45 protein-coding genes and 2 pseudogenes (1 of these 47 running past the window's edge) are annotated in these 57,671 nt (G+C 42.5%); 13 read left to right on the forward strand and 34 right to left on the reverse strand.

Annotated features, from left to right (window positions below; genetic code table 11):
• Positions 1-93: 93 nt before the first annotated feature.
• Positions 94-630, reverse strand: a pseudogene (locus V7L29_RS17290) (pyridoxal-phosphate dependent enzyme); the annotation flags it as partial.
• Between the two features lie 462 nt (positions 631-1,092).
• Here V7L29_RS17290 and V7L29_RS17295 point away from each other — a divergent pair.
• A complete protein-coding gene (locus tag V7L29_RS17295; RefSeq protein ID WP_334693733.1) occupies positions 1,093-1,905 on the forward strand; it encodes an SDR family NAD(P)-dependent oxidoreductase in 813 nt (270 codons plus the stop codon).
• Positions 1,906-2,016: 111 nt separating this feature from the next.
• Here the strand turns inward: V7L29_RS17295 and aroF are convergent, their stop codons facing one another.
• Positions 2,017-3,117: a 3-deoxy-7-phosphoheptulonate synthase gene (gene aroF / locus V7L29_RS17300; RefSeq protein WP_334736258.1), complete on the reverse strand. Its 1,101-nt coding sequence runs from the start codon at positions 3,115-3,117 to the stop codon at positions 2,017-2,019.
• A gap of 58 nt (positions 3,118-3,175) precedes the next feature.
• On the opposite strand from aroF, the gene V7L29_RS17305 reads away from it, so the two are divergent.
• Positions 3,176-3,319 carry a hypothetical protein gene (locus V7L29_RS17305; protein ID WP_334736259.1) on the forward strand — a complete coding sequence of 48 codons (144 nt, stop codon included), beginning with the start codon at positions 3,176-3,178 and terminating at the stop codon, positions 3,317-3,319.
• 54 nt (positions 3,320-3,373) lie between these two features.
• Here V7L29_RS17305 and trpD read toward each other — a convergent pair whose 3' ends face one another.
• The 15 genes from trpD to scyA all read right to left on the reverse strand — a co-directional run bounded on the left by trpD (position 3,374) and on the right by scyA (position 24,698).
• Entirely contained in the window at positions 3,374-4,465 is a 1,092-nt protein-coding gene (trpD, locus tag V7L29_RS17310; RefSeq protein ID WP_334736260.1) for an anthranilate phosphoribosyltransferase, read from the reverse strand.
• 195 nt (positions 4,466-4,660) lie between these two features.
• Positions 4,661-5,890, reverse strand: coding sequence for a tryptophan synthase subunit beta (gene trpB / locus V7L29_RS17315; protein WP_334693736.1), 1,230 nt, complete (start codon positions 5,888-5,890; stop codon positions 4,661-4,663).
• A 100-nt stretch (positions 5,891-5,990) separates the two neighbouring features.
• Positions 5,991-7,196, reverse strand: coding sequence for a tyrosinase family protein (locus tag V7L29_RS17320; RefSeq protein ID WP_334736261.1), 1,206 nt, complete (start codon positions 7,194-7,196; stop codon positions 5,991-5,993).
• Between the two features lie 293 nt (positions 7,197-7,489).
• Positions 7,490-8,323 (reverse strand): tryptophan synthase subunit alpha, encoded by an 834-nt coding sequence (gene trpA / locus V7L29_RS17325; RefSeq protein ID WP_334693738.1) that lies wholly within the window; start codon positions 8,321-8,323, stop codon positions 7,490-7,492.
• Positions 8,324-8,812: 489 nt separating this feature from the next.
• A complete protein-coding gene (trpC, locus tag V7L29_RS17330; RefSeq protein WP_334736262.1) occupies positions 8,813-9,673 on the reverse strand; it encodes an indole-3-glycerol phosphate synthase TrpC in 861 nt (286 codons plus the stop codon).
• Between the two features lie 86 nt (positions 9,674-9,759).
• Positions 9,760-11,961, reverse strand: a complete 2,202-nt coding sequence (locus tag V7L29_RS17335) for an anthranilate synthase (RefSeq protein WP_334736263.1) — start codon at positions 11,959-11,961, stop codon at positions 9,760-9,762.
• 479 nt (positions 11,962-12,440) lie between these two features.
• Complete coding sequence (locus tag V7L29_RS17340; protein ID WP_334736264.1) at positions 12,441-13,637, reverse strand: 3-dehydroquinate synthase; 1,197 nt, start codon at positions 13,635-13,637, stop codon at positions 12,441-12,443.
• Between the two features lie 16 nt (positions 13,638-13,653).
• Positions 13,654-14,751 carry a bifunctional chorismate mutase/prephenate dehydrogenase gene (gene tyrA / locus V7L29_RS17345; protein WP_334736265.1) on the reverse strand — a complete coding sequence of 366 codons (1,098 nt, stop codon included), beginning with the start codon at positions 14,749-14,751 and terminating at the stop codon, positions 13,654-13,656.
• Between the two features lie 18 nt (positions 14,752-14,769).
• Positions 14,770-16,059, reverse strand: coding sequence for a glycosyltransferase family 4 protein (locus tag V7L29_RS17350; RefSeq protein WP_334736266.1), 1,290 nt, complete (start codon positions 16,057-16,059; stop codon positions 14,770-14,772).
• A 199-nt stretch (positions 16,060-16,258) separates the two neighbouring features.
• Entirely contained in the window at positions 16,259-17,455 is a 1,197-nt protein-coding gene (scyF, locus tag V7L29_RS17355; protein ID WP_334736267.1) for a scytonemin biosynthesis PEP-CTERM protein ScyF, read from the reverse strand.
• 174 nt (positions 17,456-17,629) lie between these two features.
• Complete coding sequence (locus V7L29_RS17360) at positions 17,630-19,006, reverse strand: ScyD/ScyE family protein (protein ID WP_334736268.1); 1,377 nt, start codon at positions 19,004-19,006, stop codon at positions 17,630-17,632.
• 135 nt (positions 19,007-19,141) lie between these two features.
• On the reverse strand, positions 19,142-20,422 hold the full coding sequence (locus V7L29_RS17365) for a ScyD/ScyE family protein (RefSeq protein ID WP_334736269.1): 1,281 nt from the start codon (positions 20,420-20,422) through the stop codon (positions 19,142-19,144).
• A 30-nt stretch (positions 20,423-20,452) separates the two neighbouring features.
• The gene (gene scyC / locus V7L29_RS17370) at positions 20,453-21,424 is read right to left on the reverse strand and encodes a scytonemin biosynthesis cyclase/decarboxylase ScyC (protein WP_334693747.1); all 972 of its coding nucleotides are present in this window, start codon (positions 21,422-21,424) and stop codon (positions 20,453-20,455) included.
• Between the two features lie 25 nt (positions 21,425-21,449).
• Positions 21,450-22,511, reverse strand: a complete 1,062-nt coding sequence (scyB, locus tag V7L29_RS17375) for a tryptophan dehydrogenase ScyB (protein ID WP_334736270.1) — start codon at positions 22,509-22,511, stop codon at positions 21,450-21,452.
• Positions 22,512-22,814: 303 nt separating this feature from the next.
• Positions 22,815-24,698: a scytonemin biosynthesis protein ScyA gene (gene scyA, locus V7L29_RS17380; protein ID WP_334693749.1), complete on the reverse strand. Its 1,884-nt coding sequence runs from the start codon at positions 24,696-24,698 to the stop codon at positions 22,815-22,817.
• A 1,360-nt stretch (positions 24,699-26,058) separates the two neighbouring features.
• Here scyA and V7L29_RS17385 point away from each other — a divergent pair.
• From V7L29_RS17385 to V7L29_RS17395, 3 genes are all read left to right on the forward strand, one after another.
• Positions 26,059-26,199, forward strand: coding sequence for a hypothetical protein (locus tag V7L29_RS17385; RefSeq protein WP_334693750.1), 141 nt, complete (start codon positions 26,059-26,061; stop codon positions 26,197-26,199).
• Positions 26,200-26,544: 345 nt separating this feature from the next.
• Positions 26,545-28,524, forward strand: a complete 1,980-nt coding sequence (locus tag V7L29_RS17390; RefSeq protein WP_334736271.1) for a scytonemin biosynthesis sensor histidine kinase — start codon at positions 26,545-26,547, stop codon at positions 28,522-28,524.
• 138 nt (positions 28,525-28,662) lie between these two features.
• Complete coding sequence (locus V7L29_RS17395) at positions 28,663-29,562, forward strand: response regulator transcription factor (protein WP_334693752.1); 900 nt, start codon at positions 28,663-28,665, stop codon at positions 29,560-29,562.
• A gap of 132 nt (positions 29,563-29,694) precedes the next feature.
• Here V7L29_RS17395 and V7L29_RS17400 read toward each other — a convergent pair whose 3' ends face one another.
• From V7L29_RS17400 to V7L29_RS17410, 3 genes are all read right to left on the reverse strand, one after another.
• Entirely contained in the window at positions 29,695-30,897 is a 1,203-nt protein-coding gene (locus V7L29_RS17400) for an AAA family ATPase (RefSeq protein ID WP_334736272.1), read from the reverse strand.
• A 660-nt stretch (positions 30,898-31,557) separates the two neighbouring features.
• A complete protein-coding gene (argJ, locus tag V7L29_RS17405; protein WP_334736273.1) occupies positions 31,558-32,721 on the reverse strand; it encodes a bifunctional glutamate N-acetyltransferase/amino-acid acetyltransferase ArgJ in 1,164 nt (387 codons plus the stop codon).
• A gap of 309 nt (positions 32,722-33,030) precedes the next feature.
• The gene (locus V7L29_RS17410) at positions 33,031-33,231 is read right to left on the reverse strand and encodes a hypothetical protein (protein ID WP_334693755.1); all 201 of its coding nucleotides are present in this window, start codon (positions 33,229-33,231) and stop codon (positions 33,031-33,033) included.
• A gap of 975 nt (positions 33,232-34,206) precedes the next feature.
• Here V7L29_RS17410 and V7L29_RS17415 point away from each other — a divergent pair.
• Entirely contained in the window at positions 34,207-35,190 is a 984-nt protein-coding gene (locus V7L29_RS17415) for a WGxxGxxG-CTERM domain-containing protein (RefSeq protein WP_334736274.1), read from the forward strand.
• Positions 35,191-35,318: 128 nt separating this feature from the next.
• On the opposite strand, the gene V7L29_RS17420 is transcribed toward V7L29_RS17415, so the two are convergent.
• Together V7L29_RS17420 and V7L29_RS17425 are read right to left on the reverse strand one after the other, a co-directional pair.
• Positions 35,319-37,382, reverse strand: coding sequence for a potassium channel family protein (locus V7L29_RS17420; RefSeq protein ID WP_334736275.1), 2,064 nt, complete (start codon positions 37,380-37,382; stop codon positions 35,319-35,321).
• Between the two features lie 157 nt (positions 37,383-37,539).
• Positions 37,540-38,313 carry a glucosamine-6-phosphate deaminase gene (locus tag V7L29_RS17425; RefSeq protein ID WP_334736276.1) on the reverse strand — a complete coding sequence of 258 codons (774 nt, stop codon included), beginning with the start codon at positions 38,311-38,313 and terminating at the stop codon, positions 37,540-37,542.
• Positions 38,314-38,517: 204 nt separating this feature from the next.
• Between V7L29_RS17425 and V7L29_RS17430 the strand changes: the two genes are divergently transcribed.
• Entirely contained in the window at positions 38,518-39,204 is a 687-nt protein-coding gene (locus V7L29_RS17430; protein ID WP_334736277.1) for an HAD family hydrolase, read from the forward strand.
• A gap of 66 nt (positions 39,205-39,270) precedes the next feature.
• Here V7L29_RS17430 and V7L29_RS17435 read toward each other — a convergent pair whose 3' ends face one another.
• Entirely contained in the window at positions 39,271-39,897 is a 627-nt protein-coding gene (locus V7L29_RS17435) for a PadR family transcriptional regulator (RefSeq protein ID WP_334736278.1), read from the reverse strand.
• Between the two features lie 346 nt (positions 39,898-40,243).
• Complete coding sequence (locus V7L29_RS17440) at positions 40,244-41,146, reverse strand: alpha/beta hydrolase (protein WP_334736279.1); 903 nt, start codon at positions 41,144-41,146, stop codon at positions 40,244-40,246.
• 193 nt (positions 41,147-41,339) lie between these two features.
• Between V7L29_RS17440 and V7L29_RS17445 the strand changes: the two genes are divergently transcribed.
• Positions 41,340-41,798 (forward strand): helix-turn-helix domain-containing protein, encoded by a 459-nt coding sequence (locus tag V7L29_RS17445; RefSeq protein WP_334693762.1) that lies wholly within the window; start codon positions 41,340-41,342, stop codon positions 41,796-41,798.
• A 331-nt stretch (positions 41,799-42,129) separates the two neighbouring features.
• On the opposite strand, the gene gatA is transcribed toward V7L29_RS17445, so the two are convergent.
• Positions 42,130-43,590, reverse strand: a complete 1,461-nt coding sequence (gene gatA / locus V7L29_RS17450) for an Asp-tRNA(Asn)/Glu-tRNA(Gln) amidotransferase subunit GatA (protein ID WP_334693763.1) — start codon at positions 43,588-43,590, stop codon at positions 42,130-42,132.
• Positions 43,591-43,851: 261 nt separating this feature from the next.
• On the opposite strand from gatA, the gene V7L29_RS17455 reads away from it, so the two are divergent.
• From V7L29_RS17455 to V7L29_RS17465, 3 genes are all read left to right on the forward strand, one after another.
• On the forward strand, positions 43,852-44,028 hold the full coding sequence (locus tag V7L29_RS17455; RefSeq protein ID WP_334693784.1) for a hypothetical protein: 177 nt from the start codon (positions 43,852-43,854) through the stop codon (positions 44,026-44,028).
• Positions 44,029-44,203: 175 nt separating this feature from the next.
• Positions 44,204-47,122 (forward strand): glycerol-3-phosphate acyltransferase, encoded by a 2,919-nt coding sequence (locus V7L29_RS17460; protein ID WP_334736280.1) that lies wholly within the window; start codon positions 44,204-44,206, stop codon positions 47,120-47,122.
• A 12-nt stretch (positions 47,123-47,134) separates the two neighbouring features.
• Positions 47,135-47,419, forward strand: a complete 285-nt coding sequence (locus V7L29_RS17465) for a cupin domain-containing protein (protein WP_334736281.1) — start codon at positions 47,135-47,137, stop codon at positions 47,417-47,419.
• Here the strand turns inward: V7L29_RS17465 and V7L29_RS17470 are convergent.
• From V7L29_RS17470 to V7L29_RS17505, 8 genes are all read right to left on the reverse strand, one after another.
• Positions 47,386-47,877, reverse strand: a complete 492-nt coding sequence (locus tag V7L29_RS17470) for a DUF4174 domain-containing protein (protein ID WP_334736282.1) — start codon at positions 47,875-47,877, stop codon at positions 47,386-47,388. The two genes, V7L29_RS17465 and V7L29_RS17470, sit on opposite strands and share 34 nt — an antisense overlap.
• A 359-nt stretch (positions 47,878-48,236) precedes the next feature.
• Positions 48,237-49,967, reverse strand: coding sequence for a precorrin-3B C(17)-methyltransferase (gene cobJ / locus V7L29_RS17475; protein ID WP_334736283.1), 1,731 nt, complete (start codon positions 49,965-49,967; stop codon positions 48,237-48,239).
• A gap of 30 nt (positions 49,968-49,997) precedes the next feature.
• Complete coding sequence (locus V7L29_RS17480; protein ID WP_334736284.1) at positions 49,998-51,290, reverse strand: DNA methyltransferase; 1,293 nt, start codon at positions 51,288-51,290, stop codon at positions 49,998-50,000.
• Between the two features lie 116 nt (positions 51,291-51,406).
• Positions 51,407-51,796, reverse strand: coding sequence for a hypothetical protein (locus V7L29_RS17485; RefSeq protein WP_334736285.1), 390 nt, complete (start codon positions 51,794-51,796; stop codon positions 51,407-51,409).
• Between the two features lie 596 nt (positions 51,797-52,392).
• The gene (locus tag V7L29_RS17490; RefSeq protein ID WP_334693771.1) at positions 52,393-52,794 is read right to left on the reverse strand and encodes a VOC family protein; all 402 of its coding nucleotides are present in this window, start codon (positions 52,792-52,794) and stop codon (positions 52,393-52,395) included.
• Between the two features lie 120 nt (positions 52,795-52,914).
• On the reverse strand, positions 52,915-53,412 hold the full coding sequence (locus V7L29_RS17495) for an SRPBCC domain-containing protein (RefSeq protein WP_334736286.1): 498 nt from the start codon (positions 53,410-53,412) through the stop codon (positions 52,915-52,917).
• A complete protein-coding gene (locus V7L29_RS17500) occupies positions 53,402-53,746 on the reverse strand; it encodes an ArsR/SmtB family transcription factor (RefSeq protein WP_334736287.1) in 345 nt (114 codons plus the stop codon). Before V7L29_RS17500 ends, V7L29_RS17495 begins: the two co-directional genes overlap by 11 nt.
• Before the next feature lie 207 nt (positions 53,747-53,953).
• Entirely contained in the window at positions 53,954-55,456 is a 1,503-nt protein-coding gene (locus tag V7L29_RS17505; protein WP_334736288.1) for an acyl--CoA ligase, read from the reverse strand.
• A gap of 286 nt (positions 55,457-55,742) precedes the next feature.
• Here V7L29_RS17505 and V7L29_RS17510 point away from each other — a divergent pair, with 286 nt between their 5' ends.
• The gene (locus tag V7L29_RS17510; protein ID WP_334736289.1) at positions 55,743-56,885 is read left to right on the forward strand and encodes a BMP family ABC transporter substrate-binding protein; all 1,143 of its coding nucleotides are present in this window, start codon (positions 55,743-55,745) and stop codon (positions 56,883-56,885) included.
• A 79-nt stretch (positions 56,886-56,964) separates the two neighbouring features.
• On the opposite strand, the pseudogene V7L29_RS17515 reads toward V7L29_RS17510, so the two are convergent.
• Positions 56,965-57,157: pseudogene (locus tag V7L29_RS17515) on the reverse strand (hypothetical protein); the annotation flags it as partial.
• Between the two features lie 454 nt (positions 57,158-57,611).
• Here V7L29_RS17515 and V7L29_RS17520 point away from each other — a divergent pair.
• Positions 57,612-57,671, forward strand: the 5' portion of a protein-coding gene (locus V7L29_RS17520) for a hypothetical protein (RefSeq protein ID WP_334736290.1). Its footprint extends 375 nt past the window's final position; 60 of the gene's 435 nt are visible here — the first part of the coding sequence; the start codon lies at positions 57,612-57,614; its stop codon lies beyond the right edge, outside the window.

Genomic DNA, 57,671 nt, shown 5'->3' on the forward strand with positions numbered 1-57,671 from the left:
ATTGGCATTCAAGTACTGTGGCGAGGTTGGTTAAAATTACACGATCTCTGTGAGGGTTGGCAGCTTGCAAAAGAGACTTAACGGGAAAAGTCAGACTAATAATAAGTCCAATTCACCAACTTCTTGGATCAGTTCTGAAGCAGTTGTCCCCTGTCCTGCAACTACATAGGGATGATCGTAAGGGGGAATGAGTGTCAAAGAGCCATCGCGTGCTAATTTTTGGGCTAATTCTTCTCGGTTTGTTTCTTGGCGATTGTACAAAATTATCTGGGCACCATAACCACGAGTAGCAGTTTGTTTGACAGCGGGAGCATCATCAGGCATGACAATGGTGGTGGGAATATTTAGGAGTTTTCCAGCTAAAGCGATCGCTTGGGCATGATTTCCCGATGAATAGGTAAGAACGCCTGTTTGTTTCTCTGCTACCGATAGTTGCGCTAGGGCATTGTACGCACCTCTAAATTTAAATGCCCCCGTGCGTTGAAAGTTTTCGCACTTAAAAAACACTTGGCTATTGGTGCGATCGTTAACGATTCTAGAAGTCAGCACAGGTGTGCGGTGGGCAATTCCCAAAATTCGTTCTTGTGCTGCTTGCACGTCAGTTATTGCAACGGAATTATGCTGTGGCATTGATGACGCTATTAAATGTTCTTGCTCTTGTTTATATAGATACAGATTTTTATATTTGTGCCTAATATGCTTGATGAAGTAGTCATTAGTCATTGGTGAGCCAGTGCGGTCTTGGGGGTTTCCCCCATGAGCAACTGGCGTTAGCGCAGCGCTAGCGAGGCACGAGCGTCACCCGAAGGGTCATTAGTTATTAGTTATTGATCAAGAGTTTTTTAGTACATACCTCGCAAGAGAGTGGGCGAAAAAAACTTTCTTAACTTCGGACTAATTTAAACCACGTTCCTTGTAGGCGTCTTATTACAAGGACTAATGACTAATGACTTTGCGAAGCGGTTTGATTGAAACATACTCATTTCAGGTGGTTAGCATCATTTTTTGTCTTCATAAATAGCTACAGCAAACATTATATATTGCTGTAGCTAAATTTATAAAACTTCAATTAATTCAAGTTAGTTTTGTCAGATGAATCAAACATCCGAAAGTCGGGAAAAAAAAACTGCTCTAATTACAGGAGCGGCTAGTGGAATAGGCTATCAATTAACCCAGATTTTTGCTCGTCATAGCTATAATCTTGTGTTAGTGGATAAGAATGAAGAAAAACTTACTGAAATTCTAGATGAATTTCCCCAAAAGTTTGGCATTTTTGTCAAAATTTTTGCCAAGGATTTATCTATCCCAACATCCCCAGAAGAAATTTTCACAGAACTACAGCAAGCATCCATCAAGATTGATGTACTAGTTAACAATGCTGGCTTTGGTACTTATGGAGTATTTAACGAAACAGACCTCAGCATTGAACTGAAAATGCTTCAGGTAAATATGGTCAGCCTGACTCATTTAACGAAATTGTTCCTTAAAGATATGGTCGAGCAAAAATATGGAAAAATATTAAATGTAGCCTCAGCGGCTGCTTTTCAACCAGGGCCTCTAATGGCAGTTTATTTCGCAACTAAAGCTTATGTCTTATCATTTTCAGAAGCGATCGCTAATGAATTGGAGGGCACAGGTGTTAGCGTGACTGTTCTTTGTCCAGGGCCAACAGCATCGGAATTTCAACAAACTGCTGCAATGGAAGATTCAAAGATTGCTAGCGTTAACAGAATGATGGATACGGAAACCGTTGCTAGGATTGGTTATCGCAGCTTAATGACAAACAAAACCGTTGTCGTTCCTGGGATGAGAAATAAGATATTGAGTGAAAGCGTCAGATTTACACCCAGAAATTTAGTTACAAAGGTCGTGAGAAGTATGCACGAACTTAAAAAAAATAGGTAGCCGATATCCTATACTCTTTTCAATAAAACCTAATCAACGGATTTTTTAGAGGAAAGAATCTGTTGATCAGGTTTAGCCATTTGCAAAAAATCGGTTAAGATGACGCTTTATCTACTTTGAGAGTTCTGGCGTGAAGAGAATGTGGCTTTCACCAATACTATCAAATGCAGGTGTAGACCAGCGATCAACTACTTTGCCCAGAACTGACATTTCTTGAACCAAGCGGTCAAATTTATCAGGAGTGAGAGATTGGGGGCCATCGGATAAAGCCTTAGCTGGATTGGGGTGAACTTCAATCATCAACGCATCTGTACCAGCGGCGATCGCAGCCATTGCCATAGATGGAACATATTCAGACCTACCTGTACCGTGACTGGGATCAATCATAATCGGTAAATGGGTAAGCGATCGCAACACCGGAAGCACCGATAAATCTAAAGTATTCCGGGCATATTTGCCATCAAAGGTTCTGATTCCCCGCTCACAAAGAATCACGTTTGGATTTCCAGATGCCAAAATATATTCTGCCGCCATCAGCCACTCGTCAATTGTGGCAGACATCCCTCGCTTCAGTAGCACTGGTTTATCTTGAGCGCCTACCTTTTTCAGCAACGAAAAGTTGTGCATATTCCGCGCTCCGATTTGGATTATGTCAGCTACTCTCGCTACTGCTGATAAATCGGCAGCATCCATCAGTTCTGTGACGACGCCCAAACCCGTAGCTTCCCGCGCTGCTGCTAACAAATCTAAAGCGCTTTCACCATACCCTTGAAAAGCATAAGGTGAAGTACGAGGTTTGTAGGCTCCGCCACGCAGAAACTGTGCTCCTGCTGCCTTCACCCGCTTTGCTGTCTCCACAATCATCGCTTCATTTTCAACGGAACAAGGCCCGGCTACCACTATGATCGGATGATGTTCGCCGAAATAAATATCACCGTTAGGTGTCGGTACAACAACCTGGCTGGCTTCTCCATCTCGGAATTCTCGGCTTACCCGCTTGAAAGGTTGTTGCACTCGTACTACTTGCTCAATCCAAGGGCTAAATTCCTGAACCTGTAATTTATCGATGCTAGTGGTATCACCAATTAGCCCTAGCACAACTTTATGAGTGCCAATGCTTTTTTCTACCGTGACTTTCCAAGTTTGACTCAGTTCTTGACTGATGCGAGTAATTTCCTCAACAGGCGTACCGGTCTTAAGTATGATAATCATTTGTTTTTCCTTGTGTATAGTTTGGGTGGGCTAATCTTTACAGGTCGATGCATTAATATTGCGGGTCGATGCACTGGCATTGCAGGTCAATGCATTAACATTGCGGGTCGATATACTGGAATTGCAAGTTGATGCATTAACATTGCGGGTCGATGTACTGGAATTGCAGGTCAATGCATTGGGATTGCAGGTTAAGGTGTAGGGCAGCTTTAGAAGACTTGCGTGTACACCGTAGCTCCTCGTAGGAGAGGTTCGTCTAGCGCAAAAATTCAGCAAGTTGTTCTAGTTTTGTCCAAGCTACGCCGCTTTGCAGAATTTCCTTGGCAAGGGCAATACCTTTAACACAACCTGCTAAAACATCTGTTTCCCCATGAATAGCTTCACCAACTTGGAGTGCTAGGGCTGTATTTAAAGCGACTACATCTTGCTGCGCTTGAGTGCCTTTCCCTTGGAGAACTGCCTTTAAGATTTCCGCATTTTCTAGGACATCTCCACCGCGCAAAGCCGCAGTTGGTGCAAAACTCAAACCAAGTTCTTGAGGATTCAGCGTTAGACAACGCACTTTTTTATCTTGGAGTACAGCCAAGTCAGTTACATCTGCCAAACCAGCTTCATCTAAACGTTCCCGTCCGTGGAGTGCGATCGCTTGCTGACATCCCAATTGGGATAAAGCTTGAACAATCTCCTCTAGTAAAAGCGGGTCGTTGACACCAATAATTTGCCCTGTGGGTCGCATGGGATTTACTAACGGGCCGAGCAAGTTAAAAACAGTCCGCACTTTCAAAGTTTTTCGCAAAGTAGCGATCGCTTTGAGTGCAGGATGCCAGCCAGGAGCAAACAAAAAGGTGATTCCAACTTCGCCAACTGCGGCTTGTACTTTTTCAGGAGTGGCGTTGAGATTTATACCCAAAGCTTCCAGCACATCAGCGGAACCAGTCTTGCTGGATGCCGAACGATTGCCATGTTTGGCAACCTTTACCCCAGCAGCAGCGGCGACAAAAGCAACAGCAGTGGAAATATTAAAGGTTGAAGCACCATCTCCACCAGTTCCACAGGTGTCTATTAGGGGGGTTGGGAATTGGCTACTGGGTACTGAGGATTGGGATTGCAAGATACTAGCCATGCCAACTAATTCTTGTGCAGATACGCCTTTAGCTTGAATTGCAGCTAAAATCGCTCCTGATAATGCTTGGGGAATGGCATCTGTGAGCCAACCCTCCATTAGAGCCGCAGCTTGGGAAACCGTCAACGATTGCCGATTCAGCAACTGTTGCAATAAAGCTGGCCAGTTGTAAAACTCACAAGGGATAAAGATGTTATTGGGTAAAGTTTGAGTTACAGCCATCATAGTTAGTCATTGGTCATTGGTCATTTGTCATTTGTCATTGGTTATCGGTCACTTGTGCTGAGAGAACGCGAACAGCCCCTGGTAGAGAAGCTGTTGGCGCAGCCTCTCCAAGAGTCGTATTGGTCACTGGTCATTTACGAAGGACAAATGACCAATGACAAATAACAAAAGGCAAATGACAATAAGAAGAGAAAATTAAGGAATTAAGACTTTGGCGACGGTTTGCACATCTTTGTCACCTCTGCCGGAACAATTGATGACGATGCGGAGATTGCCTGTTAACTGGGGACAAAGGGTTTCTAGATAAGCGATCGCATGAGCAGTTTCTAAGGCTGGAATAATTCCTTCTAATTGCGAAAGCCTTTGAAATGCATCTAAAGCCTGCTTATCGGTAACACTGTAATACTCGGCGCGACCATAATCCTTTAGATAACTATGCTCAGGCCCAACACCGGGATAATCCAATCCGGCACTAATTGAATGAGCTTCGATGACTTGACCGTCATCATCTTGCAGTAAATAGCTCATTGCACCGTGCAATACACCTATTTTTCCTTTTGTCAAGGTAGCAGCGTGTTTTTCTGTATTTATACCTTCACCTGCCGCCTCGACTCCAATTAAACGCACCGAAGGTTCATGCACAAACTCATTGAATAAGCCGATCGCGTTGGAACCTCCACCCACGCAAGCCAGTAAAATATCTGGTAGTCCTCCCCATTTTTCTTGGCATTGAGCGCGAGTTTCTACACCAATTACCGCGTGGAAGTCACGCACAATCATCGGGTAGGGATGAGGCCCAGCAACCGAACCCAGGATGTAATGAGTTGTTTCTACATTCGTCACCCAATCCCGAATTGCTTCAGAAGTCGCATCCTTGAGAGTTCCTGTACCTGCTTCCACTGGTCGAACTTCTGCACCCATTAATTTCATGCGAAACACATTCAGGGCTTGGCGTTCCATATCCTGGACGCCCATGTAAATCACACATTTCAAACCAAATCGCGCACACACAGTTGCAGTTGCTACGCCATGTTGACCTGCACCTGTCTCCGCAATAATCCGTTGCTTACCCATGCGCTTGGCTAGTAAAACCTGAGCCAAAGCATTATTAATTTTGTGAGCGCCTGTATGATTTAAATCTTCGCGCTTTAAATAAATTTGCACTCCCGTGCCATCTGGTCTTGCGTAATTTGCTGTCAGGCGTTCAGCAAAATATAATGGGCTGGGTCGTCCTACATAATCACGCATTAAGTTTTGCAGTTCTGCCTGAAAACTTGGCTCATTGCAATATTGGTGATACGCCGCTTCCAATTCACTTAATGCAGGCATTAAGGTTTCCGGGACATATTTACCGCCGAATTTTCCAAACCTGCCCAAAGAATCTGGTTGCACAGTTGCAGTTTTGATGTTTAGTATGCTTACCACTGTTTAAAATCCTTTCATGTTCAAGTATTTTTTACTCTCGTTCTAACTTTTTAGAACTTATGCCACAGCTGAATCATCTTTGCGTTTGATTTTTCCAAGTTTAGTAGGTATAGCCCAGTTTTCTGTGATTCAAAACGTCTATAGGGCGCACCAAATCTTGAGAGTTAAATTTTGGTAATAGGGATAGTAAATCTCCTAAGCCCGTAGCTTTGGGGGTAGACATACCGCCGTCCCAAGGCCACATTAGGTCTTTAAGATTGTGTCCATAAGGCTGACTATGACCATCAGGAGGATAAAAATCGCTACCTTGATGACCGTTGTCTTGCCATTCAGCCCAGAGGCGGTCTGCGTTCGCATGATGCAGCCAAAACACCGGGTCATAAGGCGAACTTGGTATATTACTCATCGTACCCAGACTCTTAAACTTTATGGGTCTGGTACTTGCGTCTATCTGTACCCCACCGACTAAGCCATGAATATAGTTATGTATGAATCCTCCTGGAGTGACTTTACCCTGCTCATCTACAGAGATAAATCCTTCCAAAGCAGCCCGAAATAGAGAATAGTCATTAAGACGAAGGACACGCTCAATATCTTTTTTGGGCAAAGGGTAATCACTGGCAGGAGGTAGTCGGAGAAAGCGTACAAGTGATGTACCTAAGGATGTTCCGGTATCTGTGTCAATGTTTAATGCTGGATTCATAACCCAGCCATTTGCAGCCGAAAAAGCCCCAGACTTTACAGGCCCGCCTGTAAAGTTTCCCTGATTTGGAATTTTGATGGTTACTCCTTGACCGTTAGAACCAAGAAAGTCATCATTAAAAATCACATTAAGTGCTTTGGCGTCTGTCCAATCCCAGTATGGCAGAGTAACAGTTGGGTCTACTGCTTGCAGAGCTTGTTCAAATCTGCGGATATATTCTCGATGCCAAGGGAAAAATGCGGCATTTTCATGAGCAAGTTCTTGGACGGAACTATCGGAATGCCCTTTATGGTTATGAATCAAGCGTGTTGCCCCTAGATGTATGGCAACGAATTGGTCGTAAATACTGAGCTTGCTACCTGCGGGAATTATAGTTTTTAAGGTTTTGATAGCTTTGACAAAAGCTGTTTTCTCTGCTGGTGTTAGGTCAGTTACGTTCTTTCTTACAGCTAGGTGAGCCTGTTGTGCTAGAGAATTTTGATGTTTATCTTGTTTGTCTTGCCCGTGGTCAATGGGATTATGAGCGAAGACTGTAAGCGCACAGGCACTAACTAGAAGTAAGCTATAAATGAATATTTTGACTGATTTCAGCAGGAGTTTCATTATCTTAATGGAATGAGGGGAAAGCAGGGAGCGGGGGACAGGGGGCTTTCAAGGGTAGGGGTTTTGTATTTGGTCATTTTTTGACTATTTCAGCCGATGCTTAAATCCTGAAACGAGCAAACCACGTTAAAAAATTGAGAATTTTCTCAACTATTTTCGAGATTCTAAAAAACCTACCCTTGAAAGGGGACAGGGGGCAGGGGGCAGAGGGCAGGGGACAGGAGACAGGGGGCAGAAAGAGAAATAATTGATACTAATTCCCTATTCTCTATTTCCTAAATCTGGGGGTGAATTTATCCCATCTCTTGAAGAGATGGACTTTCGCGCCGACTTTCTGTAATGGCTGTTTTAAGTTCTTGACAAAGCTTTTCTACTGCTTGCAATCCTTCAATTGGGTTACCTTCAGCTAATCTTTTAACGAAGGCGCTACCAACAATCACTGCGTCTGCACCCCATTCTTTTACTTGATGTGCTTGTTCTCCCCCTGAGATGCCAAAACCAACGCCGATGGGTTTATCGGTAACGCTTCGCAAATCTGTTAATAAATACTTTACGCGGTCTTGGATTTGAGCGCGGATACCTGTAACGCCTGTAACACTAACTAGGTAGATAAAACCCTGAGATTGACGGGCGATCGCTTCAATTCTATCTTTAGAACTGGTAGGAGCTACGAGTAAAATTACCTCAATTCCGAAAGATGCAGCAGTCTGTATTAATTCTTCTGCTTCTTCTAAAGGTAAATCTGGCACTACCAATCCTTGCACCCCAGCAGCGGCAATTTTTTCTAAAAATGACTTAATACTTCGGTGCAAAATGGGATTGTAGTAAGTAAATAGAATTATCGGCGCTTTTAGGCTAGGAGTTACAGGTTGTAACATCTCTAGCACTTGCTCTAATTTCGTGCCTTTTTGCAAAGCGCGAGTTGCTGCTGCTTGAATTACAGGCCCATCTGCCAGAGGATCGGAGTAGGGAACGCCCAACTCAATGAAGTCAGCACCATTGCGATCTAAGATACGTAAAGCCTCGACAGTAGTTTCTAAGTTAGGATCGCCTGCTGTGATAAAGGGAATTAAAGCACACTGTTGGCGATCGCGTAAAGTTTGAAAGGAAGTAGAAATAGAAGTCATACTGAAAAATAGTTAATGATTGGTTAATAGTTTTAGAATAATTAACATTTACTAATTATGCGATGCCCACGCTAAATTTTTTGTTAATGAGTCTTTGATACTGGTGAATGAGTCTTTTAGCTCCGTTAACGAGTCTTTGATACTGGTGAATGAGTCTTTTAGCTCCGTTAACGAGTCTTTTAACTCCGTCGTCGAGTATCAGAGCTTCATTTTTTTAAGTTGCAGATTCTAGTAATTAGGTAATAGGTTGGGAGCATCCCAATGCAAGCCAAAAGACACAGGACTGGTACGAAAACCCTGTACAAACCTCTTTCCTTTGTGTTCTTTGCGTCCTTTGCGGTTCGTTATTTCATTCTCCGTCTAAGTCAAAATACCGTATGAAAAGAAACTTGCACATTTGGGATGCTCCCAATAGGTTTATAGCGGTTCCCATTCAGATGCAGTACAACATTATATTGCGAGGTGTAGGGGCACGGCACTGCCGTGCCCCTACGGGTGTACCTCACGTAAACGAGAACCGCTATAAGAAAGGCTTAAAAGACTACGCACAGCTTGCTCTACATCACTTTGTTTAACTAAAGACTCTCCAATCAAAACTGCACGCGCACCAGCTTCAGCGACAAAAGATAAATCAGCAGGTGTATACAGTCCAGACTCGCTGACGACGGTAATATCCAAACTTTGTAATTGTTGTTGACGCTGTGCTAAGAGTTCCTGTGTTGTTCCTAAATTGAGAGTAAAATCTTCTAGATTGCGATTGTTGATTCCTACTAAACGTAAATCGTCAAGCTTTAGCACCCGATCTAGTTCAGCCAAGGTATGAACTTCCACTAGTGCATTCATGCCCAAATCGTGAATTACTTGTAAAAAATCTTGAAGTTCTCGATCTGATAAAATGGCGGCAATTAACAATACAGCATCTGCACCCGCTGTCCGTGCTAAATAAATTTGATAGCGGTCAATGATGAATTCCTTGCACAGTAGGGGTAATCCTACTTGTAAGCGCACAGCCCGCAGATTATCAAAACTGCCCTGAAAAAACTTTTGGTCAGTCAGGACTGATAAACAAGCTGCACCACCTCGTTCATAAGCTTGAGCAATCGCCACTGCATCAAAATCTGCGCGGATAATCCCCCGGCTAGGTGATGCCTTTTTTACCTCGGCAATTAAGCTAGGTTGGTTAGGATTTTCCTGCAAAGCAGTCAGGAAATTTCGCACAGTCGGGGCTGCATTTAACTGTTGTCGCAAAGAAGCTAAAGGCAGTTCTTGCTGCATTTTGGCGACTTCTTTCTTTTTATGCAACACAATTTCTTCAAGAATATGGCGGGGAGGGGCAACTCGGTTAGTCATAATCTGTTATTGAGCAAGGGGAGCAGGGGAGATGAGGCAGGGGGCAGGGGGAGAATAATTAATAACCAATGCCTAATGACCAATGACTAATGACCAATGACTAATGACTCTTTGGTTGTATATGCACACACCACATTTTTAATGATTTCCAGACCAACTTCTCCCGATAAAGTCATGATTGATTCTGGATGAAACTGAACGGCGGCGATGGGAAGTGTCTGATGTTCAATGCCCATAATCACGTCGTCATCAGAAATCGCTGTTACTTTGAGTTCTTTCGGCAAACGTTGCGGTAGAGCGAACAATGAGTGATATCTACCTACTGTAAAGGATTCTGGTAAATTGTTGAAGGTTACGGAATCTGAATCTGTAACAAAAATCCGTGAAGATTTACCATGTTGAGGATAGTTGAGAACTCCCAATTCTCCATCAAAAGCTTCAACGATGCCTTGCAGTCCCAGACAAACTCCGAAAATAGGAATTTGGCGATGAAGAAGGGCACCGACAGTCTCTGGAACCCGAAAATCACTTGGTCTACCAGGGCCAGGAGATAAAACAACTAAGTCAGGGCGTTCTGTGTCGAATAGCGATTCTGAGAAACCATGACGGAGTGTGGTAACACTTGCACCAGTTTGGCGAATGTAATTGGCTAGGGTATGAACAAATGAGTCTTCATAGTCTATTAATAAGATGCGTTTGCCAGGTTTTACACCTGAAATGCGTTTACTTAATTTTATGGAACTGGACTGATGAATTTTCTGACTAGTTTGCTTAACACGCCGAATCGTCTCAAATAAAGCAGCACCTTTAGTGATTGTTTCTTGTTCTTCTGCTTGGGGTATCGAATCATATAGGACAGTAGCACCAACTCGCACTTCGGCGATGCAGTCTTTTAATCGAATTGTCCGCAGAATTAATCCAGTATTTAAATTCCCATTGAAATTTAAATAGCCAACTGCTCCACCATACCAACGTCGGGCGCTACGTTCATGCTGTTCAATAAAATCTATTGCTGCTCTTTTGGGTGCGCCGGTGACTGTAACTGCCCAAGTATGGCTCAAGAATGCATCTAAAGCATCAAATTGCGATCGCAGTGTCCCCTCAACATGATCTACTGTATGAATTAAGTGGCTGTATAATTCAATTTGGCGACGCCCGATAACTCGTACTGAACCAGGTTCGCAGATGCGGGATTTGTCATTGCGATCGACATCAGTACACATCGTCAACTCAGCTTCATCTTTGTGTGAGTTGAGTAACTGACGAATTTGCACCGCATCATCAAGAGCATCTTTTCCCCGGCTAATAGTACCACTAATTGGGCAGGTTTCCACCCGCCTACCTTCAACCCGCACAAACATTTCTGGAGATGCACCAATCAGATATTCTCCACCTAAATTAAAAATAAACCCATAAGGACTAGGATTTATTTCCTTTAAAGTTTCAAATAGCTTGCTGGGTTCTTCTTCATAGCCCTCAAAAAAGTTTTGACTAGGAACTACTTCAAATAAATCGCCTCGGCGGAAATAATCGAGTGCAACCTCAACTTTTTTCGCATATTCGCCTACTTTATGGCCAGCAGTTTGATTTGGTAGAAGCTGTTTTCCACGATAATCAACAGACTCACCTGTTCGAGGAAGATTATTAGTGCTGCCATGCGCTGTTTCAAATTCATATTGGAGACGAAATGCGCGTTGCTGATAGTAGTCAACAACTATCAGTTCATCAGGGAGATAAAGTACCAAATCGCGCTGATCTGTAGGACGTTCTAGACGTTGGGTAATTGGTTCAAACTGGAAAACTAAGTCGTAACCAAAAGCACCGTACAATCCTAAATGCTCGTCTTCTTGACTAGAAAAAGTATGTAGGATTTCCCGGACAACAGTAAATACTGAAGGTTGTTTACTCCGTTCTTCTTCAGCAAATAATTTTTTTGCAGGTTTAACAAAGCCGATAAGACAGTTATTATCTTGGGTAACTTTCTCAAGTTGTTTTGACTTGCATAAGCACTCAAATAGTAATGGTAAAAGTACTCGACCGCGTTCATTTAACGCTATCAAAGTGAAATAATTTTCCTGTGTAGTTAATTCCAATGGTGGATTGACAAACCCAATCGCCCATCTCTTGTATCTCCCTGGATATTCGTAGCTGCTCCTTAACAAGCCTCCACGCTGAGAATTTAAGTAGAAGAAAATATCTTCAAGGGCAGTGTCCATCTTCACTTCGGTGATCGAGCGATAAACACTTACACCACCAAGGGTTTTGTAGGAACGTGAATCAAAAATCATGGGTAATTTATCTGAAATAGTTATTAGTCAATCCTTCATCAATAACCATTAATCATTGTTAGTAGTTATTTTTAGTTCAAGAACAAATTTAGATAATTTGATGTCACTCTCAGCCAACCTACTTTAATCGGTATATTATTTGTAAAAAATGTAATTAAATTTTTGCTTCTTATCATGACTTACGCAAAATCATGATAAAACGAACCGCAAAGGACGCAAAGGAATAAGAGTTTCAGAGAGTTCTTGTGTAAGTCCTGCTTATTTAAGAGTACTAGATATCAAGCAGATAATACATTGAATAATTTTTAGATTGGGTGTCAATTTATTCGCTTTTTATACTGCTTTTCTAGTACTTTTCCTCTTAACGCCGTTTAAAAGTCTCCACCTCACAAATTCGCAGCGAAAAAAAATTATCTCCCATCAAACCTCTGCGTTACTTTGCGCTTCCCTCAGCTACTTGGAGCGTTTAAAATTCAATTCTAAAACTCTCGCAACAGCGATATTGCTTGCCTGTACAAAGACAAATCCACCTGATGAACTTCAATTCCTTTTCCAATACGTCGTAGCAACGTTAAAGTCAATTCTCCACCCAAATGTTCGCGGAACTCAGTCAAACCCCGGAACAGACAATGAGGATGTTCCAGTTGTGATAACTTCTGGGCTAATTCTGGCACATACAATGTAAAACCTAATGCCAACAAAGTATTCAGTATCCGTTGCCACTCTGAGCAATCTAGTAGTCCTAATAGATAGGAATAAGTGCTATCCAAAGCAATACCGATCGCAACTGCTTCGCCATGACGCAAGCGATAATCTGTCAAATGCTCCAGTTTATGAGCCGCCCAATGTCCAAAATCCAGGGGACGAGACGAACCCATTTCAAAAGGATCGCCACTGTTGGCAATGTGTTCTAAGTGCAACTGGGCGCAACGATAGATGATCTGTTGCATAGTGTCCATGTCTCGCCGCACAAGGGCTGCGGTGTGCAAATGGATAAAATGAAAAAAGTTAGTATCCTTAATTAACGCCACTTTGATTGCTTCTGCAATTCCAGAACGCCAATCGCGATCGTCTAGGGTTGTCAAGAACGCAGAGTCATTTACAACTGCATAAGGTGGCGCAAATGTGCCCAGAAAGTTCTTTTTACCAAAGGCATTGATGCCGTTTTTTACTCCAACCCCGGAATCATTTTGTGCTAACACAGTCGTAGGAATGCGGATAAGACGAATTCCCCGGTGAGCAGTTGCAGCAGCATATCCTACCAAATCCAACACAGCCCCACCTCCGATCGCTAATAGGTAGGAGTGGCGACATAATCCGGCTGCTTCAATCAGTTGGTGGATTTGCTCTAGCACAGTGGGATCATTTTTGGCAGCTTCTCCTCCCGAAATTATCATTGGTTGGGCTGCGATCGCTAGTATCTCTGCATAAAACTTGGTATACGCTACTAATTGCTTAACCAATTCAGGTTGATACTGCAATATTCCTGCGTCTACTACTGCTACTACCTTCTTCGGCTTTGTCTCTCCATCTGCTGTAATCACTTGGGCTAAGGTAGGGTTTTTCAACTCAAATAAATTTTGGGTGAAGTAAACCTCGTAGTTGAAACTAACCGAAACACGTTGATGAATTGGTTGCAGATTGAATCTACTTTTTTGCCTGATGTCAACTATCATATTTTTGCTGATATATCTATAAGTTAATATTTGTCTGCATCTGTGGTTTCAAATCTCGTTGAACCGTTTTGGCAGTTGTATTTAAAGGCTGGAGAAAAGTTTTGATTTTATCTTCAAAAAAGCTTTGAGTATTTTCAAATTCTTGAATTAATGCGTCTCTATCTTTCCTGGCCACCAGTTTTGCCAAACGGCTGTAAGTATTAGCTAAAAAGCTAATTGCATCACACCTTTCCTCTGTAGCTAGCATAATATCCACACACAAGTGAGGGTTTTGGGAAAACAAACGTTTAACAATGTCAATTTCTTGACGGTAGTTAGGAGTTGACATTGTTAAGCTCTGCTCTATGTCAATTCTTGCATGTGCCAAGAAAACACCAAGACTAAATCTACAGAAGTGCTGCGTTGCTTGAACAATCACCATCATTTGATCGTGTTCTTCAGGTGTGGAAACAATTAACTCTCCACCTTGACTTTTAATAAAGTCTAAAAACCATTGAAATGAATCATCGTTTCGACCTGGACATATCACCACTTTTTGTCCGAAGAACGATTTGATATTTGGCCCAAACATTGGGTGTAAGCCCATGACCGGGCCTGAATGGTGTTCGAGCATTGCTTGAGTTGCCTGAGTCTTTACGCTCGTGATGTCACACAAAGCTGTATTTGGGGCAAGGTATTTAGCTGCACGCTTGATAACATCAACTGTATATTCAATGGGAACGCTTACTAAGACTAATTCTGCCTGACTCAACAGTTGATCTGCATACTCCCAATCCTCGTATTCGAGAACGCTAACATTGTGACCTACTAGCGAAAGTTGCTCTTTAAATAATCTTCCCATCCTGCCATGTCCACCGATGATCGTAATTTGTCGGGGCCTGACATGATTTATTGCAGATTTAGGAATCAGAGTCGCATGAAAACTCTTGAGCACACTTGCCCAAACAGACTCAGGAATACCAGCTTCAGCAAGTAGGGGAGCCACATCAGCCAGTTGTTCATCTAAAGAAGGAAATTCTGATGCTGCTAATAATGATAGGCGATCGCTCAGTAGGGCGATCAAGCTTTGGTCAGTTTTTTTAAGCTGATCTGAATCAGAGGATTTCAAAGACATTTTTCTTGTCCCCAATTTTCAAATATCAACAAGTGATTCTTTAGAATTCATTTCGGGCAAGATATCCAAAGTTGTTGCTCTTTTGGCAATCACATCAGCAAATAACTCTTCATACCGATCTAGCGCTTGCTCAAAGGAATAGTTTTCTACTGCAAACTTTCTCCCTTTACGCCCTAATTGCACTGCTAGTTCCGGCTGATTATATAAATCCAATACAGCAGCGGCCAAAGCATCTGCTGACTCTGGCTCAACGATAATGCCGCCACCACTTTCTTTGATAGCTTTGGCAGCAGTCCCAGCGGCGGGAACTGAACCGACAATTGGGCGACCACTGGCTAACAGTAGTGGTATTTTAGAAGGCATATTGAAAGAAATCACATTGCACTTTTGCACAATCAACCCGATATCAGCAGCTGCCAACATTTGCGGTAGTTTTTCTCGCGGTTGCAATGGTAAAAGCAAAACGTTATCTGCCCCACAAGCAAGACAATGTTTTTGTAACCTTTCGAGAGCTTGGGATTCGCCTGCGATCGCAAAGACAATATCATTAATATGACGCAAGCGAGCTGCTGCTTCTACTACTGTTTCCAAACCTTGCGTCAGAGCAATATTACCTGAATAAAGCACTACAAATTTACCATCTAGTTGATGGGTAGCTCTCCAAGAGTTATTCTCCGGCGGTAAAGGGCGGATAAAATTCAGATTCACCCAATTTGGAATGCAGGCAATTTTATGAGCAGGTACACCTTTATTTATTAAATTATCCACAAAGCCATCGGCAATCACGCTAATGGTATGTGCAGTTCGGTAGGCAAATTTTTCTAAGGCTTCCAGAGCTAGAATCATCAACTTATTTTTAATTAGCCCAACACGCACAGCAGCTTCCGGAAGGATATCTTGCACATTCAGCACTACTGGGCAGTTGTATAGCCAACCTATTAAGGTTGCAGGTAAGCAAACTAATAGTGGCGGTACTGTTAAGAGAATTACATCAGGTCGTTCGCCCTTGAGCGCCTGTGGCAAACTCGTAAAGACAAAGCTCAACTCTAGCAGTAGCCGGTCTACAAGGTTAGGTTTAGATTTAATCCGCAGGTAACTACGCTGAATTCTGACACCATTTTTTTGTTCAGTAACGTATAACTTACCTCGATATCCATCGTAAATCTGACGCTGAGGATAGTTAGGCATACCTGTGATTACCCGCACTTGATGCCCTCGCTTCACTAGCCCTTCTGCTAGTTCAGTCATCAAAGGTGCAATACCAATTGGCTCTGGATGATAGTTATATGAATAAATCAGAATCTGCATGAGCTGTTAATGTCCTGGAAGCACCTTGATAATGTTGGCTTTGTTGGGTTACCCAGTTTTTATCTCCCTTGTTTTGAAAATTTCTTAGGGGAGCCAGTAGGGTGTGTTACCGCGAAGCGTAACGCACCAAAATTATTGAGATGGTGTGTTATACCCTTGGCTAACCCACCCTACGAAACTGTTACTCAAGCATCAAAACTCAGCACTGTTTTTGCAGTTCCTTCTCTAAACTGAAGACTGGCTTTTGTTGCCCGCGTTTCTTCAATGTAATGGTAGCAGCCCCAAATCCAAGCAATGCTAAACCCAATATTGAACTAGGTTCAGGTACTTTAGTTGTGCCTTCTACGTTTAACACTTGGACGCGACCTTGGAAGAAATCGCCGACATAAAGCTTGCCATCTTTGAGGGCTGTACCACCCGTCCAGTTAAATCTGCCGGGAGTGAGGTCGAGGGGGTTGCCAAATGGGGGGTCAGTTAATCCTGGAGGCGGGACTGGTTTGCCTGATGCATCTAGGGCTGGTTGACCGTAGGAAGTCAAGAATTTACCGTTTTTATCAAACACCTGAACGCGGCTATTGATAGCATCAGCTACATAAACATTCTCTTGGTCGTCCACTTCGATACCAATTGGGTTAAGAAGCTGTCCAGGTCCGCTACCTGCTGAACCAAATGTGTACAGAGGTTTTCCATTTGGATCGAGTACTTTAATGCGGTTGTTATACTGGTCAGCTAGAAAGATATTTCCACTGACTGGGGAAATTCTTACACCTGCTACACCTTGAGTTTCTCCAAGCCCAGTGCCCACAGTGCCACCAATCACACCAATTTGCTTTCCGTCAGGTGTGAATTTAAGGATTCTTTCGCCGTTGAAATCACCAACGTACACGTTGCCAGTTTTGTCAAATGTCACACCGGATGGTCCAAAGAAAAGCCTACCTGGTATCAGAGGGGTAAAATCTCCATTTGCAAAGGATCTAATAAAGTTACCCTGAGAATCGAATTGATTCACGCGGTTGTTGTGAACATCACCTGCATACAAATCCCCTGTTACGGGATTAAAGTCTACAGTTGTTGGCTCGTCAAACTGTCCGGGTCCTGTGCCGCCGGAGCCAATTGCTCCAATATACTGACCGCTGGGACTAAATTTTTCAATTTTGTCACCGAGGTTGTAGTTAGGAGTACCATCCGGGTTTACACCGCGTCCGTTAGATATAAGGGTATTCCCTTGGCTATCCACCGCTATGCCTTGGGGAACAAACAGTTGCCCAGGGCCGAAGCCTGGTTCACCGATACTTCTGTCGTAAGTTAATGTTACAGCCTTGGCTTGGGCTGCTGTTGCCAACACCATGAATCCAGTACCGAGAATGCCGATTGACAAATTTTTGACTAATCCCATGAGTTTGAAGTCCTGGTTGTATGAGTTATACTCTTTCCTAGACTAATTTTGTTCCCAGTCCCAGTTTGGGAACCCGGAAATTTGGGCTGCTGCCTCTTGTTTGAAATGCAACTTTCTGTGTGAGGCAGCAGCCTATTTTGTAAGCATTCCCTGACAGAGCCAGGGAAAGAGGAATTAGACAGTCTCTGCTTTGGCTAGCAACTCTTCACCCAACTTTTCTTGGCGTTTGCGCTTGGCGCGAGCAGCAGTTGCGCCTACACCAGCAAGTGCTAATAAGCCGACTATTGAACCTGGTTCGGGGACTACTTGTGTAACGATACCATCCACCCGAACAACCTCCCCTCGTCCTTTGCCGACACCCTGATTGGTAATATAAATCTTGCCGTCAGGGCCAATAGTAATTCCATCAGCCGAATCTAGCCCTTGACCTGCTGCAACAAGTGTTGTACGAGTGCCATCAGGAGCAACTTGGATCAGAGAACCGGGTAAATCTGTGATGTCACCCCCTAACTGGGACTTGTCGCTGAACTGTAAAACCAACAAATTGCCTTTCTTATCAAAGGTTAGGTCTGTGATGTGTGTAAACCCATCTAGAAAAACTTCTGGTTTGAGATCATCGCCAATGCGGAAAATCCGTGATTTACCTGCTGGATAAGGAAAACCTGTATATTCGCCAACGTATAAAGCTCCATCGGGACCAATTGTGCCACCTGTGGGTACTGATTGAATTGCTGTTTTTCCTCCTGGAAGCTCCTGTAATAGCCCAGGAGGTAATTTTAATCCTGGTGGCAAGTCGGAGTTACTAATGACGTTTTTAGGAATTGCGATCGCCTCAGACTTACTTCCATCAAGTTTAATTTTGTAAGCAGCGTTCCCGCCCCCATCAACGACATAAGCATTATCGCCATTAATAGTCAGATCATAGGGATTGGTAACCACATCCCCTTTGTCTGGATTTTTGGTGATTTCATTCTTGGCAAAGTCAAAAATACTCTTGAGAGCTCCCGTCTTCAAGTCAACTTTGTACAGTTGTGCTAAAAGCGGGCTATTCAGTACTTTATCGGCTGTTGATGGCGGGAAACTACCAAGTTGATTTTGTGGGATAGGGGATTGAGTACCTAGTTTAAATGCTTCTGAATCACGGTTTCCTGGATAACCAGCATAGCCAGTCAGAAGATAAGCATTCCCTTTAGAGTCGAATTCCACGTCTTCAATACCGGCCCCTTGGTTGCCAGTGGGTTGTTCTGCTAGAGACTCAAAGTTATTAAGTAGACGCTGTGTGGTACCGTCTGGTGAAACTTTAACCAGTGAACTAGTGTTACCAGCACAGATAGGCTGAAACAGCGTACTCGGAGATGGTTGGCAATTTCCGTTTCCTCCGATACCTGGCTCTGCTACGTAGAGACTGCCGTCAGGGCCAAAGCTAACACCCCGTGCATTACTGACTCCTTCGACTATTGGCTTTAGGCTTACAGCTTGTGCAGATAGTGTTCCACAAATAGCGGTAAAACAAAATGTAAGAGATGTAAGAGCAAATGACTTGAGTTTCATACCTTTGGAAATTGTGAATTTAGTAATTTGTTTGTGGAAACTTTTATGGTTTTAAAGACAAGGAATCCCAGTCTTTGAGAAACGCAGGGTAGACAATGCCCTTTTTGAGAGGCACTGATATTGGTTTGAAACTCTTTACTTGAGCGCCATAACTCTATCTATGAGTGGTTGGGTAGGTCTTTTCTTGTGCAACCAACCAACGCCCAAAGCACCTATAGCTAATACACCTAAAGCAGAATCAGGTTCAGGGACAGACTTGATATTTTCAATTCTGAGAACTTGTCCCTGTCCTGGGCGATCGCCTCGGTTTGTGACGTATACTGCACCATCAGAACCAATAGTCAAGGCACTAGGCGACTCTAATCCATTGCCACTCAGAAGAGTTGTGCGTGTCCCATCGGTAGCTATTTTGATTACAGAACCATCAAGATTACCCTTCCAGGCTGACTGATTGGCGTACTGCAAAGCATACAAATTGCCCGTAGTATCAAATGCCAAGTCTGTGAGTTGGGTAAAACCATCTGCAAAGACTGTTGGTTTTCCATCAGCACCAACTCGATAGATTTTTGCCCCACCTTCTGGGAAGGGAAAACCAGTAAATTGGCTGACATAATAAGCACCATCAGGGCCTTTTACTACACTTGAGGGTACTGGTTGAGTTGCAAACTGCGATTGCGGTAGTTCATTTTCAGATGGCACCTGTGCAGGTTCATTTGATGGAGTATCGTCAGGTGGAAAGATGGGATTACTCAATATGTCTTGAGGAAATGTGGTAATAGCTTGCAAATTCCTGTTACCAGTATTCACACTTAGTAAGTCGTTTGCGCCTGCATCAGCTGCAACCAACTTATTGCCATCTATTACAAAACGCAAGGGATTGCTATCTACATCACCACCATCAGGATTGTTGGCGAGTTCATAGTTAGCTAAATCAGCAACACTCGTCCAGGAATTGGTCTTAAAGTCGGGAGCGATAATTTTACCGAGGTCAGTCTTACCTAAATTGCGATCGCGAAAGGCTGGATTAGCCCCATACCCAATCAGAACATAAGGTTTACCTGTAGCATCAAATTGGATATCACGAGGGCCAGCGCCTCCAGTACCATCTGGTAATGCTAAGGAAGGAAGTCCTGTAAGTATCCGCTTGGTCTTACCATTCTCAATTTTGGTAACTGCACCACTTCTGCCATAGCATAAAGAATCGCCTTGACCACTTGGTGGTGGAACACAAGCTCCACTTCCCCCTATTCCCGCCTCTGTAACATAGAGATTACCATCAGGGCCAAAGCTCAGACCACCGGCATTATATAGACCGTCAGCAATTACCGAAAATGATGTAGCTGAGGCAGCTTTCATTCCCGAAAAAGCGGCAACACAAAAAGTGAGGAAAGTAATAGTAAGTTGTTTCAGTTTCATGTGTTGCAATGTTGCTTCTTAGCCCTTTAACTAGTTACTAGCCACTAGTGAATCTTGAATTTTTGGTAGGTAGCTCATTCCCCGGTCAAATGATTTCAGATTGCCAGCTTTGGCTTCGAGCAAACGTTTGATATTCATGCTCTCAGCCCCAAAGTCTTCAATTTGAAGTTTGCCGTGGCTGACAGATCCATCTGTTTTCCAGAATGTAATCCGATGTAGGATAAAACCAGAAGCTTCCGGATCAGCGAAAGCATAGGCAGTTGGAATAAGTAGCGCTACAGAGCGCTGATAATATTCGTAGTCTGGATAAAAGTGTTCTTGTTCAACCAAATAGTATTTACTCAGACTATGAACTCGCACAGAAACTTTTACCTTCTGGTCATATTCATCTTTGAAATCGCCTGATTCAAGACCAATCTCGCCATTTGGTCGGAGTAAATGCGCCCACTCATCTATGTTTCGTAAGTCTTTTAAATATTCAATGCCGATTTCAATTGGGGCATCAACATAAATGGTGTCTGTATCAATAAAGTGGCGTCCTTTGGCTGCTGCGGTAAGACCAGCCTTGCGTTCTAAATTACCTTTGAGAGAACGACATTCAGAAGTGTGTACTGTATGAATTCCCTGCATAATCATCTGAGTCTGCCGTTTTGGATCGACAAAGCTCAACCAGTGAAAGTACACGCCTTTTTCATCTGTCCCCGGCTCGATGTAGTCTGTAGGAAACAACAAGACAGGGTAAACCTGAAAATATTTTTGATACTCTAATCCGCAGTGCCACTCAATGCCATAAAATAGCGGATTTTCTAACTTTTTAACATGATAGTAAAGATTTTTGTGATAACCAGATGCAGTTCCGAGCCAGGTATCTTCGTCAATTTGCTCTTTCATCCGGCTATAAAGCGTCCATTCGTCCAAGTTCTTTAAACTACAAAGGTAGTCAAAGGCGCTCTCTGGTGAAGTAGCAATGTAAGCTGATGTCGCAAAGGTATTTTTTTCCACGTCTCACTCCTGAAGATAATAACAACTAAGCTGCGAACGCCTCAATCTTGCTTCGTTTACCGCTCTGAATGCGGTCTTCTGCTAATCTTTTAGCAGCATCGTTGGTAGTAATTCCCTGCTGTTTAGCAATATCAAAAATTGCTAATAGGGTGTCATAAATGTTATGCACTTGCTTGAAAGCTTTTTCTTCGTCATAACCAATCATTTCGTTGTAAACATTGATTAGCCCTCCGGCATTAATTACATAATCGGGGGTGTAAAGAATCCCTTTTTTGGCAAGCATTTGACTATGTAGTTGCTCATTTTCCAATTGATTATTAGCTGCACCAGCAATAATGGAAGCTTTTAGAAAAGGAATTGTATGACTATTCAGAATTCCTCCTAAAGCGCAAGGAGCAAATATATCTACATCAAGAGCGTAAATTTCGTTTGGTTCTACAACAGTTGCGCCAAAAAGTCGTCTTACCTCTTCTGCTTTGGCTGGATTTACATCGCTAACAAAAAGCTTGACATTATGCTCATGTAAGTGCCGACAAAGATTTTTACCAACATTTCCTAAACCTTGAACTGCAACTTTCATTCCATCAAGTCTTTTGCTCTGCCAACGAGACTCTACAGCCGCTTGAATTCCGAGAAAAACTCCTAGTGATGTTATGGGAGCAGGCCCACCAGACTTTTCTGAGACGCCAACAACATATTTAGTTTCTTGACTGATTGTCCGGACATCATCAGGAGTAATATTGACATCTTGTCCGGTAATAAAACGTCCATTCAGGCTATCAACAAAACGTCCGTAAGCTCTCAACAAATCATCTGTTTTATTTTCCGGATTAGCGATAATGACTGCTTTTCCGCCACCAGCCGGAATGTTGGCACAGGCAGCTTTATATGTCATACCACGACTGAGACGAAGCGCGTCTTTTAAAGCAGTTTCTTCGTTGACATAAGGCAATAGTCTTGTAGCTCCCATTGCTGGCCCTAAGGTCGTGTCATGGATAGCAATAATTGCCTTAATTTCGGGATTTTTACCATGACAAAAAAGAACTTGTTCGTGACCCATTTCTCTAACAGTTTCAAATAGCAGCATTTTGACCTCTCGATATTGTTTGGGATTGGTTAGAGAAAGTAATGACCATTACAAAATGTAAATAGATAGACACAAAAACACTCGGGAATATTAAGATTAGATGAAGTAAGAAAAAAATAATGATCAAAAATTAAAAATTCCAGTTTGGTGAGCGTAGTTGTTGGCTGGAATAAAGTTTTTGCCTTTTCTAAATTCATCCTTGGTGTTTCGCTGAATGGACTAATCCAAACCGCGTTGTAAATTCCGCATTCTGGGAGTGTCCTAGTGTCCATAACTATTGAATGAAATTGCAAACTTTTAAAATCAAACCATTGGAAATGAAACTTGCTTGGTCGGATTTTTAGCCAGACTTGATTTAACTCCTTGTGCTGCCAAACTTTTATTACGTCCACCAGAGGGTGCTGGTCGATCAGCGTCAATTACTACATCAATGAGAAAGGGAACGGTTGATGCGATCGCTTGTTCTAATGCTGGTTCGATATCTGACTCTCTGACGACTACGATCGCTTCTGCTCCCATACCGCGAGCAATCATGGCGAAGTTTGTTGGTGGAATTGTTGCGTCTGCACCCTTTAATCCCAAGATTTTCATCCCTTGATGACACATGTTGTAACGCGCGTCGTTGAGTACAATCCAGATTGCAGGAATTTTGTGTTTTACAGCTGTGCTGATTTCGTTATTCATCAGCATTGCTCCATCGCCGACAATACCTACAGCCTTGCCATTGTTCGCTAACGCTGCACCTAAGACTCCTGTGACGGCGTGACCCATTGCTCCGACTCCGGTGCTGACTCGGTAACGATTGGCTTGGGCAAATTGCAGTAGATGAGTTGACCAAGTAAATGAGTTACCGCACTCTGCCATGATTACGGCATCGCTACCCTCAACAATGATCTTTTGAATTGCTGCCATCAATACTTCTGGTCGCACTGGATAGTCTACGTCTGAAGCAGGTTCAATTGCTTTGTGTTCTGGACGAGGTAACGACATTGTGGAACGAGGAGCATCTGGCAACTGCTGCAACAACTCTTGCACAAAGGCTTTGATCTCAGACCGAACCCCGAAAGTTTCAACGTGTGGATACGCCACTCCTGGCACTTCTGGGTCAATATCTACATGGACAAAACCTCCTTTTGGAACTAGTGCCGAACTCCAGAAGGAAGTTGGTTCACTAAGGCGGCTTCCCAATACGAGTGTGCGTAGTGGAGGTTGCTGTTCTATATAAGTCAAGACGGAAGCATGACCGCCTAAACCTGTAACACCCACAAACTGGGGATGATCTTCGGGGAAGATACCTTTACCACGGGGTGAACACATGACGGCTGCTCCAGTTTTCTCAGCAAGTTGGCGGATTTCGTCTGCCGCGTCACGCGCACCGAAACCAACCCAGATGGCAAAGGGGCCAGATGATAATAACTCTATAGATTTAGCGATCGCTTCTTTTGAAGCAGTCATCGCAAAGGGAGGAACATCTAGTTGAGGCAAAGCTATATTCTCAACTAAACTTGTCTGCACACTGGTGGGAATGCTCAAATGGGCAACAAATCCGCCTGGTTGCGCCATAGCCAGAGCCAGTTTGCGGAAAATCTGCGGGAGTTGAGCCGCAGATTCAATAGTGATTGCATAGTTGAATAGCGCTCCTGAGGTAAAAATTCCCCCACTGGGCAATGTGTAAGTGCTAGTTTCTTGAATAGCCCAACGTCCACGCTGCGGTGCTGAGGTGCAAGCCGATAGCAAAATCACCTTTGCACCTTCACCACGAGCCGCAAATAATCCAGTGAGGGCGTTGGTGATCCCCGGCCCGGCTGTGGTAAAAACTACAGTAGGGCGATTGCTAGCAAAGTATGCTTCCGTTGCTGCAAATGCGGCTCCTGCTTCATGGCGAAAGTTCAACACCTCTATACTGCTATTGGATAGTGCACCCCAAAGGCTTGCCATTGCACCGCCTGCGACACCAAAAGCATAGCTTACTCCCAAATTTTCCAACATCTGAGCGATCGTATCGGCAACTGAGAGCGTTGGGGCTGTTTCGTTCAGTAAAAAAGGCTGAATTCTCCCGTTATTCTCCGATTCATCAACCTGATGCGAAACGTCAGACACAGACTCTCCATATCTGTTTGATGGAATTTCTTTGTATGACTCAGTGGTGATTAGAGGAGAGTTTGAACCAGTATAGTTTTGACTCATTAGTTTCACGTAAGTACAGAAAGTTACACAAAGGCTTTTTAGTTTACAATCACAGCAATGGCAATATTTAATACAAACAACTCTGTTGTTTCTTACAGCTATGACCTAGTTTGGTCGGTAGTAGAAATGGTTGATCGCTGCTGATTGATGCTTGTGAGCGCAGTACCAAAAAATTTTACCAAAAGCATACAACAGTTGAGGCTGTGCTTCTTATGAGCAGAATAGAGGAGATAAAGACTGTTGTGCAATCAAAAATCTTTTGATTGAAGTGTCAAATTTTTCGCTTCTACTGTGATGAAAGAGCGTTAAGTACGTTGGCAGGGAAAAACCAAATCATTTAAACGTATATAAACGAGCAACTAAGCTTAACTCAAGGACATCTCAGAATCTTTACAAAACTTAATGTAGTTACTTTTAATAGCACCAACCTATTTATTTAACCGTCTGCGGAGGTTTTTGACTTGTGATAACTATCATGATCAAAACCGCCGTTGCAATGAAAAATCTTTTGATAAGGGTGTCAATTCTTTCGTTTTTATCGTGATTATGACATTTTTAACTTAGTCATTCTAAAAAATTGATATTTTGCGATCGCTCTTAAGGCACATTACCAAATTTACAATAGAAAATCTTTTGATGTGGTTGTCAATTCTTTTGCTTTAAGACTTACACAACTTTTATATTTTTTCGTCAAGGTTGTTTAGGGAAGCCAGCACCCTAATCAGACAGTCCGGTCTTCTCCCAAGTGGCTCCCCATGAGCGACTGATTGTCTTCATTACTTGATAAAATCTATTTTTAATGACATATTACTCAGTAACATATACTTAGTATACGAATACAATGTTTCTTTATGAAAAAACAAACATAATACTATACCTAAAAATATACGTATTTTTTTAAATGTAATGTACTCCTTACGACGGATGACTAAGCATATTTTTCTATAGTTAAATTTATGAGATGATAATTTAAGATAAATTAAGAAAATAAATTGATGAGTAAAATTTGCTCATTTAAGCCAAGCCGATCACTGAAAATTCCTTTATATTGAGAATCAAACGACTGTATACGAGTAGTTTGCCAAAATCCTTGCTGGCGAAAGGTTAAAGGATAAAAATTTTTATCCTTTAACCTTTCCCTAGCCGAAACCCAGCAATTTTAGGTTGGGGAACCATTACTTAGCTCTGGTGCAGGGCTAGTACCGCAAGGCGGAAGTCAAAAGTAACTCATTCAAAAGTTAAAAGTATTATGGAATAAGCTCTTTAGGGATTTTAAATGGTTGCTCGTCTTGCAAAGTGACGCTCCTGCGGACGCTCGTTCCTCGCTACCGCTTCGCTAACGAAGAGGCTGCGCTAACTGATGCCGAACGCGAGTGCGTCTCGTAGAGAAGGCGGGCTACGCCAACGGCGGCAACCGCCGCTCAATGCCAGTTCCTTTAAGTGGGGGAACCCCACCAACGGACTGGCTCGACTTTCCGCTATTTACGCGGTGGCGTACTAGTTTAAATTTAAAATATTTTTTCTACTTATAGATTAAGAGTTTAAAACTTTTATCTAATAAGGTTTATTGACTAATCTGGATTTGGTTTGTCTAAGTTTTGTGTTTTCATAAAAAGCTGTTGAAGTCAAGAAGAAATTCAAAATATTTAGTTTTTTTTTATAAAAATTTGGTTCAATAATTCACTTTTTATTGATATGATAAGTTTTGTTAAGAGAGGAATGTTTTTGAATTACTAACTAATTTTATTTTTTAACAGCTTAACAATGCACCAAAGATTTTAGTAAGTTATGACTATTAACTGATTATTGGCTATGGTGCTGATTGATACCAGGAGTAAATAGGAATATGAATTCTGGCGAATATACATTAGCTACATCAAACAATCAATGGGCGCTACAACCAGAAGTAGAGATGAAGTTTGCTCACTTCTTAATAAATCAGGCTGTAGATGCTGCCTTCTGTTTAGGAGCAAACGCGCAGTTTCTTTACGTCAACGATGCCACTTGCCTGATGACTGAGTATTCCCGTGAGGAATTACTTTCCATGAGGCTGGATGATATAGATGTAGACTTTTCTCTACACAATTGGTCAGATATTAGCTCACAGGGTTTCGTTACCTTTAAATCTCGCTACCGGACAAAAGCAGGTCGGATCTTTCTAGTAGAAATATCCATTAACTATGTAAAACACCAAGATATGGAATTTGGCTGTGCCTTTGCTCGTGAGAAAACTGATGAAATAGTAGAACTGAGCGTGCAAAAGTGGACTGATGAATTAAGGGATGCCAAAGACAATTTGCAACAGGAATTTTCTCAACTCAAGGTAAAAGAAGTAGAACTAGAAACATCCCTATCTTTACTTCGCTCTACTCTCGAATCTACTGCCATTGGTATTGTTGCAGTTAACTTTGAGGGAGATATTCTGAGCTTGAATCAGAAATTTGTGGATATGTGGCAAATCCCAGAGTCCCTAATACTATCCAAGAAATGTCCTCGATGCAAAGCCTTTTTTGAGAACCAACTTAAAGACCCACAAGCCTTTAGTCGGCTGATTTGGGAAGTGTCTAGCCAATCTGATTTCGAGAGCTACGACATTCTGGAGTTGAAAGATGGAAGAGTTTTTGCACACTACTCTAAACCTCAGTGGCTCGATAGCAAAATTATTGGTAGAGTGTGGAGTATTTGGGACATTTCTGAATCGAAACGGACTGAAGAAGCATTGCGGTTGAACGTAACTAGATTTCGGACTTTAGCAGAAACGACAGATGCTAGCACTTTTCTGATTCAAGGCACGCGACTTTGCTACATAAATCCAGCAGTGGAGAAACTCACTGGCTACACAACTGAGGAACTGCTAACAGGCTTTGAACTGCGCCGACTGATTAAAAGCAAAAAACGTAGGCAGGTACGCAACCAGGCTGAAGCAGGTAACTTTGAATACCAAGAGATAAATATTTTGACAAAAAATGGCACGGAGCGCTGGCTAGCCTGCGCGGTTGCCATGTTAGATGGAGTGCTAGATTTTGGAGGAAACCCAGTCGAACTGATTGCAGGCATCGATATTACCGATTACAAATATGCAGAATTAGGTCTTAACCAAGCTTTAGAACAAGCAAAACAACTTAGCGAACTTAGAGCGCGTTTTCTTTCTATGGTTTGCCATCAATTCCGGACTCCACTGAATATTGTTTCATTTTCTAATAGTTTACTAAAGGAAGAAGTAGACAAACGTACACAGAAAAAAATACAACCATTACTCGATCACATTCAAAAAGCCACTGAACAACTCAGCCAGATGTTGGATGATATTTTGTTCTTCTCTAAGGCAGAATCAGCAAAAATAGACTTTGAGCCAAAACCGCTTGATTTAGTTCAGTTTTGTAATGATTTAGTTACACAAATGCAGATGAGTGTTAGACAAATTCCGATTAATTTTGTAAGTCAAAATAAGTCTCTAATAGCCTGTATAGATAAAAAACTATTAGAGCCTATTTTGAGAAATTTGCTTGACAATGCAATAAAGTATTCCCCCTCTAAGATAGCAATTGATTTGAAACTCTCTTGTCAAAATGAGAAAGTAATTTTCCAGGTCAAAGATATGGGTATCGGTATTCCATTAGTAGATCAACAACGAATATTTGAGCCATTTTACCGTGGTAGTAATATTGATCATATACCTGGGACTGGACTAGGACTATCGATTATTAAAACCCTTTTAGAATTACATCATGGTCAAGTCTCTGTAGAAAGTCAAATTGGTGTGGGTACTACGTTTACTGTGAGGTTTCCATTCCTCAAATCAGAGTTTACCAGTTCCGAGTTATGAGTCTTGAAATGAAGATAGTTGTTAATTCATAACTTAACAATTATAACTCTCAGAACAAAGTAATTAATCTCATACCTATTTACATACTCACCAAAGAGTCTAGTAAGCAGCTTCTGCAAAAAGTTATGGTAATAGAAAATGATGCCCGAATCGTCGAAGAAAATTCTCGTCATTGAAGACGATAACGTTACCCGCAATCTTTATTTAAAGGGTCTTGAGGCTAAAGGTTTTGATACCATAGGTGCTGACAACGGTCTTGCTGGTATCCAACAAGCACAAGAGCATATACCCGATTTAGTGATTTGTGATATCACGATGCCCGATATGGATGGTTATAGCGTTTTAGCTACGCTACGCCAAGAGCCTCTTACAGCAATTATTCCTTTTATTTTTCTGACTGGGAGTAGTACCAAAGCAGATGTTCGCAAAGCTATGGAGTTGGGAGCAGACGACTATCTTAGCAAACCTTCTACACTAGACGAATTGCTCAGAGCGATCGCTATTCGCTTGCAAAAGCAAGCTACTCTCCAATACTGGTACACTATTCAATTCGAGAAAGCTGCAAAATCACTATTTACAGATAATACTACAGCGACCACTGTAGGTGTTGCCGTTGCCGTTGCCGAAGCCTCTGTTAGAGAAGCCTCTGGTAGAGAAGCCATGATCCCTGATTCGTCAATCTTTCCCTGCATTCCTCAATTAAAAGAAGTTTTCGACTTTATCGAAGCTCATTATCATCAAGGAATTACTTTGTGTGATGTGGCTCTTGCTGTTGGTTACTCACCTGCTTACTTAACTAACCGAGTCGCAAAGCAGACAGGAGAGACTGTAAACTGCTGGATTGTCAAACGCCGGATGGCGGGAGCTCGTTCTTTACTCCAAAATAATAATGAGACAGTCGAGAAGATAGCGAAAGCATTGGGCTATCAGGATGTGTCTCATTTCTCCCGCCAGTTTCGCCAACATCACGGTTTACCTCCCCAGGCTTGGCGCAAAGAGCATCAGCTTGGGGAGCAAAAACAAGTGACACTCTGGTAAAAGTGCTGAAAGCAGAAATACAATATTTCCCATTGCATCTACCGAATGTGGGATATATGCATCTTGTCGGCTTCAGGCAGTATTTCCATCCTCATTGTCTTTTATCCTCAGAAGGCTACCGAGTTACCCAATTTAAATAAATAGTTGCGTAAACTCATATATTAAATCCACTCTACCCTTACGTAACATGGCTGGATCTAATCTTTCGGTAGTATTGCAAGTCATCAAGACAACTAACCGTTGCTGCATCTGAATACCAGAGTCATCAATTACACTCTGATATAAAGTGCCATCCAGCAAACTTAGAATGTGTTCGGTTTTGTTATTGTATTGCGCTACCTCGGAAGCACGATTTTGCGCTATATTATCAGCTTCGTTAATAACGATACAAATACGCTCTATGTAAGTCGGTGGCACAAAATTAGCGATCGCATCATGATCTAAAATAAAAATTACATACCCTAAAGGTACAAGAATTTCTTTTGCTACTGCCTGTGTCCAGACTGTTTTACCTGTACCTGGTTGCCCATGTACAACAACCGCTAACTGGTTTTGATTAAGAATCGCTTGCTGTACAGAATCAGTAAAGTTTTGAATATCTGCGGGAAATGTGCGAATGGGAAATTGACTATGAACTTTGCCGACACGACTTTGATATCCACTCAGCATAATTGCTAAATCGTAAGTCGCTTTGCTAATTAGTGGCGCGAGATTTTTCGCCATTAAACTATATTGTCGTCGTCCGCGATCGTAGGGATCAATTTGCAACCAAACGTCATACTTCGACCAGTAAGCATAAACAGTATTGATAACGTCTAAGCGTTCCCAACTCACAAATTTATCTCTAGGAAAATAAAAATCTCTTTCTAAGTAATACTGAGTAATAATGTCGGGATTACCCAACACATGTAAAACTCTCAGTACAGTAATTTCTTGCAGTCGGTTAAGAACATAATCAATGGGAATGCTACTACGACTGACAAATTGGACGATGGGCGTTTCCGTACTCAAAACATCTTTATAGCGATGATCTGGTGATTGAGGATCTGGCGTAATATAATTCCAAAACTTTTCAACTTCGTAGCGGGTATTATCAGATACAATATTTAATAAATTAGCCCACCAAGCATAATTATTTCGTCCCAAAATCTCAGCAACATTACTCGCTAAATTCAAACTTTTTTGAGTTAATTCGCGGGAGTCACTGTACAACAGTTGCCACAAAAACTCCCAGTCTAATTCTCGGTTAAACGGTCGCCAACCGCTAGCAAGCAAGCTTTGTCGGGTATTATTTGTAGGAGTGCCTTCATTGCTTCTAAAATAGTCAAAATCCATATTTGTCAGTTATGCAGCGTTGAGCGAGTTATTTTGGGTGAAGTATGAGATTTTGAAAAAGTTTTTTTGTAATATCAACTAATTGCGTACAAATGGTAATTTTATTTCCACCGTGCTGTACTGGGTAGGAAGTCTTTTTAATCTAACTCATTCTTCATGTATTATACTATAATACATCAACAACTACCTGTGTCAACTTATTTAACAAAGCAATTGGTAAGTGGGGGTTAACTTTTAGCTATTGATATACCTGTGCCATTTATACATCTATAGATGAGAACTAATATCATGCCCGTAGAATTACCCAGAATATAAAGCACTTAGCATCATTTTTGCCTGATGTCAAAGTTATTCTTACGTGAATTCGACGGCTCATATAGTGTCCATCTAATTAGCTTAATTAAAAGGCCTCTAAGAGATTTTACTACGTAAAACCGTCCCTCTCCGAGTTCCAAAGGCACAGATTTGAACTTTAGTTCAAGGCAGGGAGAGGTTAGTCAAACTCACGTTAAACTTTGGCTAGGCAGGGTATAAAGAAAAATCTGGCAGATAATCTACATGGAATCATGTAACCGTTGTTGAACCCAATCAAATACCCTTAGTAGGTTAAGCTGACAATACATTGATTATCCTTTCACAAGAGTAATAAAATATCGTTAATCAAGTCGAGTATTTGCCATTTATTTCTATATAACCCTCTGAAAGATCGCAACCCCATACAGTTGCAGAAGCTTCGCCAATATTGAGGTTAACATGAATATCTACTTTATCTTTGGACATAATTTGCCGCAACTGTTCCAGATTTTGATTAGTTAAGCTATTAGGATAAACTTTCACGTTATCAAAACTGATAATAACTCGTTCTGGATTTATCTGCTGTTCATTTTCACATTTGCCTATAGCCATAGCAACTCGTCCCCAATTCGGATCTGCTCCATAGACGGCAGTTTTTACTAATGGTGAATTCACAATTGCTTTAGCTACTGTTTCAGCTTGTGCATAGTTAATCGCCGAATCTACAGTCACCTCAATAATCTTGGTAGCACCTTCTGCATCTTGGGCAATTTTCAGCACCAATTCTTGTGCAACTTCTTGCAATGCACTGGCAAAATCTGATTCTGAAACTTCACCGGCTATTCCATTAGCTAAAATTACGGCGGAGTCACTAGTAGAAGTGTCAGTGTCTACACTCAGACAGTTAAAGGTTTTATCTATAGTAGAGCGAAAAATAGAACGAAGGCTATTTGCAGAAATTGCAGCATCAGTAAAAAAGAAAGTTAGGAGGGTAGCCATATTAGGCTCAATCATGCCGACACCTTTGGCAATTCCTACCAGCTTAGTATTTCCTATTTGCCGTGTAGCTAATTTCGCTACTGTATCGGTGGTCATAATACCACGGGCTGCGGCATGAAAATCAGCAGCAGTCAATTTTTTCCCCAATCCTAATAAACCTGTTCGGATTTTTTCAATTGGGTAACGTCTGCCAATTACACCTGTAGAAGCTATCACAATATTATGTTCAGCAATTCCAGTTTCAGTTGCAACCAATTGCAAAACCTCTTGTGCGTCAGTGATCCCAGCAGAATCATTAGCTACATTTGCATTCTTAGATATAACGACAATTCCTTGTGCTTGTGAATCTTTTAAGTTATCGCGGCTAATAATAACACTTGGTCCAGCGAAAAGACTTTGAGTGAAGACTCCATCAGCAACACAAGGAACTGATGATTTAATAAATACAAAATCATCAGTTGTATCTCGAATTCCCAAATTAGTAATAAATGCACTAAAACCCTGAGGTGTGGAAGATATAGTTAATGACATTTTTCTGAATTTAATAATTTGCTTTAATTATCACATTTATGTGTAATAGTGAGAATTTACAATAATTCATAATTATTAATTTTTTAGTAATTTATTTTATAATTAAAGTCAGCATTTATTAAGTTTATACCGATTAACTGTGAGGCTACATAGAACCAGTTGCTCAAGCCCAAAGTCTTACCAAGCCTGATTTTGTGCAGCTTATTAGAGAATTGGTCTTAGCAACTTTATATACCTTCAATTGCTATTATAAACTTATAAATCAGTTAATGTGAGGATGAATATTATCCATCCATTGCCGCTTTACACTTAAATGTTTTCTTGCAGTTGTTCGGCTAAATTATGTACTATAGATAAACCTAATCTCGAATCACCTTGATTCCAGATGTCTGCAATGAGGAGGCGATAAAATTTCTCAAAGATTCGCGGTAACTCTGTTACCGAAATATCTGCTGAATTACTGGTAGTAATAATAGTCTTTACGGGCGCTTCCGAGGAATTGTGACGCAATACGCTTGGGTTAAGGCTAAAACTCTTTCTTCAAGTCAATTTTTTAACGAACCGCCAAGGACGCAAAGGACGCAAAGAGAAGGAAGAAATTCTTAACCCAAGCGTATTGAATTGTGACGGACAGTTAGGACAATTTCATCACCTGCAGGTTTGTATTTATAGGCGTTATTGAACAATTCTACTAAGATTCGTTTTAAGCCAATGCCATCTGAGAACAACGACAGGAGATTTGAAGGGAGATTTATCTGTAGAGTTTGCTGATGTTCTTGAAGACGGATTTTAAACGGCTCAATAACCTAGGGCAACCAGTGTTGTAAGAGCAACGCATCAGGTGTAATAATTGAATAAGATAAGCTTTCCAGCCGTTGTAAGTCTAGTAGATCGTTAATTAATCTTAGCTCGCGATCGCACTCGGCTTCCATCACCTGTAGATAGCTTTAAAAATATTCCTGAAGTCTAAGGTAAGACACACCTGAAGTATGAAGTTATAAGTTCTCAGGTGAAATATTATTGTAGAGTCTTGTTAAACACAGTCTCAACCACTGGCAATATCTGGCTGCTTAAAATCCCTAGTTTATTTCTATCCAACTAACTAAAAGCTAATGTTAATAAAGTTATAATATTTCTTAAGGTGAAAATCCTATTTAACTTAAGGATTGCTTGTACTTATTAAGTAGGTCAGCGTGAATAATTAAAGGTTTGTATAGCAATCCTATCTGAGTTTGTTGTAAACAAGCAAGTTAAGTCATGGGTTCACAATCAGAAATTAGTAATTACTGATTATGAATTAGTTTAATGATGAAGAATTGTAAGTTTTTGTATGAGCTTTAAATGCTTTCAACTTTCCAAAATAAACTAGATGAAAGACTTCTGAATGTATCTTGTCAAAATTCACCTAATTTAGCACTGAATTGAGTAGACAATATCGGTTTTGAAAATCAATCACAGAAATCTAGAAAAAAAGGAACCATAACCATGAAGCCTATTAATTTCTCTAAAGCTGTTTTAGCTACTGTCTTTGCCATTAGTTTCGCTTCTTTGTCTTTACCTCCTTCTGTTTCTGCCCAAAGCGGAGGCGGCGGAGGCTCCAGTGGTGGCGGTAGCTCAGGTAGTAGCTCAGGTACAGGCACTGGAACTACAGGTAGCGGTACAGGTACAACAGGTAGTGGTACAGGCACTGGCACTGGCACTGGAACTACAGGTAGCGGTACAGGTACAACAGGTAGTGGTACAGGCACTGGCACTGGCACTGGAACTACAGGTACTGGCATTGGAACTACAGGTACTGGCACTGGAACAACAGGTACTGGCACTGGAACAACAGGTACTGGCACTGGAACAACAGGTACTGGCACTGGAACAACAGGTACTGGCACTGGAACAACAGGTACTGGCACTGGAACAACAGGTAGTGGTACAGGTACTGGCACTGGAACTACAGGTACGGGTACAACAGGTAGCGGTACAGGCATTGGTACAGGTACAACAGGTAGCGGTACAGGCGCTGGTACAACAGGTAGCGGTACAGGTGCAGGTGTAACAGGTGGTGGCGGCACAACAGGTAGTGGTACAGGCACTGACACTACAGGTAGTGGCACAACAGGTAGTGGTACAGGCACTGACACTACAGGCAGTGGTACAACAGGCAGTGGTACAGGCACTGACACTACAGGTAGTGGTACAGGCACTGACACTACAGGCAGTGGTACAACAGGTAGTGGTACAGGCACTGACACTACAGGCGGTGGCACAGGCACTGGCACTGGCACTGATACTACAGGTACTAACAGGAATACAGGCATCGCAGCTTCCGAAGGAACTAGCGATCGCGGTTTCGATTGGGGTTGGCTAGGTTTACTTGGTTTAGCCGGTTTATTTGGTTTTCTGCCTCGTAATCGTGATAAAATCCGGGCTTATAGCGATCCTGATGAAGTAACAGGTTCTCCTCGTTCTAAATAGTATTCACCACACTCTAAAAGACGTACAATCGGCGTTTGTGTAAACTTCAAGTTATTACAGCGGTTAGACCACACGCGTAGGGGCATAATACATTGATATTGTGCCCCTACAGTCATACACCAGTTCGCTCAAGTCGAGCTACTACCTTGCCCAATGAAGATTACATTTGCCAAAACTTGTACTTTTGTTAACTCGCGCACAAGACGTTGAGCTTGATGTTTATAAAGTGATATTGGCAACACCATAGGCAAATTATTCATCCATTGCCTAGCAGTAGTGGAACTACATCCTGTAATCAAAACTATTTCTTCAGCGCCATAAATAATAGCATTTGTAGTTAGAGCTTTTTGAATCTGCACCTGCCAAAGGCGAGGCAGCATTTCACCCCATTCAATTCGCTGTAAACTAATGCTTGTGGCTAAAACAATCAAGCGATCGCCAGCATAAAGCTTAACATCATACCAGGGCATCAAGGAGTAATTGTCTCGCTGATATTTCTGGTAGAGAATTGGCACAACACTGTAGCCATAGGCTATTTCAGATAGAAGCAACCCATTTAGTGTATCGCCATCTTCAATCTTGTATTCCGTCACCATGACTATTTGCTCCCTCAAGTGAAACAGGCTGAGAACATTTTCTCCAAAGGCAGCACAAGCAAAGACTTCTGCCGACAAAGCCGCGCCACACAGAACTTGGGCATAGGGAAACAGAGGGGCTATATTATCACTGAATTGGCGGTCTTGAGAGCGGATAATCAAGCTAGTGGCGGGGTTGATTGCATGAGCCATCAAACCAATTTCCAGATTTTCCATGTTATCGTCCCCAACTAAAACAATGCTTTTGGCATGGGAGAGATTCATCTTAGTGAGTGCTTCGGTAGCATTGCCAACGATCAGGGGCATATCGGGTAAAGTGTCTTGGTCGAGAGTGGTAGTATGAATTCCTACTAACGGCTGGTTGAGTTCTTGTAAAAGAGCAGCCACTCTCTGTCCCAAGCGATTTAAGCCAATAATTACCACATGATTGCGTTGTGGTATGGGAGGACGGGAATTGAAAAACTGGAATCTTGAAGTGACAAGAGCATCAGTCAGCAGTGCATATAATACTCCCACAAAAGCTTGACCTGTCAACGTCAGTCCCAGGCTAAACAACCGCAACCACCAAGGCATATGGTCTGAGAGTTGTGATTGCGATCTAAACTCAACACCGCCAAATAAATCTCCGTATCCTCCCAAGAGCAAGACTGCTGTTGCATAGAAAGCTTCTTGCAGGGTGATGTCAGGATAATACAAACGGTAAAGAACTATTCCAACGAACCACAGCATGAGTACGGTAATCGCGTAAATTGTTGCAATTCGCCGAATTTGATTTTGGCTTTGGTAGTAAGATTGCCAAAATTGTACTATTTTCTGTTTAAAATTCTTCGCTGTGATGCCTTGGACAAACTCTTGCCACTGCCAACTTTGCTGATGAAATTTATTTCTATATTGGTTAGATAAAGCTAGTTCGTATGCAACATCAATGTAAACGAGTGTGTCTCCTACTTGCACTTCTGCTTCTGGGTTCCATCCAAATAATTCTTTGAGGGGATCAGATGAAACTGTTGTGTGACTCAAGATGCGGCGAGTTGTGAGATTGAGTCTATGTACTGGCTTGCCATTGCACCAGCTATCCTTCGCCTGTACCTGATGCTTGATTACTTGCAATAGTTGCCCTTCTAAGGTAAAATACCCAATGGCTTCAGATTCGAGAGATGCTAAAGCAAAGGCATGAGCTGAGAGATGGGTAGGCTCAAAGGCAAGAAAATTGCCTAAGTTTTCGTACAAAAGTTTGTTAAAATTTTGTTTGTCAGAACGTACAATCAGACGAACATGCGGATTAAGACGCCGTGCTGCAAAGGCAGCTTCTATATTTATCCGCTCATTTCTTGTGACTAAAAGTATTGAACGACACTGCGCTATACCTGCTTGCTCTAAAACACTTGGTTGGCGGCAGTCTCCGATGATTAACTTTTCTAGTAAACTTGGTACTTTTGGGACTTCCCAATGTTCGCGCTGCACATCGTCAATAGCGCTGACTTTAACATCGTATTCCTTTAGAACTGCAACACAATGTTGCCCTAAACTTTGGAGTCCGCATACTAAGAAAAGGTCTTGGGGTTTTTTTGGATTGCTGGTAGGAGGGGGATGCACTTTCTGTTGATGGCAGCATTCGATACTGCTAACAGTATGTGTTTACTAGGATTATATCTCACCATTCGCGTAATCGCTGGAATTGGGTATGGGGCATTGGGAATTAAGGATTAGAGATTAAGATTAAAGTAATTATTTCCCAATCCGCAGTCCCTCTTCACGACAGCAAACTAGCAGAATTCACATCCAAAAATAACGTTGCTTGGGATTGTTGACGGAGAATAGAAGCAGGACAGTCTGTACTTATAGCTCCTTGCAACATCTTTTTTACTACATTCGCTTTACGTTTTTCTGGAGCCAGACAGATAATTTTTTTAGCTGAACAAATCGTCGAGATGGTGACAGTAAAAGCATATTGGGGGACAGTTTCTAGATTCGGAAAGTGACCTGTGCTTACTTGTTGCTGACGGTTCACTGTATCCAGTTTCACTAGTTTCACCCTGTAAGGATCTTGAAAATTTGCTACCGCTGGATCATTAAAAGCCAAATGTCCATTTTCGCCAACACCAAGACAGCATAAGTCAATTGGTTGTGCTTGCAGTAGTTTAGTGTAGCGATCGCACTCTGTCACTGGTTGCAATGTATTACCTTCTATATAGTGAAATTCTTTAGGAACAACCCGCTTCTCTACACGTTCTTGCATATAGCGTCGGAAACTGGCAGAATGGTCAGCAGTAATTCCCAAATATTCATCTAAATGGAACAGAATAATCCGTGACCAATCTACACCACCCAATGCAATTAAAGCATCGAGGAATTTGAGTTGGGAGTTACCTGTTGCTAACAATACAGCGGCTGTATCCTGTTGCTTGAGAACTTGCTGTAAATGCTTTTGCGCGATTTTGGCAACATCTTGGGCCATTTCGACTTCAGAGTTGTAAATCTGCACTAGTAAATCATCAACGCGAAAAAAGTTTGTAGCGGCTAGCATTTGCTTACACAGAAGGTTATCAATTATACGGCAGTTTGTTGAGAGGTTCTACCTGTCTGCCCTTACATGGCTTATCCAGTATAGATTTTAGGATTTAGCGCGACTTTTTGCCCTGTATTGACGAAGCAACAATCACTAAGGACAAAAAAACAATGTAAACTATTTAAATTAAGTTAACAATTATTTACATTTTATCCAAAAATCATGCTGGCTGCAATTCTCTTTGACCTAGACGGCACTATTGTCAACACCGACCCTATACACTACCGAGCTTGGCAGGAAATGCTGTTAAATTTCAGCATTGAAATTGACGGAACATTTTATAAATCTCAAATTAGTGGGCGGCTAAATCCAGAAATTGTCAAAGACATTCTGCCACAATTATCAGCAGCAGAAGGGCAAAAATTTGCAGACGAAAAAGAGGCGCTTTTCCGCAAACTCGCCCCCCATCTAAAACCGCTGAGTGGATTTTCTGAACTACTAGCATGGACAGATACACATCAGTTAAAACGGGCATTAGTAACTAATGCCCCTAGATTAAATGCAGAATTTATGCTAGAAGTTTTGGGAATCAAAGAAGCTTTTCATACAATTGTTTTAGCGGATGATTGTATTGCAGGTAAACCCGACCCTGCGCCCTACCTAGTTGCGCTGAATAAGTTGGGGATTACAGCAGAAGAAGCGATCGCCTTAGAAGACTCTCCCTCTGGGATTTGGGCGGCGGTGAGCGCAGGTATCCGCACTATTGGCATCGCCTCCACCCACGATCCCCAACTTTTGCAGGAAATCGGCGCATTTATGGCAATTCCAGATTTTACTGATTTACAGTTGTGGACATTCCTGAACTCACTCATCGAGCCAGATTTAAGTGCGATCGCTTCTAATGTTTGAGCGCAAAATTTAGAACTTTTAAAGTAGAGACACCTTAAAAGCGAAAGTGTAATTTTCTGTCTCTACTTATTTTTCAGCAAGAATCGCGTAAATTTCCCGTTTAACTTGCTCTAAAAGCTCACGCACCCGATTTATTCGCTCCATATTGCCACTGCGAGCAACCTGCACTACAACAGCAGCTAATTCTGTTGCGGCATTTCGTAACTCAATAAACTCTTGAGGCTTACCTGTCACGAAACTTTTGAAGGTATCCCAAGGAGAGTCTGAAGCTTCCTGTTGGGAACGTTCTGCCAATAATTGTCTACCCTCATCGGTGATCGTGTAAATCCGCTTGCCACCTTCCTGTGCACTTGTCAGATAACCACCTTCCTCCAGTAATTGGAGTGTTGGATACACTGAGCCAGGACTGAGGCGACGAAAACCACCATAACGAGTTTCCATCTCTTTAATCAGGTCGTAACCGTGACTAGGATGCTCAGATAACAATTCCAACAGGATGAACTTGATGTCACCCCGACGAGTCCGATATTCATCCCCCCAACCACGACCAAACATTTCATTGCCGAAGTGTTTGCCATGACCTCTACCATGATGCTTGCCATGCCCAAACCAAGACCTGACAAGCAATGAATCATCTTCGCTAACTCCTGCCCATGCAGGTGCCCCTAAACGTGACCGAAAGTGTCTAAACATAAATGAATCTCAACTCAACTTTCTCTACTATACGATATATCGGAATATATCGCGATATATCGGAATAGAATTTTGATGAAGATTTTTGAAGTAAGCAACTGTGCCAACACCATTAGGACTTACGCAACGCCCATATTGTCATTGCGACCGAAACGGAGTGTAGGGAAGCAATAAGAGCGTCAGGGGGGATTACTTCTCTACGAGACGCTCCGCGTAGCTTGCTTCGACCTAAGAGTACGCTATGGCTCGTAATGACGAAATTACGTTATTTTTGCGTAAGTCCTGACCACAAGCGATGCCTGCGGCGGGCTGCGCCAACGCAAAGCTAGTCGAAGCTGATGGAGGCTCAAAAATTCAAATAGCTACTAGCTCCCACTTGTTGGACGAAAGACTCTATCCATTGCAAATATTCCAAACCGGCAACTGCTGCTGTGTCATTATGATCTGCTCCTGGAACCAACAATAGTTGCTTTGGTTCGGGAGCAACGGCATACAGTTTTTGGGTCATGAAAGAGGGTACAGTCGAATCAGCAGCGCCATGAATGAATAAAACTGGCATTTTTAACTTTGGCAATTTTTTAATGGAATTAAACCGCTGTGTCAAGATTAAATCCACAGGAAACATCCAAAACATGTTTCGATAAGTTATTAAATCGCGGATGGATGTAAAAGAGCTTTCCACAATCAAACCAGCAGCTTGTGGCTGTTTCACTGCTAAGTCGATGGCTATTGCACCCCCCAGAGAATGTCCATAAAGAAAAATTTGGCTGGGTGGAATCTCTTGTTGCTGCACTAAGTAATTCCAAGCTGTGACTGCATCTTCATAAACTCGCTTTTCGTTGGGAAACATACCCTGACTGCGACCATAACCCCGATAATCAATCAGCAATACCGAAAACCCTAGCTGATGAAACCGATTGGCATGAGTTATATTTGCGCCAATATTGATACCGTTTCCGTGTAAGTATAGCAACACCTTAGCATTGGGTTGTTTGGCTTCTATCCACCAACCGTGAATGTGTTCTACCTTGCCTGTTTTAACTGCTATAGGTAACCAAACCTCTTCGTAAGGAAGATTAAAAAACTCTGGTGTCTTTTCAATGACAGCAGAGGGAAAGAAAATGAACCGAGGTTGCCCAATAAAAAGAAATATACAGATGGCACAGTAGGCGATGACTGCAATTATCCCAGCCCAGAGTAGCAGTTGGGAAAATACTTGTATTATAAATTGCAATTCATTAACTTTCATGCCCGTCATCTAGAATTTAAGGTATAGATTATAACTAAAAACTACTTAATTTTTGTCGCTTTAGCATTTAATAATACAGGATTAAGCCATTATCAAAAAAATTTATCCGAAAAACAAATATTCAGTAAATTTACGTATGCACATTCAAGTCTTCTCGATGAATAGTAGAATCAGCCCATACTAGGAGAAGACTGTGACGCTCTTAAATGAAGCTCAAGTAGAGCAGTTAAAGGAAATAACCACACACTTGCGGCAAGTAAGACAAGAAAAATCCATCCGTATAGAAGAAATAGCCTCTCAAACACTGATTCGAGCAGGTATTTTGCAAGCTTTAGAAGAAGAACGCTTTGAAGAATTGCCTGAGCCTATTTTTGTTCAAGGATTCATCCGTCGCTATGGAGATGCTTTAGGACTGGATGGAAATGCTTTATCACATCCTCTTATAAGCAATGTAGTTCACCAAGACTCCAATAATGATTATAAGGATTCAGACAACAAACCAAATACATACATACCTCTTATTGTTACCTACATTCTCTTATTAGTAGCTGCATCTGCCGGTCTTTTATATATACTTAATCGACCACAAATAACATCTGAATCCCTCACTCCAGAAGTCAATAGTCAACAGTCAATGGTCAATAATCAGTGAACAGCAATCAGGCTGATAAATGGGCAGGGGGTCAAAAGTCAAAAGTCAAAAGTCAAAAATTAGAACCCCATAAATAAATTTAGGGGTTTGTAATAAGGAAGTCTTATATCTGGCATTACGTGTCTCGCTATAAATTTTCTTTTTCTCCATAAATAAATTTAGGCGATGCACTGAGCGTAACCGAAGTGGGCTTATAACCAATTGCGTCTCGATTTTCTGATGCAAGACTTTTGAATGAGTGACTTTTGACTTCGAGACGCAGTCTCGGTCAGGGGGAGAAGAACTATTGATTATTGACCAATGCCTAATGCCCAATGCCTAATGACAATTTTCAAGATATTTGCGGTTGACGTAGATGCCAAGTAGTGGCTTGTTCATAAGCATAAGCTACCTGAAATAGTTGGTCTTCTCGTAGTGCCTTGCCAATTAGCTGTAATCCAATTGGTAATCCCTTGTCATCAAAACCGCATGGTATACTTAACCCTGGTAAACCGGCGAGATTTGCCGGAATTGTCATCAAGTCCAGTAAGTACATACTTAAGGGATCAGTATTTTTTTCCCCTGCTTTAAAAGCTGTTGTGGGAACAGTAGGACAAGCTAATACATCAACTTGTTCAAAAGCCTTTTCAAAGTCTTGCTTAATCAGGGTACGGACTTTTTGTGCTTTCAGATAGTAGGCGTCGTAATAGCCAGCCGAAAGGGCGTAGGTGCCGATCATAATTCGGCGTTTGACTTCTGCACCAAAACCAGTAGCACGGGTACGAGTATACATCGACAGTAGATTGTCTGCACCAGGAGCGCGGTAACCATACTTAACGCCATCGTAACGAGCCAGGTTTGCTGACGCTTCGGATGGGGCGATGATGTAATAGCTAGGTACGCCATAACGAAAACTAGGACAGGAAATGATATGAATTTCCGCTCCCAAACTTTGTAATTCATCTACTGCTTTGGTAACAGCTTGTTCCACCACAGCCTCCAGACCTTCACCAAAAGTTTCTTTGATAACACCAATTTTTAGCCGTCCTCTAGGTTTGAGGTCTGGTTTTAAGCTAGCAGAGTAGTCGGAAATAGCAACTTTCAGGCTGGTAGAATCTTTAGGGTCATGACCTGCGATCGCACTCAACAATATTGCTGCATCTTCTACTGAGCGTCCAAATGGACCAATTTGATCCAAAGACGAAGCAAAAGCCACCAATCCATAACGGGAAACCAATCCATAAGTCGGTTTTATTCCCACAACACCACAGAAGGATGCAGGTTGTCGAATTGAACCGCCAGTGTCTGAACCAAGGGAAACCACACATTCTTGCGCCGCCACTGCTGCTGCGGAACCCCCAGAAGAACCACCAGGAACCCGTGACAAATCCCAAGGATTCGCGGTGACTTGATAGGCAGAGTTTTCTGTGGAACCACCCATTGCAAACTCATCTAAATTGGTTTTACCCACCGTTATCGCCCCCGCATCTGCCAATTTTTGCGTCACTGTAGATTCATATGGTGGTACAAAATTTTCCAACATTTTGGAGGCGCAGGTGGTAAGAATCCCTTTGGTACACAAATTGTCTTTAATCCCAATCGGAATGCCTGCTAGCAGCCCAATTTCTTCTCCTGCAGCAATTTTGGCATCCACAGCACCCGCCTGCTCTAATGCCCGTTCTGCGGTCACACATAAAAAGCTGTGCAATTTCGGCTCTAACGCTTGAATGCGCTCTAAAGCTTCTTGGGTAATTTCAACGGCAGAACGTTCTTTTTTAACCAGTTGTTGGTGCAACTCGCGGATGGATGCCATGATTGCTCTCTTTGTGACTCAAGTCCTTGATTTTAGTACATATTGACCAAAATTGGGTATGGACATTGGGCAATAATCAATAGTTCTTCTTCCCCCTGCTCCTCACTTCCCAGTCCCCACTCCCGATCATTGTAAAAATAAGACTAATACCTCTAGAGAAGTAAGTAATTATGGTGATGGAAAAATTGCCAAGCTTAAACAAAATAGTATTAGGAATTTAACATCATCCGCAAATAGAAGGACTACAATCAAAACGGACAAATGTTTCATGCTCTAACACAAAAGGATTACAAAGCTGTGTCCGACTTAAATCGAGGAATTATGAAATTTGAGGGTGCAGATTCACCAAAAGTAGTCACTATCTCTACCGTGTTGCTTCTGGGATCGATCGCTGCTCTGATAATCTGGGCGCTGCAAGCTGCCTATGCGCTAAACTAAAACCATTAGTAGCCGAGAAGGACACTGGCAAAAACGGTTTCCGTCGTAGCCAAGTGTCCATTAAACAACTAGTAAATAAAAACGCCCTAATAACCATCAAAAATTTCAGAAAAACTTTAGATTTGAGATTTGAGGTTTTAGATGGAAAATTTAAATCTAAAATCCAAAATTCAGAATGTTTGAACCTTGGGGTGTCTTAGTTATTTTAATTGTCTGCCCCCTCTTGGGCGGATTACCCCTGATTGCATGGATTACTTACGCGCTTAAGCGCAAGCAATTATCAGAAGTTGGTACAAGAAACATTAGTGTATCGGCTGCCTTTTATCACGGCGGTAAATTTGTAGGAATTCTGGCAGTCTTATCAGAAGCTTTTAAAGGAGTTGCAGCAGTCTTACTGACCCGCATTTTTTTCCCAGATGGATCGTCTTGGGAATTGATTGCCCTAATCGCTCTGGTAATAGGTAGATACTGGATAGGCAGAGGGGCAGGTACGACAAATGTTGTCTGGGGATTTGTTGTACATGATCCACTGGTGGCAATATTTGTATCTTTCTTTGCAGGTATTAGCTTTACAATTCTGCAATCAAAACAGGTAGTCAAATTTGGGGTTTTGCTTCTGTTTCCTCTGTTTGTGGCACTTCTGCACATTAGCGATATCCCCAGAATCCTTGCTGCTGTTGCCTTAGCTGGTTTAATGGGTTGGATTTATACAAAAATTCCTGATGATATGAACCTGCCAGCCCAAGAGGCACAAACAGAATCGCAAGCGATGTTGGAATTTTTACGCGGCGATCGCGTGATGGTTTCTCTAGATGAAGAGTTGGATGCTGCCATAGTCGGAGAAAAAGCGGCTACATTATCCCAAATTAAGCGCTGGGGCTATCCAGTCCCGAAGGGGTGGGTACTTGCCCCAATCGACGATCCTCAACTGTTGACAGAATTTCTTCAGCCATCAGAATTATCTCCCTTGGTGGTGCGTTCTTCTGCCATTGGAGAAGACTCAGAACAGGCTTCCGCCGCTGGGCAGTATGAAACAGTTTTAAATGTTACCAGCCCACAGGCATTGCAGTCAGCAATCACCCAAGTTCAAGCTTCTTACAATCATCCATCTGCCGTGCAATATCGGCGCGATCGCGGTTTAAATGACACAGCAATGGCTGTGTTGATTCAACAACAAGTCCAGAGTGTATATTCTGGTGTCGCTTTCAGCCGCGATCCCATTACCCAACAAAATGATGCGATCATCATTGAAGCCCTTTCAGGAAACCCGACACAAGTTGTTTCGGGAAAAGTCACACCAGAACAATATCGCGCTTTTATCCTTGAAACAGAAAATTCTTCCTCTGTGCAATTGGAAGGTCAAGGACGAGTACCACAAGCATTAATCAAGCAAGTTGCATACTTAGCTTACCGACTCGAAAAACGTTATCATGGGACTCCTCAAGATATCGAGTGGAGTTACGACGGTCAAACACTCTGGGTGTTGCAATCTCGACCGATCACCACTCTGCTGCCTATCTGGACACGCAAAATTGCTGCCGAAGTGATTCCTGGAGTAATTCACCCTTTAACATGGTCAATTAATCGTCCCTTAACTTGTGGAGTTTGGGGAGAACTTTTTACTTTAGTTTTGGGCGATGCCTTTGGCAACGGCAAAGCCGAACGCGCCTTAGGGTTAGATTTCGCCGAAACAGCAACTCTCCATTATTCCAGAGCCTACTTCAATGCATCCCTCTTAGGAAATATTTTTATCCGCATGGGACTGCCGCCAGAAAGTCTGGAATTTTTAACCAGAGGAGCTAAATTAAGTAAGCCATCTTGGGAGTCAACCTGGAAAAATTTGCCAGGACTAGGGAAGTTACTGAGGCGGGAATTAAGTTTAGAAAAAGACTTCAAGCGGGATTATCACAAACGGTTCATTCCTGGGTTGTCACAGTTGGCACAGGAAGATATAGAGAACTTGGAACCATCCAAGCTGTTGACAAGAATTGACTTTATTCTAGAGTTGCTGCATCGAGGGACGTATTACAGCATTTTAGCTCCCTTGAGCGCTGCCCTGCGGCAGGGGATTTTTCGGGTAAAGGATGGGCAAATTGATAACAGCCTTACCCCAGAGGTAGCGGCATTGCGATCGCTGAGTGCTTTAGCTACAGATGCTAAGGAAGTATTGCTTGAGTTTGAGCCACAGCAGGTGTTTGAGCAGTTGAAACAAACTCCCCAAGGACAGAAGATCCTCCGAGAATTTGACGAATTGCTTCAGGATTACGGCTATTTAAGTGAAGTGGGAACTGATATTTCCGTTTCCACTTGGCGGGAGAATCCCCAGATGATTAAGCAGATGTTTGTGCAGTTAATGCAGGGTAACGAACCACAATCAGGCGCTAAAGACGCGATTAATAGCATCTTTGATGGTAAGCGCAAACGCTCTTTTGTGCAACGGCGTGTGGATATTAAAGGACGAGTTACCGAAGTTTATTCACGGCTTTTGGCTGAATTGCGTTGGAGTTTTGTCGCTTTGGAGAAGATTTGGTTAAAGTCCGGCTTACTCAACAAAACAGGAGATATCTTTTTTCTAAACTTTGATGAAGTGCGGCGTCTAGTTGTAAGTGGAGATTCCAGATTAATTGAGCAGTTAGATAAGTTAGTGGAATTGAGGCGATCGCAATTCCTGCAAGATAGCCAGATAATTCAAGTACCCCTTTTAGTCTACGGCAATACACCCCCTCATCCTTTAGCTCCCTCTGCACTCTACTCTGACCAAATCTTACAAGGTATTGGAGCCAGTCACGGGCAAGCCGAAGGTAGGGTGAAGGTGTTGCGAAATTTACAAGACGTGCCGGAAATTGACCGAGATACGATTCTGGTAGTACCTTACACAGATTCCGGCTGGGCACCTTTATTATTAAGGGCTGGAGGATTAATTGCCGAAGTTGGTGGACGGCTTTCTCACGGTGCGATCGTTGCTCGTGAATATGGGATTCCCGCTGTGATGGATGTTCGTGGTGCTACATGGCTCCTGCAAGATGGTCAACGGGTAAGGATTGATGGGTCTAGGGGTATTGTGGAATTATCTAACGATTTAAGACCCGAATGATTACCACTTCTGATGAAAAACTTGCCAGAAGAGTCTGTTTCTCATAATCCCGAAATCAAGAAAAAGGTGATGCTACGCTTGGGCGATTTACCTCACCTGACTAACTTTTCTCAAGCACGTTTTGCTCCCGGACAAACTGCACCAGCACACGCGCATCAAGATATGTGTGAAGTTTTCTTTGTGGAAGCTGGTTCGGGAGTAATTTACGTTGAAGTCATTCAACTAAAGAAAATTTTAGAGAGTCTTAACTACAGCAATTCTAGTTACTTTCTGCCTCGCTCTTGCATTTCTTGCTGACGCATGGGCATAGCGTCAATTTCCTCAAAAATTGCTGTCGCCTGCAATGGTGTAGCATCACTGCGCTTAACACCACCATCTTTGCCCACCAAAATTACGCGAAAATTTTCTTTGTCAACCCCAAAGTACTCACGCAACTTGGCAGCAGAAGACTTATCTATTGGCTGTCTGTTAGCATAACTTTCATCTGTTGCCAAAACCTGAACGAGAACTAAATCCCGATCTGCAAAACCGTTGTTATGCGCTTGCAATAATTGCATTTGCTGCTGATAGGTATGGTTATCAACAGACGGTGCAAAGACTAGTAGCACGCGGTTTTTCCATTTTTGGGAACTGAGGTTAAATGAAGACATTTTGATGGCATGATTGGTTGACCTTTGGACAATATCAGCTTTGCTAACTGGCGACAGGATTATACACGCTAATAGGGGAAGGGCAATTAATGTTGAATTATTCACAATGAGTTTTTATCTATTTTCTATGCTCTCAAGCTATCAATATATTACCACCTGAACCTTCCCACAAATTTTTCGGCGATCGCCTTCAACTTTCTCTTACAAAATGAAACAGCGTTTTGAGAGTTTGTCAGAAGTGGATATTTTGAGCAAGTTTAGCCAATAAATTATCTAATGTTAAATCCTTGGACAAAATTGTTCTAGTTATGTTTATTATTTTTAGCTTTAAAAAGCTGCGCGGACTCCAGGAATTTGAAACCCACGGAGGTGGGTTTTGTCTGTATAGCTGCGATTTCTAATCGCCAGGGCTAGGGTATTTTTACTTCAACTCCTGAGTTATTTCTTAACAGCGTTAATTATGCTTACTGTTCGGTATAGCGACGCGGCGTATAAACCCAGATATTACCATCGCGGCGCTTAATGGTTCGGGTTTTTGTGGAACCAACGAGAATAATTGTCCGCATATCAGCCGTTGCTGGTGCTAACTGGTCAAGTGTGATTACTTTCACCGTCTGTCCTGGTCTACCAAGATTCCGGGCTAACACTACTGGTGTATCCGGTGTTCTATGTAGCAGCAAAATATTTCTCGCTTCTGCCAGTTGCCAGGTACGCTCTTTAGAAACAGGATTGTAGAAAGCAATTACGAAATCAGCCTCGGCAGCAGCGGCAATTCGTTGTTTGATCGCTGACCAAGGTTTCAAGATGTCAGAGAGGGAAATAGCACAGAAATCATGCCCAAGGGGCGCACCAATCGCTGCTGCTGCTGCCTGCATGGCTGAGATGCCTGGTGCCACATGAATGTCGATACTGTCCCATTCGGGTTTGGCATAGCGATCGCATACCTCGAAAACCGCTGTTGCCATTGCATAGATACCGGGATCACCAGATGAAACTACGGCTACATATCGCCCAGATGCTGCCAAATCAAGGGCCATTTTTGCCCGTGCTTCTTCTTGGCGGTTGTCGGACTCATGCCGTTGCTTGCCATCAGCCAGAGAACCGACTAAATCTAAATAAGTTTTGTAACCCACTAGGTCAGTTGCCGACTTAAGTATTTCCTTCACTTCCGAAGACATCCACTGCGATCCACCAGGGCCCGTGCCAATAATCGCTAACCGTCCGCGTGGGTGACCTGTAGTGTTGGGGTCAATTGGTTGAGGGGCAATGGCGATGGCGATGTGGGGAGATGCAGGAGATAAGGGATATGTACCTGTGGCGGCGATCGCTGCCGCTTGGGCGGGGCTATAACCTTGTGAAAGTAAGCTTTCTAGCTGATTTGGGGTAAAAAAGCGGGCAGGCACTCCAAAGGCACTAGCTACGGCGTGGATTGCTGGATTGGCAGCAGCAGTAATTAGTGCAAATATCCCGCCGACTGATGCTCTTTCAAGTGCGGCATCAACTAGTAGCTGCTGTACTAAAGCTACTGCATCATCTGCATAGCCAATGATGCCATTAATTGCGATCGCTATAGTTGCTGGGTGGTAGACAAGGCAGTTGGCTGTAGGAGTCACCAAACGTTCTGTAACTTGGATGGTCAAATCTCCCTTTGGATCTATGGGCAGTTTACTATCGCTCAACCAAGGTGCTATGCCTTCTAGTTTGACTTGCGCCCCAGCTAGTAAATCTGAGATAAATTTCTTCGCATCGTCTGGGTTTGCTAAATGGTATCCAGGAGGAGGAGATAACAGCGTTGTGCCCAAACGGAGGTCGCCTGTGGTCGTAATTGCAGGCTTGACATCAAGCGCTTCGGCAATGCGGCGGGCCAAATCGTTTACCCCAGCAAGTCCGCCCAAAAGAGGGACAACAGCACTACCATCCTCAGCCACAGCTAGCACTGGTGGTTCCTGTTGTTTATCCGAGAGTACGGGAGCTAGCGTCCTGATCAGAATGCCGGCGGCACAAATGCCAATCAGCGGCGTTCCCTGAGCAAATAACTCGCGCAACGTCTCGCCAAAATTAGTAAAGCTGACATCAACTCCGGATGTGCGACCCGCTAGACCGTATAATGTCGCCCCTGGTAGGACAGTGATTATTTTGCGTGCTACTGTCACGCTATTTTGACCTAGTACTACAATGGCGGGTGCAACGTTCATTTGTGTAAAATATTTTATGTTGTCATTAGCCTATCCGTAAACCCACAAACAACCTTCGCAAAGAGGAACTCTGTGCTTGCGATTTTTCCATTTAATATTACGCTCACGAATTTTTTCAAACTCAAAAGATTCAAATCCTGCTGCTTGTGCTAATAAACCCATCCATTCAATTACCGGAATATAAATACCATATGGAGCAGAATCGCCAATTACAAAGCAAACTATTGCAGGACTTTTACATACTCTGCGAAGTGCTGTCCAAACTCTAGCCATGTCAAAAAAATAGCAAGCAATCATCAAATGATAATTCTTTTTACCTTCATATAAATGTCGTTCTTGGGACAATTGGTGACAGGTTTCAATAATACTAGCTTTGATTGGATATAATTCATTAGATGCTAAAACTTCATTGATATTTACATTCTTACTTGTGACGTGCTGTGAACATGAACGAATTAAGTATTGTCTCACTGTAGTTTGCAAATCACTCCAACCGGAAATTTCTTTCATAAAACACATTTCGAGACGTGTAGCATCTGCATAATCATAGTTGTTAGCATATGGCTGTGAGGTGATTACCAAGTTGGTAAAATTATCAGGTATACCCTGGCAAGTCCGAGCATCAGATTGAATGAGTGTCGAACTAGAAGCTGCTGTTTTTACTGCAATTCTCATATCTGTAGCCATATTCTCTGCCATTAGCCCAAAAGCAGACATTGGCTCTAAAAAAGATTGTTTCTTTTTATTTGGTAAAATGTACTGCCAAGGTGCAGTTCCAGCATGAGAAACATGGCGAAGAATCGATACAAGTGTTAACCAAACTAATTGAGATTGAGGTGAATCATCAGCGAGTTTTTCCCAAGCTTGGCGCAATCTATCTAGAGATTCTAGTGAAGATATACTAAAGCATTCATGAATCAGTTTTGGATATGTATCTACACATGGTTGCAGATTTTCAGCAGATTTTATAACCTTTTTTATATGTTCAAGATAAACATCAGCATCAGTTTTATATAAAAGTTTAGCTCTTGCTATACGCGCAACAAAAGGATGAGCCTCAATTCCAAAACATTCAACTCCAAGCCTTTCAGATGCAAGTAAGGTTGTACCAGAACCAGCGAATGGATCTAAGACAGTAGTTTCTCCTGTTTCTTTGAATTGAGTAATTATAGTTTCGACCCATTGTGCAGAAAAACCTGCACTAAATCTAAACCATCGATGAACTGGCAATTTCATGTTATCGATGAATGTAGATGAACTGTCAAAGGATTTAGAAATATTAGAAGAAAATTTCTGAGATGGCAACTCTAATTGTTGATTCATTTAGATATTTATTATTTTGCTTCGTGGTAGTTTTTGATTGTCAACGCCAAGAAGCTGTGATTTGAAATGATGGAGAAGTGATCGCATTTTCTTAAAAAAGGCGATCGCTTCTTGTTTTAATTAGCTTTACGCTCTTTGAGCACTTGATCTAGCAAGTTTCTAGCAGGTTGTGCTTTAGCCAACGCTGCTTGATGGTCATTATAAGCACGAACAAGGCGAGAAAGACTGCTCACACCTGCCTTGAGTTGCTCAAGTTCTTCACCAGCAACCAGTTCCCCATCAAGTAGCCGCCCGATCAACGGTTTGATGTCGCCCACTTCCTGACGGACTTTTTGAAGCTTTTCTAGGTTACTCAGTAAGCTTTTAAGTGAGTTTAAGATGTCGTCAATATCCTGGGTATCCTCTATTGATTCAGGCGAATCTTCAATTGTCACTGTATCTTTGTCTGAAATTGTCGGCAATTCCTGTGCAGATGTTTCATTTTTAACCCCATTTGACCGTGCCATCAACGCTTCCTCAAGGAATTTTCCTTAGTGTATCGCTTATCCCAAGTTACTAAAAATAGTATTGTTATAATTCGTTAAACTTGGTGAGTATTAATACAGTCTATAATCAGGCTTACTTTCAATCGTTCAACGAATATGGAGGGTTAAATCTACTTCTGTTGCCGAAGAATCCACGGCTTTCTTATTCAGTTATATATCCTTTTTCTCAGAAATATTTCTGTTTATTATAAGAGGCATCAAGGATTCATATTTTATTTTTTAAACAACTCAGTACAATTTTAAGATACTTCTTGAATTTTGCCTATTACCTGTTTATGCAAGTAAGTTTAGAGGCAGCATCCCAATTTGGCAAAAGTAAAAGAAGAAAAATTATTCGCGATGTAGACTCATGAATAATCTGGGAATTCAATCTTGTGGTTCTTCTGACTCTTGCTCAGATCCAGAAGTAACGACAGATGATCTCCAAATGCTGCCCTCAGCGATCGCTCAAGCAGCATAAAGCCCCAGAGCAGCCGACGTTTTGCCGTACCAAAGCTGAAGCAAGACAGTCGGCTGGAGCGCTTTGGAGAGCGCATTGTGTCATTGCATTTTCAACCTTAATTTATTGCGCTTGGCTCCATAGAGATTATTTCCCAAATATGGCCATCTAAGTCACTAAAACCATGTCCGTACATAAAACCGTGGTCTTGTGGTTCATTGTAGGTTGTTCCGCCGGCGGTGACTGCCTTACGAACCATTTCATCGACTTTTTCTCGGCTTTGGGAAGATAAACACACAAGCACTTCTGTGCTTTTCGTGGCATCAGAGATTTCTTTGGGAGTAAAAGTCTTGAATTTTTCGTGAGTCAATAGCATGACGAATATGTCATCGCTCACGATCATGCAGGTAGCCGTCTCGTCAGTAAATTGGGCGTTAAAACTGAAGCCAAGTTTACTAAAAAACTCAACAGACCGATTGAGGTCTTTTACTGGGAGATTCACAAAAATTTTAGTAGCCATGTTTTCTCCTTTTGAAAGCTCATTTACGTGTATGAAGTATCGACAAGCCGACGCTAATATTCCGCTTGAGTCGTTTCATGCAGACCGTTAATTGACCGTCTCATCGGTGAAAAGCAAGACTCAAAACTTCGCCAATAACTCGTCGAGGCAGTCAAAGCTGGAGTTCCAGCCTTCGATCACCCCCATCTGTTCATGCTTGCGACGCTCCTCGGCAGACTCATGCATAATTCGGAGTGTAAGTTTGGTATTACTGCCCAAATCCTCGAAAACCGCCGTCGTAACCATTCCCTTTGGCAGATCAGCGTTCATGACCTTTTCAAAACCTTCATCAAATTCATCACTAGTAACAATCCGTTCAAGGGGCACAATTTCGCGGAAGACACCTTTGGCCGGGTACTCCGTGCCGTCTGGGCCAATCATGACATAGCGCCATTTACCGCCCGGACGCAGATCCAACTCAGTCACCCGGGTCGTAAAGCCTTTTGGTCCCCACCACTGCGCTACGTGTTTCGGATCAGTCCATGCCTTAAACACGAGTTCACGCGGCGCGTTGAAGACGCGGGTGATGACGATCTCGCGTTCCGATTGAGCATCAGTGGAATCATTTTTATTGCTCATTTTGTTTCTCCTGGGTTTGTAATTCGTGCAGGTAATCATCCAACCGATCAAGATTCTCTTCCCAGAATTGGCGATATTGCTCGATCCAATCCGCCGCGTCCTTGAGCGGCTGTGCTTCGATCTGGCAGGGTCGCCATTGAGCCTCACGACTCCGCGTGATCAGTCCGGCACGCTCCAGCACCTTGAGGTGCTTAGAAATTGCAGGCAGACTCATCTCGAAGGGCTTGGCTAACTCAGTAACCGATGCCTCACCCTTGGCGAGGTGAGCCAGGATCGCACGCCGTGTGGGATCGGCAAGGGCGGCAAAGATGACGCTCAGTTGATCGGTAGACATTTTTATTTAACCGCACGGTTAATTAAGCAATAGTTTAAATGTACTATCGAAGAATGTCAAGCGCTGACTTAACCCGTCGTTTGAACTCTTACATTGAAATAGGGTTGCCTTGTAGCCCATCAAGAAGGCAATATCTTCTGGTCTGCATACAATAGGCGTCCATTGACCCAAGCTAGTCGTAGATGTAACAAATAATTGCTCATCTCCCTACTGCCCGATGTTCAGCAATTTCGCCATAGCCAACCGTTGCAGTTTCCCGGTAGCACCGCGAGGTAGTTGATCCAAAATGTGAACTTGCTTAGGAACTTTGAAATCTGCCAGCATGGTTGAACAGTAAGCTAAAAGTTCTTTTTCGCCAGCTTCTGCCTTAAGGACAACAGCGGCGTGGATATCTTCTCCTAAAGATTTGTGGGGGACGGCAAAGGCCAGGGCTTCAGCGACAGCGGGATGGCGCAGCAAGACATCATCCACTTCTAAGGGAGAAATTTTTTCTCCACCCCGGTTAATTAATTCTTTAATGCGTCCAGTCAAGCGGAGGTAGCCGTCTGCATCCAGTGTGCCCTGATCCCCTGTACGGAACCAACGGTTTACAAAAGCTGTGGCGTTAGCTTCCGGGTTGTTTTCATAGCCATCTATGACATTAGGTGCTTTTACCACTACCTCGCCCAAGCTTCCTTGAGATAGCAGATTGCCTTCAGAGTCCATAATGCCGACTTCCACACCGAAGCCATAACCTACAGTACCTGGTTTGCGAACTTTTGGCGGTAGGGGGTTGGTGGTCATTAAGTGAGATGCTTCAGTCATGCTGTAAGATTCCACCACAGGAGCATTGAGAATTGCCTCTAGCTGTTCAATGATAATCGGGGGCAAGGAAGCGCTACTAGAGCGAATAAAACGAAAGCGGTTAGCTTTGACAATTTCTGTGTTGCGGCTAGCACGTGCCAAAATTGTCTGGTGCATGGTTGGTGCTGCGGAGTACCAAGTAGGTTTGTAGGTATCTACCAGTTTCCAAAACTCCAGGGCATTAAAACCATTGGGACAAATTAATGTGCCGCCCGATGCCAGGGTTGCCAGCAAACAGCCTACCAATCCGTGAATGTGAAACAGGGGCATTAGGCAAAGTGTACTGTCAGCCGCAGTGAGTGAGTAAGCAGCAATGATGTTGCCGGTTGAGGCGATTAAGTTGCGATGACGAATCGGCACACGCTTGGGACGACTGGTAGTGCCGCTAGTGTGGAGAATCATCGCTACATCATCGGCGTCGGGGGCTGCGGGATTCGAGGATTCTGCTGGTTCTGAGCCTGTTTTGACTAATTCAAACCTCAATGTGCCGTCTGTGTTTACCTTGGCATTAATCAGGATCATGTCGGGTGTGAGGGCGGCAATAGCTGCTTCTGGCCCCTCAGACAATGTAATCAGTGCATTTGCTTGGGTATCTTCGTAGTAGAAGGCAAATTCTTCTTGCTTATATTTAGGATTTAAGGGTGCAGCAGTGCCACACAGGGCGGCAGCCAAAAAGGTAATAGCCATTGGTGAACCGTTAGTCATGGCAATGGCAATGCGTTCTCCCCGTTTCAATCCAAAGTTGTTGAGTTGGGATACCAGTCCAACAACATTCTCGCGCAATTGCTTATAAGTTAGCGATCGCCCCTCAGGCGAGACTAGGGCTGGATGATTGTCTTCCCCTGCTAAAAGCTCAAATAAGTTCATTAAAAACCTCCAGTAAACCGCATCCCCTTGTGGGAGTTGTTAGTAAAAAAGATTGGACATTAGGAAAGAAACTTTTTCCTTGTCCCCTTTATCCTGCTTTATTTACTCCCCCTGCCTCCCCTGCTTAACTTAGTACCATTCCCCATGCCCAATTCAACCATTATTTGCTTTCTTTTGTAAGTAAGTTGACGGCAAAAGACAAGAGCTAAAATTAACTCAATAGTGTATTTGTCGCTACTAGAAATCAAAAAAATCTTTTTCAGCAACTAAACCCCATCGATAAAATATGGATCGTCGGAATTTTCTAAAGTATGTCGCTTTAGCAGGATCTAGCTTTGCTTTAACTAGTTGTGTTCAAGGCAAATATTCCAAATCGCAGGGTGAGATGTCTCCCTCAGCGTCGCCTGTGGCGGTAAATGAACCTCTAAAGGTGGGATTTGTTTACGTGGGATCTGTGGGTGATTTCGGCTGGACTTATGCCCATGATTTAGGCCGCAGAGACATGGAAGCCAATCTTCAAGATAAAGTAACAACTACCTTTGTCGAAAATGTTAACGAAGGTGCTGACGCCGAAAGGGTGATTCGCCAACTAGCATTAGATGGTAACAAGTTGATTTTTACAACTTCCTTCGGGTACATGAACCCAACAATTAAAGTTGCTAAGGACTTTAATGATGTTGTCTTTGAACACTGTGCGGGATACAAACGTGCTGCCAATGTCGGTACTTATCTGGGACGCTTTGAAGAACCACGTTACTTAACCGGCATGATTGCTGGCAAGATGACAAAATCGAATGTAGTTGGTTTTATTGGCGCATACCCAATTCCAGAAGTAATTCGAGGAATCAGTGCATTCACTCAAGGAGTAAGGCTAACAAATCCCCAAGCAAAAGTTAAGGTACTTTGGGTACAAAGTTGGTACGATCCAGCTAAAGAAAGAGAAACGGCTCAAGCTTTGATGAATTTAGGTGCGGATATACTAACGCAGCATACCGACTCTGGTGCCATTGTCCAATTAGCTGAGGAAAAAGGCATTTATGCTTTTGGCTACAACACTGATATGAGTAAGTTTGGTCAAAAAGCCCACCTGACATCAGCTATTAACAAATGGGGTAAATTCTATACAGATAAAGCCTTGGCTGTAATGAGTAATACTTGGAAGTCTCAAGAGGTTTGGGATGGGATTGGTCAAGGAATGGTGGATATTTCCCCGATGAATCAGGCGATTCCAGATGATGTGCAACAATTGGTGAATGCGAAGCGCGATGAGTTTATTCAGGGTACTGCACATCCTTTTGATGGCCCGGTGAAAGACCAAAAAGGGGTGGTGCGAGTACCAAAGGGTAAGGTGTTGGATGATCAGGGACAACTAGCGATGGATTGGTATGTTGAGGGAATTGAAGGGTCAATTCCTAAAGGGAAATCCTAACACTGTTAAACAATACTAATATTTCTGTTTTTAGCTTTTTAAGTTAGTGATTAGTGTTGTTAAAATAGCAGCAGCAGAATTATGAATTTAAAACTTTATTCAAATTTTCTGGCTGCATTACCGCTAAATATTGAGCATTCATTTCCGGTGTGAGTAGTTCTATCATGACTTTGTTTTCCAACCATAACTCAATAACATCAAAAAAAAGAGTTGCGGTTACAATGTAATACTCTCTAACCTTCCTGTTTGCCAATCAACTCAATTTTTTCTTGACAAGTTTCTCTCTTAAAGCCAATTGCAGATACTAGCCGCGATCAAATTGGACACTGGATGGAAGGAATTGGCTTTGATTAACGTGAGTTTTGTTTATTGACCCGATCGCAACATCGATCACAAATCTGTTTTCATTGAGAGGATGTTTGAAAAGTCGTAAAGTATACTAAAAACCCCACCTCCATTCCTCTCCCCGTTGGTGTCAGCCTGCCGTTAGGCAAGCAAAGAGAGGCTTTGAAACCCCCTTCCCTCATAGGGAATGGGGGTAGGGGGTTAGGTTTGGGAGGTTTTAATGTTAATAACAATACTTTTCAAACATCCTCTGAGGCGTTGCCAGAGAAAGTTAAAAGGAAAGTATCAATGGCATAAGGGAGGAAGCAGTCCCAAAGAAAAAATTTCAGCACTAAGCATGAAAAGGCGGAAAATATGAAAACGAATGCGTGAACTACTTAAATGAAAAAGTATTCAAGCGTTTTGAGAAAGCATTCAAGCCTTTTGCTTGCTGAATCTACC

It is taken from the genome of Nostoc sp. (assembly GCF_036916575.1).
Lineage (GTDB): Bacteria > Cyanobacteriota > Cyanobacteriia > Cyanobacteriales > Nostocaceae > Nostoc.

Coding starts and splice junctions, on each gene's coding strand:
- V7L29_RS17295 (WP_334693733.1), top strand. CDS start 1,093: ATGAATCAAACATCCGAAAGTCGGGAAAAAAAAACTGCTCTAATTACA.
- aroF (WP_334736258.1), bottom strand. CDS start 3,117: ATGATTATCATACTTAAGACCGGTACGCCTGTTGAGGAAATTACTCGC.
- trpD (WP_334736260.1), bottom strand. CDS start 4,465: ATGATGGCTGTAACTCAAACTTTACCCAATAACATCTTTATCCCTTGT.
- V7L29_RS17320 (WP_334736261.1), bottom strand. CDS start 7,196: ATGAAACTCCTGCTGAAATCAGTCAAAATATTCATTTATAGCTTACTT.
- trpA (WP_334693738.1), bottom strand. CDS start 8,323: ATGACTTCTATTTCTACTTCCTTTCAAACTTTACGCGATCGCCAACAG.
- trpC (WP_334736262.1), bottom strand. CDS start 9,673: ATGACTAACCGAGTTGCCCCTCCCCGCCATATTCTTGAAGAAATTGTG.
- V7L29_RS17335 (WP_334736263.1), bottom strand. CDS start 11,961: ATGATTTTTGATTCACGTTCCTACAAAACCCTTGGTGGTGTAAGTGTT.
- V7L29_RS17340 (WP_334736264.1), bottom strand. CDS start 13,637: ATGATAGTTGACATCAGGCAAAAAAGTAGATTCAATCTGCAACCAATT.
- tyrA (WP_334736265.1), bottom strand. CDS start 14,751: ATGTCTTTGAAATCCTCTGATTCAGATCAGCTTAAAAAAACTGACCAA.
- V7L29_RS17350 (WP_334736266.1), bottom strand. CDS start 16,059: ATGCAGATTCTGATTTATTCATATAACTATCATCCAGAGCCAATTGGT.
- scyF (WP_334736267.1), bottom strand. CDS start 17,455: ATGGGATTAGTCAAAAATTTGTCAATCGGCATTCTCGGTACTGGATTC.
- V7L29_RS17360 (WP_334736268.1), bottom strand. CDS start 19,006: ATGAAACTCAAGTCATTTGCTCTTACATCTCTTACATTTTGTTTTACC.
- V7L29_RS17365 (WP_334736269.1), bottom strand. CDS start 20,422: ATGAAACTGAAACAACTTACTATTACTTTCCTCACTTTTTGTGTTGCC.
- scyB (WP_334736270.1), bottom strand. CDS start 22,511: ATGCTGCTATTTGAAACTGTTAGAGAAATGGGTCACGAACAAGTTCTT.
- scyA (WP_334693749.1), bottom strand. CDS start 24,698: ATGAGTCAAAACTATACTGGTTCAAACTCTCCTCTAATCACCACTGAG.
- V7L29_RS17385 (WP_334693750.1), top strand. CDS start 26,059: ATGCCGAACGCGAGTGCGTCTCGTAGAGAAGGCGGGCTACGCCAACGG.
- V7L29_RS17390 (WP_334736271.1), top strand. CDS start 26,545: ATGAATTCTGGCGAATATACATTAGCTACATCAAACAATCAATGGGCG.
- V7L29_RS17395 (WP_334693752.1), top strand. CDS start 28,663: ATGATGCCCGAATCGTCGAAGAAAATTCTCGTCATTGAAGACGATAAC.
- V7L29_RS17400 (WP_334736272.1), bottom strand. CDS start 30,897: ATGGATTTTGACTATTTTAGAAGCAATGAAGGCACTCCTACAAATAAT.
- argJ (WP_334736273.1), bottom strand. CDS start 32,721: ATGTCATTAACTATATCTTCCACACCTCAGGGTTTTAGTGCATTTATT.
- V7L29_RS17415 (WP_334736274.1), top strand. CDS start 34,207: ATGAAGCCTATTAATTTCTCTAAAGCTGTTTTAGCTACTGTCTTTGCC.
- V7L29_RS17425 (WP_334736276.1), bottom strand. CDS start 38,313: ATGCTAGCCGCTACAAACTTTTTTCGCGTTGATGATTTACTAGTGCAG.
- V7L29_RS17430 (WP_334736277.1), top strand. CDS start 38,518: ATGCTGGCTGCAATTCTCTTTGACCTAGACGGCACTATTGTCAACACC.
- V7L29_RS17435 (WP_334736278.1), bottom strand. CDS start 39,897: ATGTTTAGACACTTTCGGTCACGTTTAGGGGCACCTGCATGGGCAGGA.
- V7L29_RS17440 (WP_334736279.1), bottom strand. CDS start 41,146: ATGAAAGTTAATGAATTGCAATTTATAATACAAGTATTTTCCCAACTG.
- gatA (WP_334693763.1), bottom strand. CDS start 43,590: ATGGCATCCATCCGCGAGTTGCACCAACAACTGGTTAAAAAAGAACGT.
- V7L29_RS17455 (WP_334693784.1), top strand. CDS start 43,852: ATGTTTCATGCTCTAACACAAAAGGATTACAAAGCTGTGTCCGACTTA.
- V7L29_RS17460 (WP_334736280.1), top strand. CDS start 44,204: ATGTTTGAACCTTGGGGTGTCTTAGTTATTTTAATTGTCTGCCCCCTC.
- V7L29_RS17465 (WP_334736281.1), top strand. CDS start 47,135: ATGAAAAACTTGCCAGAAGAGTCTGTTTCTCATAATCCCGAAATCAAG.
- cobJ (WP_334736283.1), bottom strand. CDS start 49,967: ATGAACGTTGCACCCGCCATTGTAGTACTAGGTCAAAATAGCGTGACA.
- V7L29_RS17480 (WP_334736284.1), bottom strand. CDS start 51,290: ATGAATCAACAATTAGAGTTGCCATCTCAGAAATTTTCTTCTAATATT.
- V7L29_RS17485 (WP_334736285.1), bottom strand. CDS start 51,796: ATGGCACGGTCAAATGGGGTTAAAAATGAAACATCTGCACAGGAATTG.
- V7L29_RS17490 (WP_334693771.1), bottom strand. CDS start 52,794: ATGGCTACTAAAATTTTTGTGAATCTCCCAGTAAAAGACCTCAATCGG.
- V7L29_RS17495 (WP_334736286.1), bottom strand. CDS start 53,412: ATGAGCAATAAAAATGATTCCACTGATGCTCAATCGGAACGCGAGATC.
- V7L29_RS17500 (WP_334736287.1), bottom strand. CDS start 53,746: ATGTCTACCGATCAACTGAGCGTCATCTTTGCCGCCCTTGCCGATCCC.
- V7L29_RS17505 (WP_334736288.1), bottom strand. CDS start 55,456: ATGAACTTATTTGAGCTTTTAGCAGGGGAAGACAATCATCCAGCCCTA.
- V7L29_RS17510 (WP_334736289.1), top strand. CDS start 55,743: ATGGATCGTCGGAATTTTCTAAAGTATGTCGCTTTAGCAGGATCTAGC.